This is a genomic window from Roseomonas sp. AR75 (assembly GCF_005222815.1).
Classification (GTDB): Bacteria; Pseudomonadota; Alphaproteobacteria; order Acetobacterales; family Acetobacteraceae; genus Falsiroseomonas.
In genome coordinates this window covers 332,052-389,722 of record NZ_STGB01000005.1, presented here as the reverse complement: position 1 = coordinate 389,722, position 57,671 = coordinate 332,052, and the positions used below count along the sequence as shown (strand labels likewise).

General features: G+C 70.7%; 31 protein-coding genes (2 of these 31 cut by a window edge). 24 read left to right on the top strand and 7 right to left on the bottom strand.

Features of this window, described 5'->3' with window-relative positions; all coding sequences use genetic code 11:
• Window positions 1-542: the 5' portion of a metallophosphoesterase gene (locus E4T13_RS21350; protein ID WP_137180368.1), read on the bottom strand. The gene continues 217 nt to the left of window position 1, outside the view; the window shows 542 of its 759 coding nt (coding positions 1-542); it begins with the start codon at window positions 540-542; its stop codon lies beyond the left edge, outside the window.
• A 129-nt stretch (window positions 543-671) separates the two neighbouring features.
• Between E4T13_RS21350 and E4T13_RS21345 the strand changes: the two genes are divergently transcribed.
• Window positions 672-1,643: a tripartite tricarboxylate transporter substrate binding protein gene (locus tag E4T13_RS21345; protein ID WP_137180367.1), complete on the top strand. Its 972-nt coding sequence runs from the start codon at window positions 672-674 to the stop codon at window positions 1,641-1,643.
• Complete coding sequence (locus E4T13_RS21340) at window positions 1,640-2,629, top strand: D-2-hydroxyacid dehydrogenase (protein ID WP_137180366.1); 990 nt, start codon at window positions 1,640-1,642, stop codon at window positions 2,627-2,629. The genes E4T13_RS21345 and E4T13_RS21340 overlap by 4 nt, the downstream gene beginning before the upstream one ends.
• A 54-nt stretch (window positions 2,630-2,683) precedes the next feature.
• Here the strand turns inward: E4T13_RS21340 and E4T13_RS21335 are convergent, their stop codons facing one another.
• Genes E4T13_RS21335 through E4T13_RS21325 form a run of 3 tightly spaced genes read right to left on the bottom strand, consistent with a single transcriptional unit; the run spans window position 2,684 to window position 7,456 of the window.
• Window positions 2,684-3,649 (bottom strand): tripartite tricarboxylate transporter substrate binding protein, encoded by a 966-nt coding sequence (locus tag E4T13_RS21335; RefSeq protein ID WP_137180365.1) that lies wholly within the window; start codon window positions 3,647-3,649, stop codon window positions 2,684-2,686.
• Window positions 3,646-5,376, bottom strand: a complete 1,731-nt coding sequence (locus E4T13_RS21330) for a hydantoinase B/oxoprolinase family protein (RefSeq protein ID WP_137180364.1) — start codon at window positions 5,374-5,376, stop codon at window positions 3,646-3,648. Before E4T13_RS21330 ends, E4T13_RS21335 begins: the two co-directional genes overlap by 4 nt.
• Entirely contained in the window at window positions 5,369-7,456 is a 2,088-nt protein-coding gene (locus tag E4T13_RS21325) for a hydantoinase/oxoprolinase family protein (protein WP_137180363.1), read from the bottom strand. Before E4T13_RS21325 ends, E4T13_RS21330 begins: the two co-directional genes overlap by 8 nt.
• Before the next feature lie 134 nt (window positions 7,457-7,590).
• Here E4T13_RS21325 and E4T13_RS21320 point away from each other — a divergent pair, with 134 nt between their 5' ends.
• The 9 genes from E4T13_RS21320 (at window position 7,591) to E4T13_RS21280 (ending at window position 15,743) form a co-directional block, all read left to right on the top strand.
• Window positions 7,591-9,216: an FAD-dependent monooxygenase gene (locus tag E4T13_RS21320; protein WP_170985132.1), complete on the top strand. Its 1,626-nt coding sequence runs from the start codon at window positions 7,591-7,593 to the stop codon at window positions 9,214-9,216.
• 3 nt (window positions 9,217-9,219) lie between these two features.
• The gene (locus tag E4T13_RS21315) at window positions 9,220-10,014 is read left to right on the top strand and encodes an aspartate/glutamate racemase family protein (protein ID WP_137180361.1); all 795 of its coding nucleotides are present in this window, start codon (window positions 9,220-9,222) and stop codon (window positions 10,012-10,014) included.
• Window positions 10,015-10,121: 107 nt separating this feature from the next.
• A complete protein-coding gene (locus E4T13_RS21310; protein WP_206030265.1) occupies window positions 10,122-10,853 on the top strand; it encodes a GntR family transcriptional regulator in 732 nt (243 codons plus the stop codon).
• Between the two features lie 25 nt (window positions 10,854-10,878).
• Window positions 10,879-12,051, top strand: coding sequence for an ABC transporter substrate-binding protein (locus tag E4T13_RS21305; RefSeq protein WP_137180359.1), 1,173 nt, complete (start codon window positions 10,879-10,881; stop codon window positions 12,049-12,051).
• A gap of 159 nt (window positions 12,052-12,210) precedes the next feature.
• Window positions 12,211-13,074 (top strand): branched-chain amino acid ABC transporter permease, encoded by an 864-nt coding sequence (locus E4T13_RS21300; protein ID WP_137180358.1) that lies wholly within the window; start codon window positions 12,211-12,213, stop codon window positions 13,072-13,074.
• Entirely contained in the window at window positions 13,074-13,997 is a 924-nt protein-coding gene (locus tag E4T13_RS21295; RefSeq protein WP_240791231.1) for a branched-chain amino acid ABC transporter permease, read from the top strand. Before E4T13_RS21300 ends, E4T13_RS21295 begins: the two co-directional genes overlap by 1 nt.
• Complete coding sequence (locus E4T13_RS21290; RefSeq protein WP_137180356.1) at window positions 13,994-14,746, top strand: ABC transporter ATP-binding protein; 753 nt, start codon at window positions 13,994-13,996, stop codon at window positions 14,744-14,746. The genes E4T13_RS21295 and E4T13_RS21290 overlap by 4 nt, the downstream gene beginning before the upstream one ends.
• Window positions 14,739-15,458 (top strand): ABC transporter ATP-binding protein, encoded by a 720-nt coding sequence (locus E4T13_RS21285; protein WP_137180355.1) that lies wholly within the window; start codon window positions 14,739-14,741, stop codon window positions 15,456-15,458. The genes E4T13_RS21290 and E4T13_RS21285 overlap by 8 nt, the downstream gene beginning before the upstream one ends.
• 54 nt (window positions 15,459-15,512) lie before the next feature.
• Window positions 15,513-15,743, top strand: coding sequence for a hypothetical protein (locus E4T13_RS21280; protein ID WP_137180354.1), 231 nt, complete (start codon window positions 15,513-15,515; stop codon window positions 15,741-15,743).
• 21 nt (window positions 15,744-15,764) lie between these two features.
• On the opposite strand, the gene E4T13_RS21275 is transcribed toward E4T13_RS21280, so the two are convergent.
• Window positions 15,765-16,040 carry a DUF3467 domain-containing protein gene (locus E4T13_RS21275; protein WP_137180353.1) on the bottom strand — a complete coding sequence of 92 codons (276 nt, stop codon included), beginning with the start codon at window positions 16,038-16,040 and terminating at the stop codon, window positions 15,765-15,767.
• Between the two features lie 166 nt (window positions 16,041-16,206).
• Between E4T13_RS21275 and E4T13_RS21270 the strand changes: the two genes are divergently transcribed.
• The 8 genes from E4T13_RS21270 (at window position 16,207) to hpxZ (ending at window position 50,139) form a co-directional block, all read left to right on the top strand.
• Window positions 16,207-17,058 carry an efflux RND transporter periplasmic adaptor subunit gene (locus E4T13_RS21270; RefSeq protein WP_170985131.1) on the top strand — a complete coding sequence of 284 codons (852 nt, stop codon included), beginning with the start codon at window positions 16,207-16,209 and terminating at the stop codon, window positions 17,056-17,058.
• A 238-nt stretch (window positions 17,059-17,296) separates the two neighbouring features.
• Window positions 17,297-41,968, top strand: a complete 24,672-nt coding sequence (locus E4T13_RS30920; RefSeq protein WP_137180351.1) for a LamG-like jellyroll fold domain-containing protein — start codon at window positions 17,297-17,299, stop codon at window positions 41,966-41,968.
• Window positions 41,969-41,972: 4 nt separating this feature from the next.
• On the top strand, window positions 41,973-43,838 hold the full coding sequence (locus E4T13_RS21260) for an HlyD family efflux transporter periplasmic adaptor subunit (RefSeq protein ID WP_137180350.1): 1,866 nt from the start codon (window positions 41,973-41,975) through the stop codon (window positions 43,836-43,838).
• A gap of 89 nt (window positions 43,839-43,927) precedes the next feature.
• On the top strand, window positions 43,928-46,078 hold the full coding sequence (locus E4T13_RS21255; protein WP_137180349.1) for a PqqD family peptide modification chaperone: 2,151 nt from the start codon (window positions 43,928-43,930) through the stop codon (window positions 46,076-46,078).
• Entirely contained in the window at window positions 46,075-48,054 is a 1,980-nt protein-coding gene (locus tag E4T13_RS21250) for a preprotein translocase subunit SecA (protein ID WP_137180348.1), read from the top strand. The genes E4T13_RS21255 and E4T13_RS21250 overlap by 4 nt, the downstream gene beginning before the upstream one ends.
• Window positions 48,055-48,172: 118 nt before the next feature.
• Window positions 48,173-48,373, top strand: coding sequence for a DUF4089 domain-containing protein (locus tag E4T13_RS21245; protein WP_137180347.1), 201 nt, complete (start codon window positions 48,173-48,175; stop codon window positions 48,371-48,373).
• Window positions 48,370-49,767, top strand: a complete 1,398-nt coding sequence (locus tag E4T13_RS21240) for an AtzE family amidohydrolase (protein WP_137180346.1) — start codon at window positions 48,370-48,372, stop codon at window positions 49,765-49,767. Before E4T13_RS21245 ends, E4T13_RS21240 begins: the two co-directional genes overlap by 4 nt.
• The gene (hpxZ, locus tag E4T13_RS21235; RefSeq protein ID WP_137180345.1) at window positions 49,768-50,139 is read left to right on the top strand and encodes an oxalurate catabolism protein HpxZ; all 372 of its coding nucleotides are present in this window, start codon (window positions 49,768-49,770) and stop codon (window positions 50,137-50,139) included.
• A 36-nt stretch (window positions 50,140-50,175) separates the two neighbouring features.
• On the opposite strand, the gene E4T13_RS21230 is transcribed toward hpxZ, so the two are convergent.
• On the bottom strand, window positions 50,176-51,015 hold the full coding sequence (locus E4T13_RS21230) for a universal stress protein (RefSeq protein WP_137180344.1): 840 nt from the start codon (window positions 51,013-51,015) through the stop codon (window positions 50,176-50,178).
• 89 nt (window positions 51,016-51,104) lie between these two features.
• Between E4T13_RS21230 and E4T13_RS21225 the strand changes: the two genes are divergently transcribed.
• Window positions 51,105-51,782 (top strand): phosphoribosyltransferase, encoded by a 678-nt coding sequence (locus tag E4T13_RS21225; protein ID WP_137180343.1) that lies wholly within the window; start codon window positions 51,105-51,107, stop codon window positions 51,780-51,782.
• On the opposite strand, the gene xrtA is transcribed toward E4T13_RS21225, so the two are convergent.
• Window positions 51,779-53,344, bottom strand: coding sequence for an exosortase A (gene xrtA, locus E4T13_RS21220; RefSeq protein ID WP_170985130.1), 1,566 nt, complete (start codon window positions 53,342-53,344; stop codon window positions 51,779-51,781). The genes E4T13_RS21225 and xrtA overlap by 4 nt on opposite strands.
• A gap of 291 nt (window positions 53,345-53,635) precedes the next feature.
• Here xrtA and E4T13_RS21215 point away from each other — a divergent pair, with 291 nt between their 5' ends.
• The 4 genes from E4T13_RS21215 to E4T13_RS21200 form a co-directional block, all read left to right on the top strand.
• Window positions 53,636-54,847 (top strand): glycosyltransferase family 4 protein, encoded by a 1,212-nt coding sequence (locus E4T13_RS21215; protein WP_240791230.1) that lies wholly within the window; start codon window positions 53,636-53,638, stop codon window positions 54,845-54,847.
• Window positions 54,844-55,992 carry a glycosyltransferase family 4 protein gene (locus E4T13_RS21210; protein WP_170985129.1) on the top strand — a complete coding sequence of 383 codons (1,149 nt, stop codon included), beginning with the start codon at window positions 54,844-54,846 and terminating at the stop codon, window positions 55,990-55,992. Before E4T13_RS21215 ends, E4T13_RS21210 begins: the two co-directional genes overlap by 4 nt.
• Window positions 55,993-56,232: 240 nt before the next feature.
• A complete protein-coding gene (locus E4T13_RS21205; RefSeq protein ID WP_137180340.1) occupies window positions 56,233-57,141 on the top strand; it encodes a hypothetical protein in 909 nt (302 codons plus the stop codon).
• A 112-nt stretch (window positions 57,142-57,253) separates the two neighbouring features.
• Window positions 57,254-57,671, top strand: partial view of a hypothetical protein gene (locus tag E4T13_RS21200; protein ID WP_137180339.1) — the 5' portion only. Its footprint extends 491 nt past the window's final position; the window shows 418 of its 909 coding nt (coding positions 1-418); its start codon is at window positions 57,254-57,256; its stop codon lies beyond the right edge, outside the window.

Here is a 57,671-nt window from a genome sequence, read left to right as displayed (position 1 = left end):
CCGGGCAGGCCGAGCGCGCCGGGATTGACCACCAGCGGGCCGCCGGGAATGCGCACCACGCCGGATTGGTGGCTGTGGCCGCAAAGCACGATGCGCGCGCCCATGCCATCGGCGCCGAGGCGTTCCTGCACGACCGCGACGGGGGCCGGCACCAGGCGGCCGCCCACCGGCTCCTCCAGCAGGTTCTGGATGTCGTTGTGGGGCGTGGCGTGGCAGGCCAGCACGCCGGGCGCGGGCACGACGCGCTCCGGCAGGGCAAAGAGCCAGGCGCGCTGATCGGGCGTGCACTCCGCATGCGCGACCGCGTCCTGGCCCGGCTTGTGGTCCGGCCCGTGTTCCGTGATCCAGCGGTCGTGATTGCCGCGCACGGTCGGGATGGCGCGGTCCATCAGCAACGCCGTTGTCTCGCCCGGCCACATCATGCCGGATGCGCAGTCGCCGAGGCAGACGATGTGGGTGATGCCGCGGGCCGCGATGTCATCCAGCACGGCTTCCAGCGCCGCGACATTGCCGTGGATATCCGTGATGACCGCCAGCCGCATCGTCGTCTCCTTGCCGGGCCATTGTAGCGGGCGGCCGCGCGCTGGACAGGCTCCCCATTGACTTGCGCCGCAGCCAGCCGAGACTTGCGGCGGGATGCCGTCGGGCGGCCCATCGGGAAGGAAACGACCATGCAACGCCGCAAGCTTCTGCTGGCCGCCGCCGGCGCGCCGGCCCTGCTGCACGCACCCGCGCTGCGCGCGCAGAGCTTCAACCAGACCGTCCGCATCATCGTGCCCTTCGGCCCGGGCGGCACCAGCGACATCCTGGCGCGGCTGATCGCGCCCTCGCTGCAGGCGCGCATCGGGCAGAACGTCGTCGTGGAGAACCGGCCCGGCGCCGGCGGCAATATCGGCGCCGATGCGGTGGCGAAGAGCCGGCCGGACGGGCACATGATGGTGCTGCTGGACATCTCCGTCCTTGCCACCAATCCCTGGCTGTTCCCGCGCCTGCCCTTCGATGCGGAACGCGACCTGGCGCCGGTGCAGATGGTGGTCTACGCGCCCTACATCCTGGCGGTGAACAACACGCTGCCGGTGCAGAATGCGCAGGAGCTTGCGGCCTATGCGAAGGCCAATCCGGGCAAGCTGAACGCGGCCAATTCCGGGACCGGCACGCTGACGCATCTGGTGGCGCTGGCGCTCGCCTCGCATTGGGGCGGGGCGATGGAGCATGTGCCTTATCGCGGCGGCGCGCCGGCGCTGCTCTCGCTGGTGTCGAACGAATCCAACCTGACCATGGCGGGCGCGACGCAGTCGATGAACTACGTGGTGCAGAACCAGATGCGCGGCATCGCCGTGACCGGGCCGAAACGCTTCGACAATTTGCCGAACCTGCCCACCTTCCGCGAACTCGGCTGGCCGGAGCCGGATGCGGGCACCTGGCAGGGCATCCTGGTGCAGGGCCAGACGCCGCCGGCGATGGTCGCGCGGCTGGAGCAGGAGATCGCGGCGGTGCTCGCCGAGCCCGCGGTGAAGGCGCGCATCCAGCAGATCGGCGGCGAGGTGCAGGCGGATGGCGCGGCCGCCTTCCGCAACCGCCTGCGTGAACAGACGCAGAGCTACGGCCGGATCATCCGCGAGAACAACGTCAGGATCGAATGACGCGACAACATCCCCTGCGCGTCCATGCGCATGTCAGCCCGCAGGCGAACCTCGCCGACCAGTTCACCGAGGCGAAGCTGCGCGCGGCGCTGGCGCCGCTCGGTCCGCGCATCGCGCTGAGCCATGGGGGCACGGACGATGCGCTGGGGTCGGCGCTGGCCGAGGCCGAGGTGCTGTTCCTGACGGGCAGCGCGCCGTTGCACGACCTGGCCCGGCGCGCGCCGAATCTGCGCTGGATCAGCTACACCAGCGCGGGCGTGGAAGGGCTGCTGAAGCTCGACATCCCCGCGCATGTCACCCTCACCAATGCGAGCGGGACGCATGTGCCGAAGGTGGCGGAATTCGCGCTGGCCGCGGTGCTGATGCTGAACAACGCCATCCCGCACCTGGTCACGGCGCAGCGCGCGCATCGCTGGGCGCCGCGCGCCGGCGGCACGGTGACGGGAAAGACCGTGCTGATCCTCGGCATGGGCGCGCTCGGCGGCGCGGCGGCGCGCGCGCTGAAGGCGCAGGGCATGCGCGTGATCGGGAACAGCCGCTCCGGCCGCACGCACCCGGATGTGGATGTGATGACCGCGGGCGGGGACTTCCGGCGCCACCTGCCCGACGCCGACTTCCTCATCATCGCGCTGCCGCTCACGCCGGAGACGCACGGCCTGGTCGGCCGCACGGAGCTGGACGCGCTGCCGCGCCACGCGGGCGTGGTGAATATCGGCCGCGGCGAGCAGCTCGACGAAGGCGCGCTGGCCGCGAAGCTGCGCGAGGGCAGCCTGGGCGGCGCGGTGCTGGATGCGCTGACGCAGGAACCGCTGCCCGCCGACAGCCCGCTCTGGGACACGCCGAACCTGATCATCACGGCGCATTGCGGGGTGTACGACCCGACCGCCTATGGCACGCGCTGCATGGCGGCCTTCGCGCAAAACATCCAGCGCTACCTCGACGATACGCCCCTGGAACAGGTGGTCCAGCGCGACCGAGGCTACTGAAAAACGAACAAGAGAATCCGGGGACGATGATCGTCCCCGGACCCCTCCGTTCGTTCAGCCCACGGTGATGTTGGCCTCGCGGACGACCTGGCCCCAGAGGGCAATTTCGCGCTGCAACGTCTCGGACAACTCGGCCGGCGTGCTGTACAGCGCGTCGCCGCCGGCACGGGCGAGCGCGGCCTTGGTCGGCTCATGCGTCAGCGCCTCCTTCGTGGCGGCGGCCAGGCGCGCGATGATCGGCTCCGGCGTGCCGGCGGGCGCGAACACCGCGCCCCAGGTGCCGGCGACGTAGTTCGGCACGCCGGCCTCCTGCATCGTCGGCAACTCCGGCACCAGCGGATGACGCTGCGCAGCGCAGATCGCCAGCCCCTTGATCCGCCCGCCGCGCAGCTGCGGCACGAGCGAGGGCAGGCTGTCGAACATCGCGTTGATGTTGCCGGCGACGAGATCGTTCATCGCCGGCGCGCCGCCGCGATAGGGCACATGCACCAGGTTCACGCCGGCGCGCAGCTTGAACAACTCGCCGGCCAGGTGCAGCGAGCTGCCGGTGCCGCCGGAACCCCAGGTCAGCTCCCGCTGCTTCGCCAGGGCGATGAACTCCTGAACGCTGTTCACCGGCAGCGAAGGATTCACCACAAGCGCCTGTTCGATGCGGAAGGTCAGCGAGACCGGCGCGAGATCCTTCGACGGATCGAAATTCATGTCCTTGAACAGGTGCCGGTTCACCGCGACCGGCCCGTTGCTGGACAGCACCAGCGAATAGCCGTCCGGCGCGGAACGCACGATGTTCTCGATGCCAAGATTGCCGCCCGCGCCGGCACGGTTCTCCACCACCATCGGCTGGCCCAGCAGCTCCGTCATCTTCTGCGCGTAGATGCGCGCGACGATGTCGGTGCCGCCGCCGGCGGCGAAGGGCACGACGAGACGGATCGGCCGTGTAGGGTAGGCGCCCTGCGCGAGCGCCGGCGCGGGCAGCGCGGCCGCTGCGAGCAGCGTGCGGCGCGAGAGACGAAGCGTCATGACCTGTCTTCCCATCCTGCGAGAGCCTGTTGGACATGGGCCGTGCCGTAGTCGCGCTCGGCGGCCTCCCTGGAAACTTTGCCGTCATGGATGTCCGCGGCCAGCCCCTGCGGATCGCGCTGCGAGGGCGCACCGAAGCCGCCGCCGCCGGGCGTCTGGATGCGCACCGCCTCGCCGGCCGTGAGCCGCATCGCGGTGGTGGCGGTGGGCAGCGGGGCTTCCTGCGGCGTGCCGGGGCGATGGCGCAGCCGGGCGAGGCCCCCGGGCAGTCCGCCCTCGCAGCCCGGCGCGTCCGTGACATAGCCTTCGCCGCGCGCCGTCAGCAGCGATCCGTCCACTCGAGAAGAAATCTGGCGTGCCAGGCCGAGCCCGCCGCGCCAACGACCGGCACCGCCGGAATCCGCGACCAGCGCGTATTCATCCACCAGCAGCGGATACTCGATCTCCAGCGCCTCCGCCGGCAGGTTGGACGAGTTCACCGTGTGCACCTGCGCGGCGTCCGCGCCATCCGCGCCGCAGGTCGCGCCGATGCCGCCGGCGAGCGTCTCGAGATACACGTAAGGACCGCCATTGCGCCGCTCCCCGGCGACCAGCAGCAGCGGCACGGAATCATGGCTCATCGCCATGCGCCGCTCCGGCGGCACGGCGCGGTTCATCGCGTCGAAGATCGCGCCGGATGCGCGGTTGCAGGTGATGGCGCGCACCGCGGTCGCCGCGGGAAAGCGCGGGTTCAGGATGCTGCCCTCGGGCGCCGTCAGGCGCACGGTCTCGAACAAGCCGCTGTTGGCCGGCAGGTCGGGATCGAGCAGCGCCTTCACCGCGTAGTAGCAGGTTGCTTCCAGCGCCACGCCCGCGACATTCATCGCCCCGCGCGCCTGGGGCGCCGAGCCTTCGAAATCCAGCAGCAGGTCGCTGCCCTTCACGGCCACGCGCACGGCAAGCCTGATCTTCTCGCCCCCCGGCACGCCGTCGGAATCCATCCAGCGCTCGCCATGCCATTCGCCATCGGGCATGGCGGCGATGCGCGCGCGCAGGCGCCGCGCGGTGTAGGCGATGAGGTCGTCGATCGCGCGTTCCACCGCCTCGATGCCGTCCGCCGCCACCAGGCGCAGCATCAGGTCGGCGCCGCGGCGGTTCACCGCGATCTGCGCGCGGAGATCGAGCGTGCGCTCCACCGGCTCGCGCGAGTTGTGCGCGATCATCCGCAGCAGATCCTCGTCTACCTCGCCTTGGCGCGCGATGCGCATCACTGGGATGCGCAGCCCTTCCTCGAAGATCGAACGCGCCGCCTGCGACATGGAGCCGGGATAGGGGCCGCCCACATCGGAATGGTGGCCCGTGTTCACCGCGAAAAACGCCACGCGCCCCTCGAAGAAGATCGGCGTAACGATGGTGATGTCCGGCTGGTGCGTGCCGCGCGCGAGGAACACGTCGTTGCAGACGAAGGCGTCGCCATCCTTCATCGCCTCGACCGGCGTGTGTTCCAGCACGCTGCGCACGGCGCCGAGCAGCGATCCCAGATGCAGCGGCATATGCGCGGCCTGCGCGATGCAGCGACCCTTCGCGTCGAACATGCCGACCGAGCAGTCCTTGCGCTCCTTGATGTTGGTGGAGAAGGAGGCGCGGATCAGGATGTGGCCCATCTCCTCGGTGATGGAGAGCAGGCGGTTGGCGAAGACCTCCATCGCCACCGGGTCGGCGGCGGGGGTCGGGTTCGTGTCAGGCATGGGCCAGCGCCTCCTGCGATGCGGCGCTGCGGGCGGTCTGGCGCAGCACGATGTTCCCCTCGGCATCCAGTTCCACAAGCTGGCCGGGGAAGGCGACGGTGGTGGCGCTCATTTCCTCGATTACCGCGGGGCCGGTCAGGCGCGCGCCGGCGGGGAGGCGGTCGCGGTCATAGACCGGCGTGTCGCGCCAGCCGATCTCGCGGTCAAAATAGACCTGGCGCGCGCCGATCCGCGCGGCCTCCGGCGAGCCCTCCTGCGGCGGCGGTTCCGGCGCGCCGCGCGGCACGCGGCCCAGCGCGGTGAGGCGGCAATTCACCAGCTCCACGGTGCGGCCGGGAATGGCGTAGCCATAGGTGCGCTCATGCTCCGCCGCGAAGGCATCCATCAACGCGGGCAGGTCCATGCCGCCTTCGGGCAGCTTGACCCGAACCTCGAAATTCTGCCCGTCGTAGCGCAGGTCCACCGCGCAGCTGGCGTCGCGCTGCGACTGCGGCACGCCTTCGCCCTCCAGCCAGGCTTGCGCGTCGCGCTCCATCTCCGCGAACAGCGCGGCGGCGTTGGACCAGCTTGCCTCGTCCAGCGGCGCGATGGCAGTGCGGACGAAATCCAGCGCGATGTCCGCCAGCAGGATGCCGCGCGCGCACATGGTGCCGGGCTCGCGCGGCACGACGACGACGGGGATGCCGCATTCGGCGGCGACTTCCGTCGCGTGCAGCGGGCCGGCGCCGCCATAGGCGAAGAGCGCGAAGCGTTCCGGCGCATAGCCGCGCTCCGTCGTCACGCCGCGGATCGCGCGGCCCATATTCGCGACGGCCACGCGGATGATGCCGAGCGCCGCTTCCTCCACGCTCAGGCGCAGCGGCGTCGCGATCTTCTCCTCCACCGCGCGCCGCGCCGCCGCCGCATCCACCGGCATTGCTCCGCGCAGCAGGGCGATGGGATCGAGCCGGCCGAGCACGATGTTCGCATCCGTCAGCGTCGGTTCCGTGCCGCCCTTGCCATAGGCCACCGGTCCCGGATGCGCGCCAACGCTGCGCGGCCCTACCTTCAGCGCGCCGCCGGCATCGATGAAGGCGACGCTGCCGCCGCCCGCGCCGATCACGTCGATGCCGATCGCCGGCACCTTCACCGGATGCCCCGCGACGTCGCGCGAGGAGGTGGAGGTCGGCGCGCCATCCGCGATCACCGAAACATCGGTGGAAGTGCCGCCGACATCGAAAGTGACGACATTCGGAAATCCCGCCGCGCCCGCGACCACCGCCGCGCCGATCACGCCGGCGGCCGGGCCGGAGAGGCAGGTGCGCACCGGCGCCGCGCCGGCCGTCGCCACCGACATCAGCCCGCCATTCGAATGCACGGTGTAGGGGCCCGGCGCGATGCCCGAGCCCTTCAGCCGCGCCTGCAGCTTGTCGAGGTAGCGCGCCATGCGCGGGCCGACATAGGCGTTCATCACGGTGGTGGAGAAGCGGTCGAACTCACGGAATTCCGGCAGCACCTCGGCCGAGATCGAGAGATACGCCTCGGGCGCGATGCGTTGCAGCACGCGCTTCGCCGCCGCCTCGTGCCGCGGGTCGCGCCAGGCATGCAGGAAGCCGACGGCGATCGCCTCCACGCCCTGCGCCAGCAGCGCGCGCGCGGCCTGCTCCACCTCGGCCTCGTCCAGCGCCTGCAGCACGGTGCCTTCGGCGGCCAGGCGTTCCGCGATCTCGATGCGGCGGCGGCGCGGCACCAGCGGCTCCGGGCGCTTCACCGTATAGTCGTAGAGATGCGGGCGCGTCTGGCGGCCGATCTCCAGCACGTCGCGGAAGCCTTTCGTCGTCAGCAACCCGGTGCGCGCGCCGCGGCGCTCGATCACCATGTTGGTCGCGACCGTCGTGCCGTGGCCGAGGAACACCACCTCCGCCGCCGCGCCTTGCGCCCGGGCGAGCAGGCCGATGATGCCGGTCTCGATGGCTTCCGAGGGATCGTGCGGCGTCGAGGGCACCTTGTGGAAGGTGATGCGGCCCGTCGCCTCGTCCACAAGGGCAAGGTCGGTGAAGGTTCCGCCGACATCGAGGCCGATCCGCAGCCTTCTTGCCATCTGCGCACATCCCAAACCGTGACGCGCGAGCCTTGCATTGCGGGGCGGGTGCGTCGAGACGGAAGATGCCGTCCGGAGCCGATTGTCGGCATGCGATACGCTGGCTACCCTCGGGTCAACAGGTGGAGATGCCGATGCCGCGACGTGTGCCGGTACTGATCGCCGGCGGCGGGCCGGTGGGGCTGACGCTCGGCATCGACCTGGCGCATCGCGGCGTGCCCTCGCTGCTGGTGGAGCCGCGGCACGGCCCGACGCAGCATCCGAAGGCGACGCTACTCGGCGCACGCTCGATGGAGCTGTTCCGGCGCTGGGGGCTGGACGAGCAGGTCTACGAAGCCTGCATGCCGCAGAACGATGCCTACTACATCGTCTTCTGCGACCGCCTGGCGGGGCATGAGATCCACCGCTTCGCCTCGCCCCCGGTAGCGCGCATCCGCGCGCGCGATCCGGAAGCGGCGGCGCGATGGCGCGAACTGGCCTGGTCGCCCTATGGCAAGACGCAGATCGGGCAGCAGGCGCTGGAGCCGGTGCTGCTGCGCCACGCGCAGGGTCTGTCGCCGCTGACGATGCGCCATGGCTGGCGCCTCGCGGCCTTCGAGGATCGCGGCGACCATGTGCTGGCGACGCTGGAGGACGAGGCCGGCGCGACCGAGCAGGTGGAGGCGGAGTACCTGGTCGGCTGCGACGGCGGCGCGTCGCTGGTACGCAAGACGCTTGGCGTACCCATGGTCGGGCGCGGGCGGATGCGCAGCAATCTCTCCTTCCTGTTCCGCAGCGCCGATTTCCTGCGCGCGCATGGGAAGGGGCTGGCGAACCTGTATTTCTGCTTCACGCCCGGCTGCTACGGCGTCTTCACCGCGATCGACGGGCGGGAGCTGTGGAACTACCAGTTCTACTGGGCCGATCCCGCGCGGGAGGGCGCCGACGACCCCGCCACCGTCCTGCACGCCGCCATGGGCGCGCGCTTTGAGTTCGAGCTGGTCGGCACCACGCATTGGCATCATCACCAGTCCGTCGCGGCGGAGTGGCGACGCGGGCGCGTGTTCCTTGCCGGCGACGCAGCGCATCTGTTCGTCCCCACCGGCGGCGTCGGCATGAACACCGGCATCGGCGACGCCTGCGACCTCGCCTGGAAGTTGTCGGCCATTCGCGAAGGCTGGGCGGGCGATAAGCTGCTGGACAGCTACGAGGCCGAGCGCAAGCCGGTGGCGATCCGCAACTCCATCATCTCCGCGACCAACTCCGACCGCATCGACATGGTGATGGCGGAAACGCCCGCCTGGATCGGCGAGGACAGCGAACGCGGCGCGGCATCACGCGCGCGGCTCAAGCAGCGGATCGCCTGGATGTCGCGGCAGTTCAACAGCGCGGGCGTGCATCTCGGCTACCGCTACGCGGACAGCCCGGCGATCGTCCCGGACGGCACCTACGAGCCGCCCGACGATCCGAACCAGGTGGTGCCCTCCACCTGGCCCGGCAGCCGCTTCCCGCATGCCTGGCTGCCGGATGGGCGCAGCACGCTGGACCTGCTCGGCTCCGGCTTTTCGCTCATTGGCGCCGGCATGGACGCTGAGGCGCCGCGGCTTCTGGCCGCGCTGCGCGACGCAGGCGTGCCCGTGAACACGCAGCGCTGCGACGCCGCCGTGCTGGAAGGGCCGCGCCTCATTCTGGTGCGGCCGGACGGGCATGTGGGATGGCGCGGCACGGCCGATCCGGCGGAGCCGCGGCCAATCGTCGCACGGCTGACGGGAAGGGATTGAGCCATGGCGGTGGAATACGCTCCGCGCGGCCTGCTCGGCGTGCTGACGCCGCAGGCGAACACCACGGTGGAGCCGGAATTCGCGGCGCTGCTGCCGCCCGGCACGGCGATGCTGAACGCGCGCATGACCAGCACGAAGCCCACCATCATCGCGCGGCTGCTGGACTACCTCGCCTCGCTCGAGGCCTGGTCGGACCAGTTCGCCAACGCCCCCATCGGCGCCATCGCCTTCGCCTGCACCGGCGCCTCGTATTTCGCCGGCGTGGCGGAGGAGGAGGCAGCGGTCGCGCGCATCACCGCCGCGCGCGGCGTGCCCTTCGTCACTGCCGGCCATGCGGTGCGCGACGCCTTCCATGCGCTCGGCGCAAAGCGCATTGGCCTGGTCAGCCCCTATCCGCAGGACCTGACGGAGGCCGGCATCGCCTATTTCACCGCGCTCGGCTTCGAGGTTGCGCGTGTCTCCGGCAGCGCCCTGCAGGACGGCGTGTTCCATCCGATCTATGCGATGAGCGGAGAAGGCGCGCACCAGGCGCTGCTGGCGCTGGATCCGACCGGGCTGGATGCGATCGCAATGCTCGGCACGGGCATGCCGACGCTGCTGCCGATCAGCCGCACCCCCTTCCACGGCGGCGTGCCGGTGCTGTCCTGCATGCTGGCGCTGGCGTGGCGCAGCCAATGCGCGCTGGATGGCGTGGAGCCGGACTGGGACACCCTGCTCGCCTGGGTGCGCGGCGAGGGCTGGGCGGCGCGCCATGCTGCGCGCGCGAAGCCGCAGGGAAGCGCCGGCTCGCCGCTCTGAACCGCCTTGCATGCAGCGAAGCGGCGATGGTATGCGCCGCGATGCAGCAGGGAGGTTGCGATGCGCGCCGGGCGGAACAGCCAGGCCGGGCCGGGGGTTCGTCGCCGGTGGCGGTGAGCGGCCAGGCGGCGCGCGCGCTGATCGAGCTGCGCTCCCGCATCTTCACCGGCCGCCTGCGCGCCGGCGAGCGCCTGGCGGAGATCCCGCTGGCCGAGGCGCTGGGCATGTCGCGCACGCCGGTGCGGCTGGCGCTGTCGGAATTGCAGGCGGAAGGGCTGACGGTGCCGGCGCCGGGCGGCGGCTTCGCCGTGCGCGCCTTCACCGCGCGCGAGATCGACGACGCCATCGCGGTGCGCGCGCAGCTGGAAGGCATGGCGGCGCGGCTGGTGGCCGAGCATGGCGTGCCGCGCGGCCTCTCGCGGCGGCTGCATGATGCGCTGGACCAGGGCGATGCGGCACTGGCGCGTGGCGTACTGGATGCCGAGGCGACCGACGCCTACGTCGCGATGAACGGCACGCTGCATGCAGCCATCGTGGAGGCTGCCGGCAATGCTGCGCTGAGCCGCGCGCTCGCTCTGGTGCAGGCGCTGCCCTTCGCCAGCGCCTCCGCCCTCGTGCCGAGCCCGGCCAGCGCGCCGCAGCGCCTGCGCCTGCTGACTTTCGCGCATCAGCAGCATCACCTGCTGGTCGAGGCGCTGGAGGCGGGGCAGGGCAGCCGCGCCGAGGCGCTGGCACGCGAACACGCGGACAATGCACGCCGCAACCTGCGGCTGATCCTGGAATCCGGCGAGGCGGAGGGACCCGCGGCGCTGATCGCCCGCGGCGCCGATGCCGCGTGACCGGATCGGAATGGGAGGACACCAGATGACCCACCTGACCCTGACGCGCCGCGGGCTTGGCGCGGTCGCACTGGCGCTTGGCGCGCCTTCCGTGGCGCGCGCGCAGTCCGGCGTGTTCCGCATCGGCCTGATCCTGCCGATGACCGGCCCCTTCGCCAGCACCGGGCGGCAGATCGAAGCCGCGGTGCGCGCCTATCTGCGCCAGCATGGCGAGAGCTTCGGCGGGCGGCGGGTGGAAATCCTGCTGCGCGACGACACCGGCACCCAGCCCGACGTGACCCGCCGCCTGGCGCAGGAACTGGTGGTGCGGGAACGCGTGAAGGCGCTGGCGGGCTTCGGGCTGACGCCGCTGGCGCTCGCCGCGGCGCCGATCGCGACGGAAGCCAAGGTGCCGATGGTGGTGATGGCGGCGGCGACCAGCATCATCCCCAGCCGCTCGCCCTTCATCCTGCGCACCAGCTTCACCCTGCCGCAGGCGACCAAGCCCATGGCGCAATGGGCCGCGCGCAACGGCATCCGCAGCGCGGTGACGATGGTGACGGATTACGCCCCCGGCCTGGATGCCGAGAAGGCGTTCAAGGAGCAGTTCACCGCCGATGGCGGCCAGGTGACGGCGGAACTGCGCACGCCGCTGCGCAACCCGGACTACGCGCCCTTCCTGCAGCGCGTGCGGGACGCGGCGCCGCAGGGGCTGTTCATCTTCGTTCCCTCGGGCGAGGGCGCGGCGGTGATGAAGCAGTTCGCCGAGCGCGGCCTGGCGCAGGCGGGCGTGAGGCCCATCGGCACCGGCGACGTGCTGGACGACGATATCCTGAACGACATGGGCGACCCCGTGCTGGGCATGGTGACCGCGCACCACTATTCCGCCGCGCATGACAGCGCGGAGAACCGCGCCTTCCTGGAGGCCTTCCGCGGCATCGCGCCGAATGCGCGCCCGAACTTCATGGCGGCCGGCGGTTATGACGGCGTCCACCTGATCGCGGAGATGCTGAAGCGCACGGGTGGCAGCGACGACGGTGAGAAGCTGGTCGCCGCGGCGAAGGGCCTTTCCTGGACCAGCCCGCGCGGGCCGGTGACGATCGAGGCCGACACGCGCGACATCCGCCAGGACATGTACATCCGCCGGGCGGAGCGCCGCGACGGGCAGATCTGGAACATCGAGTTCGACACCATCGCACAGGTGCGGCCGAACATCTGAGCGCCGGCATGGCCGCCGGAACCGCGAACCAGGCGCCCCGCGCAGCGGGGCGAGCCGCCGAAGGGCGGCCGCGGCACGTGCCGCGAAGCCAAGCCGGACGAATGTCCGGCGCCCGGCGTCTGAGGGGCGTTCATGCGACAGCATGAACGCACGGCTTGAATGGCCGCTTTCTTCTCGGTCTTCCTCGATGGCGTGGCGAGCGGCATGCTGCTGTTCGTCCTCGCCGTCGGGCTCTCGGTCACGCTCGGCCTGATGAATGTCGTCAACCTCGCGCATGGCGCCTTCGGCATGGTCGGCGGCTATGTCTGCGTGGTGCTGCTGAACGACGCCGGCGTGCCGTTCCTTCTGGCGGTGGCCGCGGCGGTGGTCGCGGCGGCGGCGCTGGGCTGGGTGCTGGAACGCACGCTTTATGTGCGCATCTACCGCAGCGACCATCTGGAGCAGGTGCTGTTCTCGATCGGGCTGGTGTTCATCCTGGGCGCCGTCGTGGACTGGTTCATGGGCGCGCGGCAGCAGCTGATCCAGTTGCCGGAGTGGCTCTCCGGGCGGGTGGAATTCGCCGGCGTCGGGCTCGGGCGCTACCGGATCTTCCTGATCCTGCTCTGCGGCGCGGTGGTGGCGGCGCTGCATTTCGGCCTGGTGCGCACGCGCTTCGGCGCGCGGCTGCGCGCGGCGGTGGATGACGGCGTCGTCGCGCGCGCGATGGGCCTGCCGGTGCCGCGGATCTTCACGCTGACCTTCACGCTCGGCTCGGCCCTCGCGGGGCTTGGCGGCGCGCTGGGGGTGGAGGTGCTGGGCCTCGATCCGACCTTTCCGCTGAAATACATGGTCTACTTCCTCATCGTCGTGGCGGTGGGCGGCACCAACACGGTGATGGGGCCGTTCCTGGCGGCGATGCTGCTGGGCGTGGTGGACGTGCTGGGCAAATACTACGTGCCGCAGGTCGGCGCCTTCGTGATCTACACGGCCATGGTCGTGCTGCTGCTGCTGCGCCCGCAGGGGCTGCTGAAGAAGGCGGCATAGTGCGCGCGCTGCTGCATGGGCTGCCCTGGGTCGCGGCGGTCGGCGCCTACTTCGCCTTTCCGGAATTCCTGCCGCTGCTGTCGGGCATTGCCATCGCGGCGCTGTTCGCGCTGTCGCTCGACATCCTCGTCGGCTATGCCGGCGTCGTGACGCTGGGGCATGCGGCGTTCTTCGGCCTTGGCGCCTACACCGCCGGCATCCTGGCGCAGCAGGGTTGGGGGGAGCCGATCAGCGGCTTGTTGCTGGCGATGGGTGCCGCCGCGCTGCTCGGCGCGGTGACCGCGCCGCTGGTGCTTCGCGCGGGGGATCTCGCGGGGCTGATGGTGACGCTCGGCATCTCGCTGATGCTGTACGAGGCCGCGAACAAGGCGGCCTTCGTCACCGGCGGCGCGGACGGGTTGCAGGGTGTCGAGGTCTGGCCGGTGCTGGGCATCTGGCGCTTCGACCTGTGGGGCCGCACCGCCTATCTCTACAGCCTCGCGGTGCTTTTCCTTCTTTTCCTCCTGGCGATGCTGATCGTGCGCTCGCCCTTCGGGCTGTCGCTGCGCGGCATCCGCGGCAATGCGCGGCGTGCGGCAGCGCTCGGCGTGCCGGTGAAGCGGCGGCTGGCGGCGGCCTATGCGATCGCGGCGGCCTATGCCGGCGCGGCGGGCGCGCTGCTGGCGCAAACCACGCAATTCGCCTCGCTCGATGCGCTGTCCTTCCAGCGCTCTGCCGAGGGGCTGCTGATGCTGGTGCTGGGCGGGCTCGGCAGCCTGTATGGCGCGCTGCTCGGCGCCACGGCCTTCACGCTGGCGCATCACGCGCTGTCGGAAGCCAGCCCGCAATTCTGGCAGTTCTGGTTCGGCGTCGCGCTGGTGGTCGTCGCGCTGGCCGGGCGCGGCGGCCTGGTCGGGCTGGGCAGGCGGCTGCTGCGGCGATGAGCGTGCTGGCGACCACCGGCCTCACGCGGCATTTTGGCGGCTTCACCGCGGTGGACGGCGTGGATTTCGCGCTGGAACCGGGCGCGCGGCATGCGCTGATCGGGCCGAACGGCGCGGGCAAGACCACCTTCGTCAACCTGCTCTCCGGCGCGCTGGCGCCGAGCGCCGGGCGCATCGCCCTGCTCGGCGAGGACATCACCGCGCTGCCGCAGCATGCCCGCGTGGCGCGCGGCCTCGCGCGCACCTTCCAGGTCAACCAGCTGGTTCCGGAATTCACGCCGGAAGAAGCCGTGACCTTCGCCGTCGCCGAACGGCTCGGCCTCGGCACCACCTGGTGGCGGACGCTGCGCGGCATGGCGCAGCCGCGGGAGGAGGCGGCGCGGCTGCTGGACCGTCTGGCCTTCCCGGAAGCCGAGCGCCGGCGGGCGACCTCCGAACTGCCCTATGGCCGGCAGCGCCTGCTGGAGATCGCGCTGGCGCTCGCCTTGCAGCCGCGCGTGCTGCTGCTGGACGAACCCGCCGCCGGCGTGCCGCCCGCCGAAAGCCGGGAGGTGATGGCCGCCATCGCCGCGCTGCCGCGCGAGGTCGCGGTGCTGCTGATCGAGCACGACATGGACCTGGTGTTCCGCTTCGCCGAGCGCATCACGGTGCTCGCGCTGGGCGCAGTGCTCGCGGAAGGCCCGCCCGATGCGATCGCGCGCGATCCGCGCGTGCGCGAGGCCTATCTCGGCGAGGACGCGCATGGCTGAGAGGCTGCTCGCGCTCGAAAACGTCTCGGCCGGCTGGGGCGAGGGCGTCGTGCTGGAGGATGTTGCGCTGACGCTGGGGGAAGGCGAGGCGTTGGCGCTGCTCGGGCGCAACGGCGCGGGCAAGTCCACGCTGATCGCGACCCTGATGGGCGTGGCGCGGCAGCGCGCGGGCAGCATCCGCTTCGCCGGCGCGGTGCTGGACCGCCTGCCGCCGGAACGCCGCGCGGCGGCCGGCCTCGGCTGGGTACCGCAGGAGCGCAACGTGTTCCGTTCGTTGACGGTGGAGGAGAACCTCACCGCGGTGGCGCGGCCCGGGCGCTGGACGCTCGCGGCGGTGTACGAGCTGTTCCCGCGCCTGTCGGAGCGCCGCGGCAATCTCGGCAGCCAGCTTTCTGGCGGGGAGCAGCAGATGCTGGCCGTGGCGCGCGCGCTGATGCTGAACCCGCGCCTGCTGCTGCTGGACGAGCCGCTGGAAGGCCTCGCGCCCGTCATCGTGCAGGCGCTGCTGGCGGCCATCCGGCGCATCGTGCGGGAGGAAGGCATGGCCGCGATCATCGTGGAGCAGCACGCCCGCCAGATCCTGCCGGTGACCGATCGTGCGGTGATCCTGGAACGCGGGCGCGTCGTGCATGCGGGGGAGTCGGCCGCGCTGCTGCGCGACGCCGCGGCGCTGGAGCGGCATCTCGGCGTCGCCGCCGGCCAGCCCTCTTGACCCGGTGGGGCGGACCGGGATTTACGCGCGGCAGGAACAGGAGAGCGTGACGCGATGAGCCAGGCCGGGCCGTACTATCTGCGTTGGCGTCCCGCCGGGACGGCGGCGCCGGAACTCGAGCGCTTCGACGACCTCGACACCGCGCTGGATGCGGTGGAGGCGCGCTGGGCCGCACTGCGCGAGCAGGCGCCGCAGATCCTGGACGGGCGCAAGGTGCTGATCCTCAGCACGGCCGAATTGCAGGGCGAGTTCGACGCCGCCCCGGACGCCGCGCCGGAGGCCTGATCCGCGCGGCCTGCGGCGCGGCTACAGCGTGCCGTGCCGCGATTCATGCTCCGACATCAGGCGGGTCAGCAGGTCGTGGAAGCGCTTGGCGGCGACCGGGCTCATGATGATGCGGTGCAGCAGCTGCACGTCCATGGGCCCGCCGCCCTGCTGCTGCTGCAGGTCCCAGTTCTGGTTGACGCCGAAGGTGAGCACCACTTCCTCCCGCGTGCTGGTGGCGCTGCAGACGTTGCAGTAGCTGCTCTTCAGCTGCGAGGTGTCGAGCTTCATCTCCGGCTGGGTCGGCGGCTGGGCCATGGCGGTGCTCCTCGTGCCGCGGGATCGCGGCCGGTGCTTCGGCCGTCAACGCGGGGTTGCGCGGACGATATCGGGCGCGACCAGGGGCGGCAAGAAGCCGGCGCGGACCCGTTGCCTTTCCCACGCGAAGCCTGATGCTAGGCCGCGTCACGACCGGGCGGGGATGATGACGAACAAGCGGGTTGTCAGGCACCTGCGCTGCGTCGCGCCGTTGCTGCTTCTGTTTGCCCTGGGCGGCACGGCCGGGGCGCAGCCGGCACCCTCGCTCCGCGACGGCGCGTTCGACTGCCTGATGGATGCCGCGCAGCGCGTGAAGCTCGGCGCCTCCGTCACCGGCCTGATCCGGTCGGTGAATGTCGGGCGCGGCGACGTGGTGCGGCGCGGCGATGTGGTGGCGCAGCTCGCCTCGGAGGTGGAGGAGGCGAACCTGGCGCTGGCGCGGGTGCGCGCCGAGAATGACGCGCCGGTGGCCAGTGCGGAACAACGCGCCGAGTATGCCGAGCGCCGTGCCGGCAGGCTCCAGCGCCTGCGCGCCAGCGCCGCCGTCAGCGAGCGCGAGTATGACGAGGCAGCGACCGAGGCGCGGGTGGCGGCGCTGACGCTGCGCGACGCCCGCATGAACCTGGAAGCCGCGCGGGCGGAACTGCTGCGGGCGGAGGAACAGGTGGCGCAGCGACGCATCCTGAGCCCGGTGGACGGGATCGTGGTGGAGCGCCACCTGGCCGGCGGCGAATACATGCACGAGCAGGCGCAGCTTCTGACCCTGGCACAGATCGACCCGATCCATGTCGAGGTGTTCCTGCCCGTCGCCTTCTACGGCCAGATCGCAACCGGCGATGTTGCGACGGTGCTGCCTGAAGCGCCCGTGGGCGGGGAGCATGCGGCGCGGGTTTCCGTGGTGGACCGCGTGATGGATGCGGCGAGTGGCACCTTCGGTGTGCGGCTGCTGCTGCCGAACCCGGACCTTGCCCTGCCCGCCGGCCTGCGTTGCCGGATCCGTTTCCGCGCGCCTGGCTGAAATCGCCGTAACTTTTCGGAAATGATAAGCATCCGGGCCATGCGCATGCACCCGGCACTGGCACATGCCGAAATTCGACAAAAAACATCATGTGAACACCGGCTTGTTCGGTTGACGATTCTTTGACGGCAGGTTTCTCTCTGCAGTTGAAGAACGTGTCGCCGGATTTGGCTCTCGGGTGCAACCGACGCCAGAATATTCCAGCCGGCGGCACCAGCATGACGTGCGGGGTGATCCGATGGCGCGGGACCAAATCCACCAGCCGATGGAGAATCCCGGGCAGGATGTCCGTGGAAGGCGCCGCTGGCGCGCCGGCCAGGAAGGCCGAAAGCCGGCGAAGGGCAGCGCGAAGCCCAGGGCGGATCGCCGCCTGCTGCTCGAATCGCTCGAGCCGCGGGTGCTGCTCTCGGCCGATCTCGACCTGCTCGGCACCACCGCGCTCACCTCCTCGCTGAACACGCCGGCGCCGACGGTGGATCTCGGCGGGTCGAACGACGCCAGCGACTACGACATCGCCATCACCCCGCAGAATGGCGACCCGATCAGCGCGCCGGTGATCTCCGGCACCCTCGACGTGCCCGGCGAGACGGACCGCTTCAGCTTCACCCTGACCGAGGCCAAGCGCGTCGTCTTCGACGGGCTGACGAACCGCAGCGACATCCTGTGGTCGCTGACCGGACCGCAGGGCGCCGAGGTCAGCGGCCGTCGCTTCGACCTCTCGGATGGCAGCAACTACACGAACAACATCGGCGGATCGCCGATCCTGACGCTGGAGGCCGGCGACTACATCCTGAGCGTGGACGGCAACGGCGCGGCGACGGGCGACTATGCCTTCCGCCTGCTGGACATGCAGCAGAGCCGGCAGATCACCTATGGCGAGAACGTCACGGGCTCTCTGACGGAAGCGGATTACAGCGAGAGCTTCCAGTTCACCGCCGCGGCGGGCGACCAGGTCTATCTGCAGCGCACGGCGCTGGGCGGCGCCGGCGGATCGCGCCCGGCCTGGAGGCTGGTGGGCGAGGGTGGCGAGGTCGTCTTCGTCAACAACAACTTCGACGATCCCGGCACGGTCACGCTGGCGGCCGGCGGGCTCTACACGCTGCTGCTGGAAGGCCAGGTCAACAACGCCGGCGCCGCGATCACCTACGGCTTTACGGTCCACCTCGCCTCCACGGACACGGTGCCGCTGACGCTCGGCCAGGCGGTGATCGGCGAGATCGAGCAGCCCGGAAGGACGGACGCCTACAGCTTCACGCTGGGCGCGCCGGCGAAGCTCTATTTCGATTCGCTCGCCAATGACGGCGGCAAGACCTGGACGCTGGTCGGGCCACGCGGCGTGGAGGTGGACAGCCGGCGGCTGGACCAGTCCGACGGCAGTGCGATCAGCGGTTCGCCGCTGCTCGACCTTGTGGCGGGCGACTACACGCTGACGGTGCAGGGCACCGATGCGAATACCGGGCGCTACGGCTTCCGACTGCTCGACCTGGCGCAGGGCACGGATATCGCACCTGGCACGGCGGTGTCCGGCACGCTGGACGATCTGGGCTATGGCCCGACGCTGATGCGGGCGATCTCCGACGCGCCGATCGTCTATCCCGACGGCACGACGAATCGCGCGCTGCAGAGCATCGGCACAGTGGCCTATGCCGGCGTGCCGGACGATGCCGTGCTGAAGCCGGCGCAGATCACGCTGGAAGCCTGGGTCAAGCGCGACGCGAACGCGCCGCAATGGGCCTCGGTCGCGATGAAGAGCAGCACCTCCAGCTGGAACGACGGGTACGGGCTGCACTACACCAGCGACGGCTACATCAACTTCTTCGTCAACAACTACACCAACGTCCGGGTCCGCGCCCTGCTGCCGGCGAATGACTGGACGCATGTGGCCGGCACCTATGACGGCACCGCGCTGCGGCTGTTCATCAACGGCGAGGAGGCGCAGTCCTTCGCCTATACGCAGCCGATCAACCACAGCAGCGCCGAGCTGCGCCTCGGCTCCGGCAGCGGCAGCGACTATCCGTGGCGCGGCGCGATCGACGACATCCGGCTGTGGAGCGTCGCGCGCACGGCCGCCGAGATCCAGGCCAGCCTGGGCGCGCCGCTGGAGGGCGACGAGGCGGGGCTCGCGGCCTATTGGAAGCTGGACGAGGCCGCCGGCCCGCTGGTGGCGGATTCCGGCCCGAATGGCCAGGACGCGACGCTGATCGGGCTGGGGCGGGAGACGCGGGTGTTCCGCTTCGAGGCGGAGCGCGGCGACCAGATCCTGCTGGACGCCACCACATCCTCCTCCGGGCTGTATTGGCGGCTGTTCGATCCCTCCGGCCGGGAGCTGGTGGACCAGAGCTTCACCGACGTGACGCGCAGCCTGGTGCTGGCCGGCACCTACACGCTGATCGTTGAAGGCCAGATCGGCAATGCGCGTCCGGCCGGCTTCGGCTTCACCCTGGTGGACCAGGGCAACACGCCGGTCGAGGCCTTCACCGGCGATGCGCTGACGCTCGGCACGCGGGTGGATGGCAGCATCGCGGTGGCGGGCGAGGTGGATTCCTGGCTGTTCACCACGAGCGGGCCGACGCGCCTCTATCTCGACAGCCTGACCAACAACAGCGTCCTGCGCATCGCTCTGGAAGGGCCGCGCGGGGTCGAGTTCTCCGACCATCCGATGTCCAGCGGCGACCGCTTCATCGAGCTGCCGCTGGGCGGCGAGTACCGGCTGACGGTGCGCGCGACCGGGACGAATACCGGGACCTATGCCTTCACCCTGCTCGACTTCGCCGATGCGACCGAGATCGCCTATGGCGAGGAGGTGACGCATGTCGGCGCGCAGAACAACGCCGCGGCGATCTACCGCTTCGAGGGCAGCGCGGGCGACCGCATCTTCTTCAACGCCACCCAGAACGCGACCTGGTGGACGAATTGGCGGCTGTTCGACCCCTGGGGCCGCCAGGTGTTCTACACCGATTTCGGCGACAACGGGCCGCGCAACCTGCCCTTCGACGGCACCTACACGCTGGTGATGGAAGGCGAGGTCCACCAGGGCGGCACGGGCACGGTCTTCAAGTTCCGCCTGGAGGAGATCGCCGACAAGGCGGAGGCGCTGGTGCTTGGCGCCGGCGTCGCGGACAGCATCGACATCCCCGGCCAGGCCGCGCGCTACAGCTTCGAGCTGACCGAGGAGACGGCGCTCTACTTCGACTCGCTGACCAATGACGGGAACCTGCGCTGGACGCTGACGCGGCCGGGCATGACGCTGGTGAGCGGGCGCGCCTTCAGCTCCGCCGACCTGCCCTTCGTGGCCGGCCCCGGCGAATACACGCTGACGGTCTATCGCGACGGCGACGGCACCGGCGCGTTTGCCTTCCGCCTGCACGACCTGGACACGGCGACGCCGATCGAATTCGGCGAGACGGTGACGGTGACCAACACGCCGGCCCGCAGTGCCAGCTTCTACAGCTTCGAGGCGGAGGCGGGCGACCGCATCTTCTTCAACGCGCTGCGCAACGCGCTCTGGTGGACCGACTTCCGCCTGATCGATCCGCAAGGGCGGCAGATCCGCCAGCAGGATTTCGGCGATGGCGGGCCGCTGACGCTGGATGTCGCCGGCCGCTACACGGTGGTGATCGAGGGCGAGGTCCACATCAACGACGCGACCGCACGATTCGCCTTCGCGATCAACAAGGTGGTGGACGCGCAGGAGCCGGTCGTCATCGCCGCGTCCGGCGGCAGCGGACCGATCGCGGCGGAGGGCAAGGTGGGCGGCGCGCTGACCTTCGCCGGCGCGGAATACGCCACCGTGCCGGACGGCGCGAGCACGGACCTGCGCGACAGCCTCACCGTCGAGTTCTGGCTGCGCTACGACCACACCACGACGACCTGGACGCCGCTGGTGATCAAGGCGGTCGATCCCAACCCGGTGGATACGCGCACCTATTCCTTCTGGCTGAACGACAACGGCTACATCCACTTCACGACCACCGATTCGGGCGGCCAGCAGGAGCTGAATTCCGCCAATGGCTCCGTGGCGCGCAACGAATGGGTGCATGTCGCGGGCGTGATCGACCGCGCCACGGGCGAGATGCGCCTGCTGCTGAACGGCGAACAGGTGGCGAGCCGGACGATCCGCACCACCCAGGCGGTGACGCATGACGGGCCGCTGTTCATCGGCGGAAGCCCGACGACCGCGCTGCTGCATGGCACGATCGACGAGCTGCGCCTGTGGTCCGTCGCGCGGAGCAACGTCGACATCGCCGCCGACATGGGCGAGGCGTTGCAGGGCGACGAGGACGACCTCGCGCTCTACATTCCGATGGAAGACGGCAGCGACCCGGCAACGCTCGCCGATCTCGGGCCTTCGGGCACCGATGCCACGGTGTTCGACGGGCGCGAAGGCGTGGCCGGGCTGATCGTCGGGCGGCTGGAATCGCCGGGCGGGACGCGCCAATACACGTTCACCCTCGCCAGCGACGCCCTGCTCTACTTCGACACGCTCACCAACAACGACAGCGCGACCGTCACGGTCGCCGGTCCCGGCGGGCTCGGCTTCTCGCGCAACCTGCGCAACGGCGACAGCCACGATTTCGGCAGCGGCAATCCGGTCTACGCCGCCATCGCCGGCGACTACACCATCACCGTGGATGGCACCGGCGACAGCACCGCGCCCTATGCCTTCCGCATCCTCGACCTGAAGAACGCCCCGACCGTCGCCTATGACACGGTGGTGTCCGTCCCGGCGCGGGTCGGGGACAGCACGGACATGTTCCGCTTCGACGCGACCGCGGGCGACCGCGTCTTCCTCGACCTGCTTTCCTCCAGCCGGGCGGATTGGCAGGCGAGCTGGCGCGTGTTCGACCCGCTGGGGCGGCAGGTGCTGGGCCTGACCAGCCTCAACGACGTCGAGCCGCTGACACTCGGCATGACCGGCGCCTATACGGTGCTGGTCGAGGGCCGCACGGCCTATCCGGCGCCCTTCTCATACGCCTTCCGGCTGCGCCAGGCGGTGGACGAGTCGGTGCCCGCCGTCTTCGGCACCAATCCCCAGCCCGGCCCGCTCCGGACCGAGGGGCAGATCGACGGCGGGCTGCAGTTCACCGGCGCGGATGCGCTTGCGGTGGATGGCGACGGCACCGACCAGACCGGCAACCTGACGATCGAAGCGTGGGTGAAGCTGGACGAGTTCAGCGACACCTGGTCGACGATCTTCTACAAGGGCAATGGCGACACCGCGCATCGCAGCTACTCGCTGTGGGTGAACGCCAACGGCTCCCTGTATCTCGGCACACGGGATGCCAGCAACGAGCAGGGTGCGCAGACCGCCGCCGGCGTGATGCAGCTCGGCGTCTGGACGCATGTCGCGGCGGTGATCGACCGCAGCAGCGGGCAGTTGCGCATCGTGGTGGACGGCGTCGAGCGCATTGCCGGGGCGGTGCGCGCCGGCCCGGCGGTGAGCTCGACGGAGCCGCTGCTGATCGGGCGCAGCAGCGAGACCGCGTCCAGCTACGACTTCCTGCGCGGCACGGTGGATGAGGTGCGGCTGTGGAACGTCGCGCGCAGCACCGCCGACATCGCAGCCGCCCGGAATTCCGCGCTCGCCACGCCGCAAACCGGGCTGGTGATGCGCCTCGGCCTCGACGAGGACAGCGGCGATGCGGCCCTCGATTCCAGCGGCGGCGGCAATGACGGCGTCCTGCAGCGCTTCAACGCCGATGGCTTCACCGGCCGGATCGCCCATGCCGGGCAGCGCGACAGCTTCACCTTCACGCTGGATTCGGACCGCACCCTGCTGCTGGATATCCTGTCTCCGTACAGCAGCGATTTCTACCTGTCCCTGACGGGGCCGCGCGGCACGGAATTCTCAAGCTGGCGCTTCGACAACACCGACAGCGGCGCCTTGGGTGGCAGCCGCCTGCTGAACCTGGCGGCGGGCGACTACACGGTGACGGTGGACGCCGCCGGCCAGGCGACCGGCTGGTACAATTTCCGCTTCGTCGACCTGGCGGAGGCGACGCCGGTCACCATCGGCACGAGCTTCTCCGGCGCCCTGGTGCCGGGCAGCGAGACGCAGCTCTTCGCCTTCGAGGCGACAGCGGGCGAGCGCGCCTGGCTCGATCACCTCGGCTACACCAACAGCACCTATGTGCGGCTGTACGATCCGACCGGCCGGCTTGTGCTCGGGCAGACGGCGATCAGCTCCCTGCCCAACAACGGCGCGATCAGCTTCGCCGCGACCGGCACCTATGTGCTGGCGGTGGAGGGGTATCCGGGGGAGGGCGTTCGGCAGACCTTCAGCCTGATATTCGATCCGATCGAGGACCAGGATCTCGCGCTGACGCTCGGCGCCAGCGTGAATGGCGCGATCGAGCATCGCGGTCAGGTGGACCGCTACAGCTTCACCGTCGCCGACGAGACCTTCGTCATTTTCGACGCGCTGACCGATACTTCCAATCTCAGCTGGACGCTGTCCACGCCCGGCTACACGCCGGTCTCGGGCCGCGGCTGGCAGGCTTCGGATTCCGAGAATTTCGGCGGATCACCCGCCATTCGCCTGCTGCCCGGCACCTACACGCTGACGGTGGATGCCAGCAACGACGCCATGCCGGGCTATGGCTTCCGCCTGCTCGAACTCGGCGCCGGAACGGCGATGACGCTCGACACGGTCGTCACCGGCACGCTCTCGCCGGGTGCGCAGACCGCGATGTACACCTTCGAGGGCGATGCGGGCCAGCGCCTGCGCTTCGACCGCGACACGCTCTCCTCCGGCAGCCCGAAGGTGCGCGTGCTGGACGAGCTCGGCCGCCAGGTGTTCGGCCTTGCGGAATTCTCGGACGGCGCCTTCTTCACCCTGCCGATGGACGGCACCTATAGCGTGCTGATCGAGGGCCGCCGCTACGAATCCGGCGACATCAATTTCGGCTTCGCGCTGCGGCCGGATTCCCAGCCCGCGCGCAACGGCCAGACCACGCAGGATTTCGGCAGCGAAGTCGCCGCGATGGACGGCGAGGGGACGGGCATCCCCTATGTGCTCGCCAGCTACGACGCGCCTGGCGCGACGCTGGTGGCGGATGGCAATGGTGGCTACGCGCTGCGGCTGACGGCCGCGGAGACCGGCGTCAGCCGCAACAGTGTCGGCTTCACCGCCACCGCCGACGGACCGCATGACAGCGTGACCGTCGGTTTCGACCTGCGGATGATCCCCTCCGCCGCCGGTCGCAACACCTCCGGCGACGGGATGGGCTTCGCCCTGTTGCCGACGCGGCTCTATGGCCCCGCGGGCTCCGCGCCCGATTTCAGCGAGGAGCCGAACCTGGCGGGCGCGCTGGGTATCGGCTTCGACATCGTCAACAACGGCGAGGTCGGCAACAACCACGTCTCGCTGCACTACAACGGCAGCGAGATCGGCGAATACGCCGTGAACATCGCGACGCTCGACCTCGCGGGGGGGCAGTTCTTCGGCGTGAGCGTGGCGGTGCAGCGTGCCGTCGGCGGCAGCCGCGTGACGGTCTCGCTGACCACGCCGGACGGCAGCACGACGATCACGCCCATCAACAACGTCTTCGTCGGCGGGCTGTTCCTCGAGACCAGCCGCGTCGCCTTCGCCGCCCGCAACGGCGGCTGGACGGCGCATCACGACCTCGACAACGTCAGCGTCGCGACCACGCCCTCCACCGAGGTGCCGCTGCCCTTCGCGCTGGGTGCGACGACCGGCAGCGCGGAAGTGCTCGCGGCGAACGGCATCGCCACCTTGCCGGTCGGCGGCGTGTTCCGCCACACGATCACGCTGGCCGCGGACGCCACGGTGCTGATGGATTGGCAGGGCACGGACAGCCAGCCGGTCTGGACGCTGACCGGTCCCGATGGGGTGGTTTCCGCGCGGCGCGCCGACGGCACCGATTCCTACGACGGCTACGAGGCGCTGCCGATGGCGCTGAAGGCCGGCACCTATGTGGTGACCGTCGCCGGGCTGCCGAACGCCAGCAGCACCTATCGTTTCCGCCTGCTCGACCTCGCTTCGGCGACGCCGATCACGCCCGGCACGGCGGTGACCGGCACCGCGCTGAACCCGGGCAACGAGAACGACCTCTACAGCTTCACCGCTTCGGCCGGCGACCGCTTCTACTTCGACGCGACGAATACGGGCTGGGACAGCTACTGGCGCCTGTTCGGGCCGAACGGGCAACTAGTGACGTGGCGCAACCACACCTACTCCGATGCGGGCCCGTTCAGCGTGCCGCTGGACGGCACCTATGTGCTGGCGATCGAGGGGCGCTACTACAACACGGCCGCCAACACCTACAGTTTCAACCTGCGCCCCGTGATCGACGAGACAACGGCGCTGACGCTGAACACGCGGGTGGACGCGACCATCGCGCATCCCGGCCAGTCGGACCGCTACACCTTCACGCTGGACAGCGCGACGCTGCTGTATCTCGACACCTTCACCAACCGCTCCGACATCCGCTACTACCTGGATGGGCCGAATGGCGAGCGGATCGGCTGGCAGTATTTCTCGAACAGCGACCTGAACCAGAATGGCGCGGCCTTCCTCGCGGCCGCGGGCGACTGGACGCTGACGATCTATGGCGATGGTGAGGCGACGGGCGCCTACGGCTTCCGCCTGCTCGATCTCTACGATCCCACGGTGTTCACCACGGTGACGCCCGGCACGCCGGTTTCCGCGACCCTCAACCCGTACAACGAGACAGACGCGTATCGCTTCTCCGGCAACGCCGGCGATCGCCTGTTCTTCAACGTGACGCAGCAGCCGAGCGCCTATTGGCGGCTGATCGACCAGTGGGGCCGGCAGTTGTTCCGCGAGGATTTCTCCGACCGCGGCATCATCACCCTACCAAGCAGCGGCACCTTCACGCTGCTGGTCGAGGGCTATCCCTACAACACGGGCAGCGCGAGCTACGGCTTCAACCTGCAGCCGGTCACCGACACCACGGCGCCGGTCGTGGTGGACGAGGTGGTCGCCGGCGCGCTGCAGCATGCCGGCCAGACGGCCTTCTTCACCTTCAGCCTGGCCGAGGCAAAGACGATCTACCTCGACACCATCGCGAATGCGGTGGATGCGGGCTGGTCCGACCAGGTGCTGCGCTGGTCGCTGACCGGGCCGAACGGCTTCGTCACCGAGCGGACCTGGAGCTACGGCAATGGCAGCCCGTTCGGCGCCGGCAACCCGTCGCTGACACTGCCGCCGGGCGAGTACAGCCTGGCCGTGCGCGCCAGCAACGACCGCATCGGCGCCTTCAGCTTCCGGCTGGTGGATTTGGCCGCGGTGGAGGAGCTGACGCTCGGTTCCCCGGTGACCGGCACGCTCACCCCCGGCAGCGAGGCCGACATCTACAGCTTCCAGGCCACCGCAGGCGACCGCTTCTATTTCGACGGCCAGCAATGGGACACCAGCAACACGTATTGGCGGCTGATCGGCCCCTATGGCGAGGTGCGCTTCGGCCAGAGCATCTCGACCGATGAGGACACGCTGACCCTCACCGAAACCGGCACCTACCTGCTGATGATCGACGGGCACCCGGTGGATGCCGGGGCCAACCGCAACTACCGTTTCGGGATCTACGCGAATCCCATCCAGGCGCCGGTGCGCATCTCCTCGCTGGAAGCGGTGCCTTCGCCGGACCTGGTGGTGGAGAACGTCGTCGTCGCGCCGGTGGGCAGCGACGTGCAGTCCGGCGGCGACATCACCGTGAGCTGGCGCGATTCCAACATCGGTGCTTTGCCTGCGGGCGTCGCGTGGTCCGACCGCGTGATCGTGCGCCGCGTGGACACCGGCGAGATCCTGGCCAGCGTGGTGCTGCCCTACACGCCGGGCGGCGCCGGGCTTGCCGCAGGCGGCTTCGTGGACCGGCAGGCGACGCTGAGCCTGCCGCCGGGCAATCGCGGCGCGGGCGAGCTCACGGTGCAGGTGACGACAGACCTGACCAACGCGCTGGACGAGGAGAATGCGGCCGGCACGGGCGAGAGCAACAACGCGACGCAGGTGGCGCTGACCTCCGCCCTCGCGCCCTATGCCGACCTGACGGTGCAGGGCGTCGCGGCGGTCCCGGCCAGCGGCTGGGCGCCGGGCGATTCCGTGACGGTGAGCTGGACGACGCGCAACGACGGCACGGCTGCGGTGCAGACCGACGTGTCGGAACGCCTGATCCTGCGCAACGCCAGCACCAACCAGCAGATCCTGCTGACCACGCTGACGCTGCCCGCCAGCGCCGGCGCGCCGTTCGGCGCCGGTGAGACGCGCGCGCGCAGCACCACCATCGCGTGGCCTGCGGGCATCTCCTCGACCGGCGTGATCGAGTTCATCGTCGCGACGGACATCACCGACCTCGTCTTCGAAGCCAATCCCGACGGCAATGGCGAGAGCAACAACGCCAGCACGACCTCCATCGTTTCGGCGCCGGATCTTCGTGTCTCCGGCCTGACCCTGGTGAATGCCACGCCGCAATCGGGCGACACGCTGACCATCGAGTGGACGGACGAGAATTTCGGCAATGCCGCCACGCCGCAGGGCTGGGTGGACCGGGTGCGCGTGGTGAACAGCACGACCGGACAGGTGCTGCTCGATACCGCGGTGGCGTACGACTTCGCGGCGCTGGGTGCGCTGGCGCCGGGCGGCAGCGTGCCGCGCAGCTATTCCTTCACGCTGCCGCATGGCGCGGCGGGGGCGGGCAATCTCAGCATCACCGTCACCGCCGACCAGGCGACCAACGGCAGTTCCCAGATCACCGAGGCGCTGCCGGCCGGCAATGCCGAGAACAACAACAGCGCGACCATCCAGCGCAGCGTGGCGCTGCGCGCCTATGCGGACCTGGTACCTTCGGATCTGCTGGCGCCGGATGACGGGCGCGGCGAGGGCACGATCCAGGTCTCCTGGACGGTCACCAACCAGGGCACCGGCGGCACGGACGTCGCAGCCTGGACCGACCTCGTCATCCTCAGCGACGATGCGGTGATCGGCGACGCCGACGACGTGGTGATCGGCACGCATCAGCGCAGCGGCGCGCTCGCCGCGGGCGCGGAGTACGACGTCGTGCTCGACGTCTCGCTGCCGCCGCGGCTGGAGGGGACCTACTACCTCTTCGTGCGCAGCGACAGCGGCGCCGCGGTGCTGGAGCCGGATACGCGCGCGAACAACGTGACAGCGGTGCGGCCCATCGCCATCACCTCGCCCTTCGCCGACCTGACGGTGACGGAGGTGACGGCGCCGGGTCTGGTCTCCAGCGGCGAGCAGGTGACGATCAACTGGACCGTGCTCAACCAGGGCGACGGTGCGACCAGCACCGGCGTGTGGCGCGACCGGGTGTATCTCTCCACCGATGGCACGCTGGATGGCGCGGACACGCTGCTCGGCACCGTGGTGCGCAACGCCTTGCCGCTTGCCCCGGGCGCCGAGAGCGACGGCACGCTGACCGTGACGCTGCCCAACACCATCTCCGGCCAGCGCTACGTGATCGTGCGCACGGACGCGCTGGGCGAGGTCTATGAGAAGGGGCTGACCGGCAACAATGTGGGTGTCTCGACCACGCCCATCACGCTGCAGAGCCCCGACCTGACCGTCACCGACATCGACGTGCCGGCGACGGCGATCCCGGGCCAGCAGCGGGTGATCAGCTGGACGGTGACGAATGCCGGCTTCGGCGACGCCTTCGGCAATTGGACGGACCGCATCCTGATGGTGCGCGACGGCGTGGCCGGCTCCGCCGTGCTCGGCCATGTCACCCGTACGGGTGGCCTTGCGGCGGGCGAGAGCTACACAGCCTCCGGCACCATCACCTGGCCGGCGGTGGCGGATGGCGACTATCGCATCGTCATCGAGAGCGACTACGCCAGCCAGCTTTTCGAGGCGGGCGCGGAGGGCAACAACAGCGCGACCTCGGACGATGTCGTGGCGGTCACGCATCCCGATGTGACGATCCCCACGGTGACGGCGCCGCCGAGCGCGACCTCGGGCCAGACGGTCACCGTGACCTGGACGATGCGCAACGACGGTACGGCGGCAATGCCGGCGAACTGGACGGAGCGCGTGTTCCTGTCGGAGACGCCGACGCTCACCGGCTCCGCCCGCTTCATGGGCGAGCGGACGGGCGCGGCGGGGTTGGCCGCGGGTGGGGAGCTGAACCGCAGCCTCGACATCACGCTGCCGATCGACCTCTCCGGCACCTGGTACGTGATCGTCTCCGGCGATCACTGGAACCAGGTGAATGAGGGGCTGGACGAGGGCAACAACCGCGGCGTCTCGGCCGCCATCGCGGTGACGCAGGCGGCGCTGCCGGACCTGGTGGTCGAGAACCTCGCGCTCAACGGCGCGCCGGCGCTGGAATCGGGCGCCGTGGCGACGGTGAGCTGGACGGTGCGCAACACGGGCGCGGGCGATGCCGCGACCTCCTTCTACGACCGCATCGTCGTGCTGAACGAGACCACCGGCGAGACGCTGGTGAACACCGTGCTGTTCCGCGATGCCGCTTCCCTCGGCGCGATCGCGGCGGGCACCGGCGCGCCGCGGCAGTATCAGTTCACGCTGCCGAACGGCGAACGCGCGGTGGGCGACCTGCGGGTGACGGTCACCACCGACACCTACAACAGCGCCTATGAAGGCGCTGCCGGCAGCGCGCCGGAGACCAACAACACCGCGACGATCACGCGCGCCAGCGTCATGGCGGACTATGCCGATCTGCAGGTGCAGGACCTGGCGGCGTCGCCGGCGACCTGGCGCTCGGGCGACCTGCTGAGCATCACCTGGAACAGCGCGAATGTCGGCGATGCGCCGGCCGCGCCGTATTCCGAGCGTGTCGAGGTGATCAACCAGAGCACCGGGGAGACGCTGCACAGCCAGTATCTCAGCTATCCGGGCTTCGGCGGCGTGGCGAACGCGGCGCTGCCGGCGGGGGAGACGATCGCGCGGCAGGTGAATGTGAAGCTGCCGGATGGCGTGCGCAGCGTGGGCGACATCCTGGTGCGCGTCACCACCGATGCGTTCGCCCAGGTGTTCGAGCGCAGCGGCGGCGTCTCCGGCGAGGGCAACAACGTCGCGACGCTGACGCGCGCGGCGACGCTCGGCGCCTATGCCGACCTGATCATCAGCGACATCACCGCGCCGCCCAATGCGGGCGCGGGCAAGACGGTGCAGCTTTCCTACACCGTGACCAACACCGGCACGGCGGCCGCGACGGGCGCCTGGACCGAGCAGATCTTCCTCTCCGCCGACAATGCCGCCGGCGGCGACACGCTGCTGCGCAGCGACTACGTGCAGAACCAGTCCATCGCCGTCGGCGCCTCCGTCACGCGCACCGTCTCGGTCACCATGCCGGCCTTCGGCGAAGGCGCGCGCTGGTTCGTGGTGCGCGCGGACGCGTCCAACGTGCTGTTCGAGCTCGACGAGCAGAACAACACGGCGGTGGACGACGTTGCGGTGGAGTTGGACCCGAGCCTGACGGTGGCGCTCAGCGTCAATCCGGTCAGCGAAGCGGCGGGCGCCAATGCCAGCACCGGCACGGTGACGCGCAGCGGCGACACCAGCCAGGCGCTGGTGGTGAACCTGGCGAGCAACCGGGCGGAACTGCTGCTGCCGGCGACGGTGACGATCGCGGCCGGGGCCTCCTCGGCGTCGTTCCAGATCGGCGTCACCGACAACAGCCTGGTGGATGGCAGCCGCACCGCGACCGTGACGGCGAGCGCGGGCGGCTATGCCGACGGGCAGGCCAATCTCGGCGTGAACGACAACGACGTGGCGGCGCTGACCGTCACGCTGCCGCCGGCGGCAGGCGAGGGCGAGGGGCAGATCCTCGCCACCATCACGCGCAACACGCCGACGAACACCACGCTCGACGTGACGCTCGGCGTGGACAAGGGCTGGAAGGCGACGGTGCCGACCGGCTTCACCTTCGCGGTCGGCCAGTCCTCCATCCAGATCCCGGTCACGCTGATCGACGACACGATCATCGAAGGTGCGCGCGACGTGCGCATCACCGCGCAGGCGGCGGGCCATGCCACGGGTTCCGCGCTGGTGACGGTGCTGGACAACGACATCCCCGGCATCGAGCTGTCGCTGAGCCAGTCCGCCGTCTCCGAAGGCGCGGGCGCCACGGGCACGACGCTGACCATCCGCCGCGACCTGGCCTCCAGCCAGCCGCTGGAGCTGATCCTTCTCGGCGACCCCACCCAGATGCGCTTCCCGGGCCGGGTGGTGATCGAGGCCGGGCAGACCGAGGTGAATGTCCCGATCGCCATCGAGGACAATGCCCAGGTGGATGGCAACCGGCTCGCGCTGCTGCGCGTGCAGGTCGCCGACAGCGTGCTGAAGGTGCCGGTGCCCGGCACCGCGCAGCAGATCGGCGTGCAGATCCTGGACGATGACGGGCCATCGCTGTCCGTCACCCTGGCGCACAACGTCATCGGCGAGTCCGGCAGCACCACCGGCACCGTGCGGCGCAACACCGGCACCACGGGCGACCTCGTCGTCACGCTGACCAGCGACGATACGACCGAGGCGACGGTGCCCACCACCGTGACGATCCTGGACGGCCAGGATACCGCCACCTTCACCGTGACGGGCGTGATCGACGGCATCTCCGACGGCACGCGGCCGGTGACGCTGCTGGCCTCGGCCGGCGGCTTCAACGCGGGTTCGGCGGGGTTGACGGTGACGGATCGCGACCTGCCGGACCTGCAGGTGACGACCATCGCCCTGCCGACCTCGGTGAAGACCGGGCAGGTGGTGACCGGCACCTTCATGGTGGCCAATCGCGGCCTGGGCGCGGCCAGTGGGTCGTGGGTGGACCGCGTCTACATCTCCTCCGACGTGACGCTCGGCGCGGATGACGTGCTGGTGGCGACCCATGCCGGCGAGCCGCTGGACGTGAACCAGGCCTATGAGCGGACGGTGAACTTCATCGCCGGCACCACCACCGGCACCGTCTACATGATCGTGGTGTCCGATCCGAACAGCGCGCTGGAGGAACTCTCCAACGGCAACAACCAGGCGGTCGGCGCGCTGCAGGTGAACCCGGCCTATCGCGCGACCGTCAGTGCGGAGATCGAGGCCGCGCTGGCGGGCACGCGCATTCCGCTGACCGGCAGCCTGATCGATCCCGACACCGGCAATCCGCCGGCGCCGGGCAATGCCGCCTTCATGTTCAAGCCGGTGACGGTGCAGGTGACGTCCGCGAACGGGAATGTCCGCACGCTGACGACCGTCTCCGACATCAACGGCAACTTCACGGTGGACTTCGTGCCGCTGGCCGGCGAGGCCGGGCGCTACACCATCGCCGCCGACCATCCGGGCGTCACGCAGCGCACGCCGCAGGACAGCTTCGTGCTGATGGCGATGAAGGCGACAAGCTTCCCCGGCGCCATCACCCTGCTGCCCGGCGCGGAGGACGGCTTCGACTTCACCATCGCGAACCTGGCCGACGTGCCGCTGACCGGCCTGGCGATCGCTGTGGAAGGCGCGCCGGACTGGCTCGACATCCAGATCGACCTCGATGACGCGATCGGGCCGGACGGCACGGTGACGGGTTCCGTGCAACTCACGGCCAACCAGGACCTGCAGACCTCCGGCCGGCTCGTCTTCGTGCTGACCACGGCCGAGGGCGTGACGCTGCGCGTGCCGCTGAGCGTCACCGTCACGCCGCTGACGCCACGACTGGTGGCGCAGCCGGGCTTCCTCAACGCCGGCATGCTGCGCGGCGAGCAGACGCTGGTGAGCTTCGAGGTCACCAACAACGGCGGAACCGAGACCGGCCCGCTGACGCTGGTGCTGCCGAACGAGCCCTGGCTGGCCGCGGCGACGCCAACCACCATCGCCTCGCTCGGCGTGGGCGAGAAGACCACCATCACGCTGCGCCTGAACCCGGGCGAGGACCTGCCGCTCGGCCTCTACAAGGGCACGGTGGTGCTGAACGGCGCCCGCACCACGCTCTCCACCGCCTACGAGTTCCGCGCGATCTCCGAGGCGATCGGCGATGCGCGGATCAAGGTGGAGGACGAGTACACCTATTTCGCGGAAGGCAATCCGGGCCTGGCCGGCGCGTCCGTGCGGCTGATCGATCCCTACACCTACCAGGTGATCGCCAGCGGCATCGCCGACGCGGACGGCTATGTGGACTTCACCGGCATCGCGGAGGGCAAGTACATGCTCTCCGTCACGGCGGACAAGCACGACAGCGTGCAGACCGCCTTCGAGATCAAGCCGGGCATCCTGAACGAGACCACCGCCTTCCTGCATCGCCAGGTGGTGACGTACAAGTGGTCGGTCGTGCCGATCGAGGTGGAGGACAAGTACAAGATCGTCCTCGAGACGGTGTTCGAGACGGAAGTGCCAATGCCCGTCGTCACCACGGACACGCCGCGGCTGATGCCGCTGATCGTGCCGGGCGAGACGACGCAGATGGAGATCACGCTCACCAACCACGGGCTGATCCAGGCGGAGCAGGTTCAGATCCGCGTCCCGAACGACCCGGACCTGATCATCACGCCGCTGATCGACATCATCGACGTGCTGCCGGCGAAGAGCTCGGTGACGATCCCGATCACCATCCGCCTGCGAGAAGGCTCGCCGCTCGCGGCGCAGCTCTCGGCCAACGGGTCGAACATGGTGATGCAGACGGGCGACGGCATCATGCCGGCCTCCGCGCTCGACATGCCGATCACCGCGCAGGGCTGGGGCAACGCCATCGCCAAGTGCCTGGGGATCGAGACGGTCTACACCTATGAATGCCAGAACGGGCAGTGGGTGTCGGTGCCGCACAAGCTCGACGCGATCTTCTGCGGCGAGGACATCCTGGGCGCGGGCGGATCCGCGAAGGACTACATCAAGGACCTCATCAAGGATCCGAAGAACGCCAACCCGTCCAACCTGATCTGCGACGCGATCGGCATGATCCTGCAATGCGCGGGCGCGGATGACTGCACGCAGGCCATCGTCTCGACGATCTGCGGCGTCGGCCTCGGCGCGCTCACCGGCGGCTGGGCCGGCGCGGGTGCCGGCCTCGGCGGCGCGCTGGACGACATCCTCGCCTGCCTCTGCAGCCTCGACTGGGGTATCGGCGGTGGCGATGGCGGCGGTGGCGGCGGCGGCGGCGGGGGCGGCGGCGGCTGGGGGATCTATGGCGGCGGGCCGGGTTCGCCCTGGTCGGTGCCGGTGATCTGGGACGGCGGCAGCGTGGCCTGCGGCCCCGGCAGTTCCGACGCGACGGTGCTGGACGCGGATGGCGACCTCTCCGCCACCGCGGCCGGCGTCTGCGCGCAGGTGCGCCTCAAGCTGGAGCAGGAGGCGGTGATCACGCGCACCGCCTTCCTCGGCACGCTGGAGCTGGACAACGGCACGGCGGGCACGTTGGAGGACATTCAGCTCATCCTCGACATCCGCGACGAGAACGGGAATGTCGCGAACGACAAGTTCTTCGTCATCGGCCCCGATGCGGAGAACCTGATCGGCGGACCGGAATTCTGGTCGCTCGCCGCGGGCCAGACCGGCGCGCTGAAATACACCTTCCTGCCGACCACGGATGCGGCGGTGGATGCGCCGACGCGCTACTCCATCGGCGGACGGCTGGTCTACAAGGATGGCGGCAACGTCGTGGACGTGCCGCTGCTCTCCTCCAAGATCACGGTCTATCCGGAAGCGCGGCTGCAGCTCGACTATTTCTGGCAGCGCGACGTCTTCGGCGACGATCCCTTCACCGATCCGGTGGAGCCTTCGGAGCCCTTCGCGCTTGGCCTGCAGGTGACGAACCTGGGCAAGGGCGACGCCAACCGGATGACGATCACCTCCGCGCAGCCGGAGATCATCGAGAACGAGAAGGGCCTGCTGATCGACTTCGAGATCATCAGCAGCCAGGTCGGCAATCAGGCGGCGCAGCCTTCGCTGACCGTGGACCTCGGCAGCATCGCCGCGGGCGCGACCAAGACCGCGCAGTGGAACATGATCTCGTCCCTGCAGGGCAAGTTCATCGACTACAAGGCGAGCTTCGAGCATCTCGACAATTTCGGCGGGCTGCGCACCTCGCTGATCGAGAGCGTGAACATCCACGAGCTGATCCGGCAGGTGGAGGTGAACCACCCGACCAGCGACGACATTCCGGACTACCTGGTCAACGACCTGCCGGATGACGACCACCTGCCGGACACGCTGTACCTCTCCACCGGCGGCAAGGTGCCGGTCAGCGTGGCGCAGAACGTGCAGGTCAGCGGCGGCATGACGCGCACGCTGACGGCGGATGTGGAATCCGGCTGGACGTATCTGAAGGTCGCCGATCCGGGCGCGGGCTTCCGCCTGACGAAGGTGCTGCGGTCCGACGGCACGGAGGTGCCGGTCGGCGACATGGTCTGGCGCACCGACCGCACCTTCAAGCCGGGCGAGCCGGGCGCGACGTACGAGAACCTGCTGCACCTGCTGGATCGGGATTCCACCGGCAGCTACACGCTGTTCTACGCGGTGGACGACAAGGTGCCGCCGGCGATCCTCTCGCTGGAGCAGCCGGCGGCCGTGGTGACCAGCGCGGTCGGCCAGCTCGACGTCACCTTCACCGAGGCGGTGGACCTCGCGACCTTCACGATCGCGGACCTCACGCTGACGCGGAACGGCGTGGCGCTGGATCTCGGCGGCGCGACGATCACGCAGGTCTCGACCAGCGTGTACCGCATCGGCAATCTCGGCGCGCTGACCACGCCCGACGGCAACTATGCGTTGACGCTTGACGGCGCGGGCATCGCGGATGGCGCGGGCAACGCGGCGACCAATGCGAAGACCGTCTCCTGGGCAATGTCCGCGGCCTCCGTCGTGGTCGCCTCGATCCAGACGGTGGAACCCGATCCGCGCAACATCGCGGTCGGCGCGCTGGAGGTGGAATTCTCCCGTGTCATCGACGCCGCGACCTTCGGCGTCGGCGACATCGCGCTGACGCGCGACGGCGAGCCGGTCGAGCTCGACAGCCGCGTGGTGGTGACGCAGCTCAGTGGCACGCGCTTCCGCATCAACGGCCTCGGCACGCTCACAGACCTGCCGGGTGCCTATGCGCTGACCGTCATCGCGGCCGGCGTGGGCGAGGCAGGCACCGGCAATGCCGGCACCGGCCAGCTCAGCGAGACATGGGTCACCGACACCTCCGCGCCGATGGTGCTGGATGTGGAGGATGTCGCGACCAATCCGCGCAACACGGTGATCCTCTCGCTCGACGTCACCTTCTCCGAGGCGATCGACCCGGCGAGCTTCACCGCGGCGGACCTCACGCTGACGCGCAACGGCGGCGCCAACCTGATCGTCGCCGACGACATCGAGCTGACGCAGCTCAGCGAGACGGTGTGGCGCGTCGCCGGGTTCAACTGGGTCTCCGGCCTGGCGGGCGACTACGTGCTGACGGTGAACGGCGCGGGGCTGACGGACCTCGCCGGCAATGCCGGCACGGGGTCCGCCTCCTCCTCCTGGACGATGGATATCGGCGCGCCTCCGGCGGCGACGAACCTGCGCATCACGCCCGATCGCGGCGTGGCGAATGACGACGAGCTCACCAATACGCAGAGCTTCTCGATCCTCGGCGACCTCGCAGAACCGGGTCTGACGGTCCGCTTCTACGACCTGACGACCAGCACCGATCTCGGCCAGGCGGTGGTGAACGGCCTCGCCTTCGAGGGCGCGATCACGCTGAACAGCCCCGGCAAGCACGACATCCGCGTGCGCACCGTGGATGTGGCGGGCAACACCACCGATGCGGTGCTGGCCGTCTTCATCGACGTCTCGGCACCCGCGGTCACCGCCATCCAGCAGGTCACGCCCAACCCGCGCACGACCGGCGTCGCCACGCTGGACGTGACGCTCTCCGAGGCGGTGGACGCGGCGAGCTTCGACGCGCAGGACATCGTGCTGACGCGCGATGGCGTGGCGCTCGATCTCGCCGGCGTGACGGTCACGCTGCTGTCGGGCACCACCTACCGGATCGCCGGGCTGGATGCACTGACCGCCGATGCGGGCGACTACGTGCTGACGGTGGCGGGCGCGGGCCTGCTGGACCGCGCAGGCAATGCCGGCACCGGCAGCGCGACTGCCGCGTGGGAACGGGTTGCGTCCCTGCCCACCGGGATCAACGGCCGCGTCTTCGAGGATTTCGACGCCAATGGCCTGTTCGGCACCAGCGCCTTCGGCACCACCGATATCGGCCTGGAAGGCTGGACGGTGTTCATCGACCTCGACGGCGACAACGCGCTCGATGCCGGCGAGGTCAGCACCACCACCGCGGCGGACGGCACCTATGCCTTCACCGCGCTGACCGCTGGCGACTATGCCATCGTGGCGGAACTGCCGGCGGGCTGGGTCTCCACCGGCCCGGCGACGAACCGCATCGAGCTGACCCTGCTCGCCGAGCAGACGCTGACCAACGCCAACTTCGCGCGCTTCCAGACCGGCAGCATCGGCGGCGTGAAGTTCAACGACCTGGACGGCGACGGCATCCGCGACGCGGGCGAGGAAGGGCTGGAAGGCGTCACGCTCTTCGTGGATCGTGACGGCGACAATGTGCTGGATGCCGACGAGGTCAGCACCGTCACCGCGGCGGATGGCAGCTACGGCTTCACCGGCCTGACCTATGGCACGGTGCGCATCGGGGAGGTCGCGCAGGCCGGCTGGGCGCGCACGACGCCGCCGGTCTCGATGCGCGTGATCAGCGGCTACGAGAACCCGGATGTCGCCATCGGCAATGTCCGCACCGTCTCGATCAGCGGCATGAAGTTCGAGGACCTGAACGGCAACGGCCTGCGCGAGGATGGCGAAGGCGGGGTCGAGGGCTGGACGATCTTCATCGACGCCAATGGCGACGGGGAACTGCAGGAAAGCGAGACGCGCGTGCTGACCGGCGCGGACGGCACCTACAGCTTCACCGGCCTGCTGCCCGGCACCTACATCATCGCCGAGCTGCAGCTTCCGGGCTGGGTGCAGACCACGCCGACCGGCTCCGCGGCGGGCAGCGGCATCGCCGTCAGCCTGGCCGGCTCGGATGTCGAGCTGACGATGGAGGGCTGTTCCTGCGGCGGCACCTGGGCGCTGCCGGACGGGTCCGACATCGTGGATCTCGGCGCGCTCTCCACGCGCGAATCGCGCGACCTGACGGGGCTGACCACGGCGCTATCCGACGCGCGCTTCACCGGCCTGACCGGCGCCGGCGTGCGGACGGTGCTGATCGACACCGGCATCGACGTGGACCATCCCTTCTTCGGGCCGGACACGGATGGCGACGGCGTCTCCGACCGCATCGTCTATCAGTGGGACTTCGCGGACAACGACGCGGATGCGTCGGACGTCGCGAAGGGCCATGGCAGCCACGTGGCCAGCCTGATCGCCAGCGGCGACAGCCGCTACGGCGGCGTGGCGCAGGGCACGGAGCTGATCGTGCTCAAGGTGTTCAGCGACAGCGGCCGTGGCACCTTCGCCAATGTCGAGAAGGCGCTGCAATGGGTGATCGCGAACGCCGAGGCGTGGAATATCGGCGTGATCAACATGTCGCTCGGCGACAACGGGAACTGGAACACCACCATCCCGCGCTACGGCCTGGGCGATGAATTCGCGACGCTGGCGGCGAAGGACATCATCACCGTCGCGGCGGCCGGCAACTACTACAACCAGTACAACGCGATGGGCGTGGCCTATCCGGCGGCGGACCCGGCGGTGCTCTCGGTCGGCGCGGTGTGGTCGGCCGATTTCGGCGGGCCCTGGACGGTGGCGACCGGCGCCACGGACTACACCACCGGCGCCGACCACATCGCCGCCTTCAGCCAGCGCAGCACGGAGCTGCTGGACATCATGGCGCCCGGCGCGCGCTTCAACGGCGCGAATGCCACCGGCGGCGTGCAGACCATGCAGGGCACCAGCCAGGCGGCCGGCTTTGTCTCGGGCGCCGCGGCGCTGTCGCAGCAGCTCGCGCAGCAGGTGCTCGGGCGCAAGCTGACCACGGCGGAATTCGCCACGCTGCTGCAGCGCACCGGGGACATGATCCTCGACGGCGACGACGAGAACGACAACGTCAAGAACACCGGCGCCTATTTCCCGCGCATCCAGTTCACCCGGCTGTTCGAGGAGATACTGACCTTCACCTCCCTGCCGGATGACGGCGGCACTGGCAGCGGCGGCACGGGCGGCGGCGGCACGGGGGGCGGCACCACCCGCCCGCAGCAGGCCGCGGCGCCGGGCGTGCATAGCGTGACGGTGGCGGCAGGCGAGACCCGCACCGATGTCAGCTTCGGCAACTTCAAGCTGGCGACGATGACCGGCTTCGTCTTCCTCGATGCGGACGCCGACGGCGTGCGCGACGCGGGGGAGGATGGGATTGCCGGGCGCACGGTGTTCCTCGACGCCAATGGCAACGGCTCGCTCGACGCCAGCGAGATCGAGGCGCTGACCGACGCAAGCGGTGCCTTCAGCCTCGGCCTGCTCGGGCCCGGCAACTACGCCGTGCGCATGGTCGGCGTGCCGGACTGGGTGATCACCACGCCGCAGCCGGCCACCGGCGCCGCCACCAGCGGCCAGGCGATCACCGTGCTGGTCGGCACGCGCATGATGGGCGCGGAGGTCACGGCCGTGGACGACATGGCCAGCACCAACGAGGACACGGCGCGCGCGATCAACGTGGCGGCGAACGACAGCGGCACGGGCGCGCTCGCCGTCTCGCTCTCCGTCACGCATTCCACGCTCGGCGCGCTGCTGACGCTGCAGCCCAACGGCAACATCCACTACAACCCGAAGGCCTCCGCCACGCTGCAGGCGCTGGCGGCGGGCGAGACGGCGACCGACACCTTCGACTACACGGTGACGGACGCGCTGGGCGGCACGGCGACGGGCACGGTCACCGTCACGGTGCTGGGCACCAATTCCGCGCCGATCGCGCGGCCGAACAACTACACCACGCATGAGGACCGGGCGATGATCCTGCCGGTCCTGCTGAACGACACGGATGCCGATGCGGGGCAGACGCTGTCCATCATCGGCCTGCCGGCGGCCAGCGCGCGCGGTGCGGCGCTGGTGCTGCTGCCGGACGGGCGGGTCGGCTACGACCCGCGCGTCTCGCCGGAACTGCAGCAGATTCCCTTCGGCGGCTCGCTGGTGGACAGCTTCGTCTATCGCATCTCCGACGGTGCGGGCGGCGAGGCGGAGGCGACGGTGACCGTGACGGTGACGGGCCGGCGCGATCCGTTCATCCAGTTCACCACCACCGCCACCGAGGACGGGCAGGTGCTGATCGCCGTGCCGGACGTGACGTTGACCGCGATCGGCAACGTCACCGCGCAGACGGTACCGGTGAGCCTGGTCGGCGGGCAGATCCTGTACGATCCGCGCAACACGCCGCGCGTGCAGAACCTGGCGGAAGGCCAGGTGCTGCTCGACGGTCTGAACATCACCGGCTTCAACAATCTCGGCGAGCCGGTGACCGGGCGCGTCGCGATCCGCATCACCGGTGCGAATGACGCGCCGGGCGCGCGGCGCGTGAACGCCGAGACGGATGCGCTGACGGTTGCCGAGGTGGATGCGGTGGCGGGCGGGTTCGACCGCGACGCCGGCGCGGTGCTGACGCTCGATGCCGTGGCCGCCACCAGCCGTCTCGGCGGCACGGTGACGCTCGTGGACGGCAAGGCGGTGTACGATCCCACCACCTCGGCCGGGCTGCAGGCGCTGCTGTTCGGCGAGACGGCGGTGGACAGCTTCGAGTACACCGTGCGCGACGAGCATGGCGCGACGGCGACCGGCACCGTCTTCGTCACCGTCGCCGGCCGCGCGGACACCACCAACGTGCTGGTGCTGACGCCGCGCAGCACGGATGAGGACACGGTGCTGCGCATGCACACCGGGTCCTGGGCGCTGGAATCGGTCAGCCCGACCACGGGGCTCGGCGCGGCGGTCAGCATCGTCAACGGCAAGGTCAACTACGATCCGCGGCTCTCCCCGGCGATCCAGGCGCTGGATGCCGGCGACAGCGCCGCGGATGTGGTGACCGTCACGCTGCGGGACGGCACCGGCGCGCTGCGCCAGGGCCAGATCGCGGTGACGGTGGCGGGCGTGAACGACGCGCCGCTGGCGCTGCGCGACGTTGCCGCGGTGCGCGCCGACCAGGCCACGCCGATCGACGTGCTGGCCAATGACCGCGACGCCGATGCGGCGTCGGTGCTGAGCATCACCGGTCTGGCCCCGGCCAGCGCGGGCGGCGCGGCGCTCAGCGTGGTGGCCGGCAAGGTGGTGTACGACCCGACCGGCACGGCCGCCTTCCAGGCCCTGCCGCTCGGCGCGACGCTGACGGACAGCTTCGAGTACACCGTCACGGACGAGCATGGCGCCACCTCCGTCGCCACCGTCACCGTCACGGTGGTGGGACGGAACAACGCGCCGGTGGCGGTGGCGGACAATGCCGCCGCGACCTCGCAGGCGCCGGTGACGATCGCGGTGATGGAGAACGACAGCGACGTGGATGACGGCGCCGTCCTCACCATCTTCGAGGCGCAGACCACCAGCCAGCTCGGCGCGGCGATCAGCATCAACCCGGACGGGACGGTCACCTATGACCCGACCGCCTCTGCGACGCTGGCCGCGATGGCGCCGGGCGCGGTGCGCACCGACCGCTTCACCTACACCATCACGGACGAGCATGGCGCGCGGCGCACGGCGTGGGTGCGGGTGACGGTGACCGGGGCGGCGCCGGCGCCCGCATCCTCCACCCTGCTTCCGGCGTCCACGCCGACTGCGCGGATGGCGGCGGCGCTGCCGGAGGAGGAGGAGTTCGTGGTGGACCTCGCGGCCGAATTCTCCGGCTTCGAGGCGCCGGTGCAGAGCGCGGCGGGCGTCTCCTCCTGGCAGGTGGGCTTCGTGGCCGAGGGGGCGGAACCCGAGGATCCGAACCGCGGCATCGAGGTCGTCATCGGCCAGGTGGCCTGAGGCGATGTCCTTCGCCGAGGAAGCGGGCCGCCCCGCAGCACCGGACCAGCCGAAGCTGCGGCTGGTCACGCAGACCGACGGGGAGGCGGCGCTCTGGGCCTCCTTCGCCGGCGCGAAGCAGGCGAGCGAGTTCTGCAATGCCTGGCTCGGCATCCAGTGCCGCACGGTGCCGGATGTGCAGGCGGGCCTGCTGCTGCTGCAGGAAGGCCGCGGGCGCTTCACGCCGGCCGCGATCTGGCCGGACCGCGCGCGCGACGTGACGCATCTGGCCAAGACCGCGCAGCAGGCGCTGGCGGAGAAGCGGGGTGTGGTGGTCGCGGGTCGGGAGGGCGCCTCGGAAGTCGCCTATCCGCTGGAGCTGGATGGCGCCGTGCAGGGCGCGGTGGTGCTGGAGGTGCGCGCCGCGGGCGCTGCGCTGCAGGCGGCGCTGCGGCAACTGCATTGGGGCGCGGGCTGGCTGGAGACGCTGTTCCGCCGCCGCCAGGCCAGCATGGATGCCGAGCAGCTTCGCCGCACCGCCATCGCGCTGGATGTGGTGGCGGTGGCCGGCGAGCATGCGCGGCTGCATGCGGCGGCGGTGGCCGTCGCCACGGATCTCGCCACGCGCCTGAATTGCCGCCGCGTGTGCCTCGGCCTGGCGAAGCAGCGCGGCGCGCGGCTCGTCGCCGTCTCCCACACGGCGTGGTTCGAGGAGAAGGCCCAGACCGTCGCCGCGATCGAGGCGGCGATGGAGGAGGTGCTGGACCAGGATTCCGCGGTGCTGCTGCCGTCCCTGCCGGAGACGGCGCGGCGCATCGCGGTGGCGGCGGCGGAACTCGCCCGGCTCTCCGGCGCGACGGCGGTGGCGAGCATCCCGCTGACCGCCGGCGCGCGTACCGTCGGCGTGCTGACGCTGGAACGCGAGGGCGAGGCCTTCGACGCGACGACGCTGCGCATGCTGGAAGCGGTCGGGCACGCGCTCGGCCCGCTGATCGCAGCCAAGGCGGAAGGCGAGAAGCTGGTCACCGGGCGCATCGCGACCATGGCGGGCGATGCGCTGCGCGCGGTGTTCGGCCCCCGCCGGCCGGCGCTGAAGCTGGCGCTGGTGGCGGTGCTGGCGCTCGGCGCCTGGCTGGCGGTGGCCACCGGGGAGTTCCGCGTCGCCGCGAAGGCGGCGATCGAGGGATCGGTGCAGCGCGCGGCGGTGGCGCCCTTCGAAGGTTTCGTCGCCACCGCGCCGGTGCGTGCCGGCGACCTGGTGGAGGAAGGCCAGGTGCTCGCCACGCTGGACGACCGCGAGCTGAAGCTGGAAGCGGCGCGCTGGCGGGCGGAGCGCGAGCAGCAGCTGCTGCGCTACCAGGAGGCGCTGGGCAAGCAGGATCGCGCGCAGGCGCGCATGCTGGCGGCGCAGGTGCGCCAGACGGAAGCGCAGCTTGCGCTGGTCGAAGGCAAGCTGGCGCGGGCGCAGATCAGCGCGCCGTTCCGCGGCATCGTCGTCTCCGGCGATCTCTCGCAGCAGCTGGGCGCGCCGGTGGAGACCGGCAAGGTGCTGTTCGAGATCGCGCCGCTCGATGGGTTCCGCGTCGTGCTGCAGGTGGATGAGCGCGACATGCGCTACGTCGCGCAGGGGCAGGGTGGGGAGCTGGTGCTGACGGGCCTGTCCGGCCAGTCCTTCCCCGTGGCGGTCAGCAAGGTGACACCGGTCGCGAATGCGCAGGATGGGCGCAACGTGTTCCGCGTGGAGGCGACCGTCACCGATCCGGCGGCGCGCCTGCGGCCGGGCCTGGAGGGCGTGGCGAAGCTCTCGGTCGAGGACCGCTCGCTGGTCTGGATCTGGACGCGCAGCCTGGTGGACTGGGTGCGGATGAGCCTGTGGGCATGGCTGCCGTGAGCAGGACATCTCCCTTCCCCGTTCACGGGGAAGGGTCGGGGTGGGGACCGCGCAGCCTGCCCCGCAAGCGCAGCGAGCGCTGACGCGAAATGGCCGCCGATGCCTTCCTCAGCGCCGAATGGCACCGCGTCGCGCGGCTGAAGCCGCGGCTGCGGTCGCATGTGAAGATCCATCGCCACCGCTACCGCGGCCACACCTGGTACGTGGTGCAGGACCACGCCTCCGGCCGCTACCATCGCTTCAGCCCCTCAGCCTACCAGCTTGCCGGCATGATGGACGGCAAGCGCACGGTGGACGAGCTGTGGAAGGCGCTGGTGGACCAGCTCGGCGACGATGCGCCGACGCAGACCTCGGTGGTCAACCTGCTGTCGCAGCTGCACGCCGCGGATCTGCTGCAGACCGATGTCGCCGCCGATCCGAAGGAGATGCTGCAGCGGCGTGGCAAGCAGCAGCGACGCAAGCTGCTCGGCCGCGCGGGCAACCCGCTGGCGGTGAAGTTTCCGCTCTGGGACCCGGACCGCTTCCTGCTGGCGACGCTGCCCTTCGTGCGGCCCTTCCTGTCCAGCTTCGGCGCGCTGCTGTGGCTGCTGGTGGTCGGCACCGGCGTGCTGCTCGCCGGCATGCATTGGCCGGAGCTGACGGCGAACCTCGCGGACCGCGTGCTGACGCCGGACGGGCTGCTGATGGTGGCCATCGTCTTCCCGGTGCTGAAGCTGCTGCACGAGATGGGCCACGCCTACGCCACCCGCGCCGGCGGCGGCGAGGTGCATGAGATGGGCCTCATGCTGATGGCGCTCGCCCCGGTGCCTTATGTGGACGGCACAGCCTCCGCCGCCTTCCGCAGCAAGTGGCGGCGTGCGGGCGTGGGCGCGGCGGGCGTGATCGTGGAGGCATTCATCGCGGGTCTCGCGATGATCGCATGGAGCATGCTGGAGCCCGGGTTGCTGCGTGCCCTCTGCTTCAACGTGATGCTGGTGGCCGGCGTCTCCACCGTGGTGTTCAACCTCAACCCGCTGATGCGGCTCGACGGCTATTTCATCGCCTGCGACCTGCTGGAGATCCCGAACCTCGGCGGCCGCGCCAACAAATGGTGGGGCTGGATCGCGGAGCGCAAGCTGTTCGGCGCCGATGTGGAGGAGCCGAACGCGACGCCGTGGGAGCGCTTCTGGTTCGCCGTCTACGCGCCGGCCGCCTATGTCTGGCGCATCGGCGTGCTGTTCGGCATCGCCTTCTTCGTCGCGGAGCGCTTCTTCGTGATCGGCGCGCTGATCGCCATCGCCGGTATCGTCATGGGCCTGGTCTGGCCGATGGCCAAGGCGCTGTGGCATGTCGGCACAAGCCCGAAGCTGCAACTGAAGCGCGGGCGCGCGATGGCGATGACCTTCGGTGGGCTGGTTGCCGCAGCCTTCCTGCTGGCGGTGGTCCCGATGCCGCTGCGCACCACCTCTGAAGGCGTGGTGTGGCTGCCGGAGGAAGCGATCGTTCGCGCCGGCAGCGATGGCTTCATCCGCAGCGTCGCCGTGGCGCCGGGCAGCCAGGTGGGCAAGGGCGTGCGGCTTGTGGAGGCGGATCACCCGGACCTCGTCGCGGAGGTCGCGGTGCTGCGCACCCAGATCGAGGCGTTGCGAGCACGGCTGGATGCGGAACAGTTCACCAACCGCGTGCAGGCCGGCGTGACGCAGCAGGAGATGGCGCTGAAGGCGCAGGAACTGGCGCGGGCGGAGGAGAAGCTGGCGGCGCTGGAGGTGTTCAGCACGGCGGAAGGCACCTTCCGCGTGCCGCGCGCCGATGACCTTCCTGGCCGCTACGTGAAGCGCGGCGACGTGATCGGCTTCATCACGCCCGAGAGCGCATCGTTGGTGCGGGTGGTGGTGCCGCAGGCGGACATCGAGCTGGTGCGGGACCGGCTGGACGAGGTGGAGATCAAGCTGCCCGGCCATGTCTGGGAACCGCTGTCCGCGCGGCTGGTGCGGGAAGTGCCGGCAGCGTCGGACCGGCTGCCGAGCCGCGCGCTGGCGGTGGAAGGGGGCGGACGCTTCGCCTCCGATCCCGGATCGGGCGGTGAATCACCGCGCACGCTGGAGCGGCTGTTCCAGTTCGACCTCGCCTTGCCGGACGGCATGGTGCGGGAGGCGTATGGCAGCCGCGTCTATGTGCGCTTCGACCATGGCTGGGAACCGCTGGGCGTGCAGTGGTGGCGGCGCGGCCGCCAGCTGGTTCTCGCCCGCCTGCAGCTATGAGCCATGAGCGGCTCAAGCCCTGGCGCACCGAGGAACGCCAGTCCGGGCCGTATCCCGAACGCGCCGAGCGCGATCCCAACCTGGTCGATCGCGCGCTGCTGGCCTGGGGCGAGATCAGCGCGCGCAGCCTCGGCCATCGCCGCCGCATGCTTGAGAAGTTCTGCGATCGCGTGGATGCGGCGGAGACGGATGTGCAGCCGCTGTCCGATGACGGGCTGAAGGATGCGGCGCAGGCGTTGCGGCCGCTCTTTCTCCGTCACGGGCTGCGCGAGGACCTGCTGGTGCGCTGCTTCGCGCTGGCCCGCGAGGGCAGCCGCCGCGTGCTGGGCAAGCGCCACTATCGCGTGCAGCTGATGGGCGGCCGCGCGATGGTGGAGGGCTGGCTGGCGGAGATGGCGACCGGCGAGGGCAAGACCATCACCGCCGGGCCGCCCGCCATCGCCGCCGCGCTGGCGGGGCTTCCCGTGCATGTCGTCACCGTCAACGACTACCTGGCGGAGCGCGACGCGGAGATCGTGACGCCGCTCTACGCGCTGTTCGGCCTGAGCGTCGGCATCTGCCGCCACGGCCAGAAGCCGGAGGAACGCCGCAAGGCCTATGAGGCCGACATCACCTATGGCGCCAACAAGGAGATCGCCTTCGACTATCTGCGCGACCGCATCGCACTCGGCCATCGGCGCGACCGCGCCGGCCGTGCGGTGCGCGCCGTGCTGCAGGATCGCGGGATGCAGCCGCTGCTGCTGCGCGGCCTCGGCTTCGCCATCGTGGACGAGGCCGACAGCGTGCTGGTGGACGAGGCGCGCACGCCGCTGATCATCTCCGCCGAGGTGGAGGGCGACGACGAGGCCGCGACCTATGCGCTGGCGCTGGAAGTCGCATCGCGCCTGACGGAAGGCCAGCACTACGAATTGCTGACCGCGCGGCGGCTGATCAGGCTGACGGAGGCCGGCAAGGAGCGCGTGGAGCAGGACACGCGGCTGCGCGGCGGCCTCTGGGGCATCCGCCGCGCGCGGGAGGAACTGGCCGAGCAGGCGCTGTCGGCGCTGCACCTGTTCCTGCGCGGGCAGCAATACGTGGTCGCCGACGGCAAGGTGCAGATCGTGGACGAGTACACCGGCCGCATCGCCGATGGCCGCACCTGGGAACGCGGACTGCACCAGCTCATCGAGCAGAAGGAAGGCGTGGAGCTGACCGGGCGGCGGGAGACGCTGGCGCGGATCACCTACCAGCGCTTCTTCCGCCGCTACCTGCGCCTGTCCGGCATGACCGGCACGGGGTGGGAACTGGCCGGCGAGCTGCGCGCGGTCTATGGCCTGTCCATCGCGCGCATCCCCACCAACAAGAAGAGCCGGCGGAAGGATTTGGGCGCGAAGCTGCTGGGCGACATGGCGGCGAAATGGGATGCCGTGGCGGAGGCCGCGCGCAGGATGAGCGCGACGGGCCGCCCCGTGCTGATCGGCACGAAGAGTGTCGAGGCCTCCGAGCAGCTTGCCGAACGCCTCGCCGCGCTCGGTCTGAAGCACACCGTGCTGAACGCCCGCTTCGACAAGGAGGAGGCCGAGATCGTCGCGCGCGCCGGCGAGCGCGGGCGCATCACCGTCGCCACAAACATGGCCGGCCGCGGCACCGACATCCATCTGGGCGAGGGCGTGGAGGACCTCGGCGGGCTGCATGTGATCGTGGCGGAGTATCACGACAGCCCGCGCATCGACCGCCAGCTCATCGGCCGCGGCGCGCGGCAGGGCAATCCCGGCAGCTTCGAGGCGATCGTCTGCCTGGAGGACGAGCTGTTCCGGAAATTCGGCGGCGGGCGACTCGGGCATCTCGCGCGTGCGGTGCCGGGCGGCGGCATCGCGCTGCTGCGGCGCGTGGCGCAATGGCGCGCGGAGGCGATGAACGCGGCGACGCGGCGGCAGACGCTGCGGTCCGATACGGAGACGCGCAAGCAGCTCGGCTTCGCGGGCGCGCCGGAGTAGGCGCGCACCGCCCCCACCCCGACCTTCCCCCGCACCGCGGGGGAGGGAGAAGCGCCCTTTTCCAACCCGGCGCGCTCGGTCAGGATGCTGCGGCGCACAAGCGAACGGACCGGCCCGCATGACCACCCCGCCCGAGCCCGACCTGGAGACCTATGCCCGCCAGGCGGCCGCGCTGATCGGCCTGGAGCTGCAGGACCGCCATGTGCCGGGCGTGGTGCAGAACCTGCGCGTCGCCGCGCGCGCGGCCGCGGTGGTGGACAGCGTCGCGCTCGGCCCGACCGACGAGCCGGCGCCCGTCTTCGTAGTCGCGCCGCGATGAGCGCCGCCAGCATCGCCGCCGCGATCCGTGCGGGCAGGCTGAGCGCCGCCGCGGCGGTCGAGCAGACGCTCGCCGCTATCGCCGCGCGCAACGGCGCGCTGAACGCCTTCACGGCCGTCACGGCGGACCGCGCGCGCGCCGATGCGAAGGCCGTGGATGCCGCCATCGCCGCGGATCGCAGCCCCGGGCCGCTCGCCGGCGTGCCCTTCGCCGTGAAGAATCTCTTCGATATCGAAGGCGTCACCACCCTTGCCGGGTCGCTCATCGAACAGGGCGCGCCGCCGGCCGCGCGCGACGCCTTCCTGCTGCGCCAGCTCCGCGCCGCCGGCGCGATCTGCGTCGGCGCGCTGAACATGGACGAATACGCCTTCGGCTTCACGACCGAGAACACGCATCACGGCCCGGCGCGCAATCCGCACGACACCGCGCGCATTGCCGGTGGCTCCTCCGGAGGCTCCGCGGCGGCGGTGGCGGCGGGGCTGGTGCCGATCGCGCTCGGCAGCGACACCAACGGCTCGATCCGCGTACCGGCCTCGCTCTGTGGCCTCTTCGGGCTGAAGCCGACCTATGGGCGCCTGTCGCGCCAGGGCGCGTATCTCTTCGCCGCGAGCCTCGATCATGTCGGCCCCTTCGCGCGCGACGTGGCGGACCTCGCGCTGGCCTATGACGCGCTCCAGGGAAGCGACGCGGATGACCCGGTGCAGCAGCGCCGCATGAAGGAGCCGGTGGCGCCGCGGCTGGCCGCAGGCACCGGCGGCCTGCGCATCGCGATGCTCGGCGGGCATTTCGCCGCCAGCGGCCTGCCCGAGTGTTTTCATGCCGCGGAGATCGTGGCGCGCGCGCTGGAGGCGACAGCGCGCGTCGAGCTGCCGCTCGCCGCGCAGGTGCGCTCCGCCGCCATGCTGATCACCATGGCCGAGGGCGCCAACCTGCACCTGCCGGACCTGCGCACGCGCCCCGACGCCTTCGACCCGATGACGCGCGACCGCTTCCTGGCCGGCGCGCTGCTGCCGGCACACTGGCTGACGCAGGCGCAGCGCGTGCGCGCCGCCTGCCGCGACCAGGCGCTGGCGCTGTTCGAGGAGGTGGACGTGCTCATCGCGCCCGCCACGCCTTTCGCCGCCACGCCGATCGGCCAGGACATGATCGGGATCGACGGCGCCGCCGTCCCGCTGCGCCCCGCGCTCGGGGCCTTCACCCAGCCGATCTCGGCGATCGGCCTGCCCGCCATGGTCGTGCCGCTCGCCGATCCCGCCGCCGCGGGCACCACGAACGGCCTGCCGATCGGCGTGCAGCTCATCGCCGCGCCCTGGCGCGAGGACCATCTGTTCCGCGTCGCCGCCGCGCTGGAACGCGCCGGCGTCGTCGCCTCACCCAGCCCGCCGGAGACCTGAATGGAGATCAACCACCCGGAGACGCATGCCGAGGTCTCCGCCGCCTTCGCCCGCTACGAGCAGGCGCTGGTGACGAACGACGTCGCCGTGCTGGACGAGCTCTTCTGGGACAGCCCGCACACCATCCGCTACGGCGCCGGGGAGAACCTGTACGGCGCGGCGGAGATCCAGGCCTTCCGGGCGGCGCGGCCTTCCGTCGGTCTCGCGCGGGAGCTGGACCGCACGGTGATCACCACCTTCGGCCGGGACTTCGCCACCGCCAACACGCTGTTCCACCGCAACGGCAAGGTCGGCCGCCAGAGCCAGAGCTGGGCGCGGCTGCCCGGCCTCGGCTGGCGTGTGGTCTCGGCCCACGTCAGCATGATGGCCTGACGCGGCGGGCCGGGCGCAGGCCCGGCCCGCCCGGCGTCAGTGGGACATGAAGACGGGCACGGTCATCTGGCCCAGCAGCGTGCGCGTCGCGCCGCCCAGCATGAATTCGCGGAAGCGCGAATGGCCGTAGCCGCCGATCACCACCAGGTCGGCGCCGAGATCCGCGGCCTCGTTCAGCAGCAGGTCGCCCGCGCCGATATCAGCGCCCTCCACGCGCCGCACCGTCACCTGCAGGCCATGCCGCGCGAGATGCAGCGCGATGTCGGCGCCGGGCTGCTCGCCATGGCCTTCGGCGCCGGGCTCGGCATTGATGGTCAGCACCGTCACGCTCTCCGCGCCGGCCATCAGCGGCAGCGCGTCGTGCAGCGCGCGGGTCGCCTCGCGGCTGGCGTTCCAGCCGACCAGCACGCGCCGGCCGAGGCTCGGCAGGTCGCCGCTATGCGGCACCACCAGCACGGGCCGGCCGCTCTGGAACAGGGCGCTCTCGATCGCGACGTTGCCGGCCGGCGAATCCGGCGTGGCCTGGCCGATCACCACCAGGTCCGCATAGCGGCCGTTCACGGCGATCTGGGTTGCCGTGGTGCCCTCGATGATGCGCCATTCGCCGGGCAGGCCCTCGCGGCGCAGCGTCTCGCGGAAGCTGGCCTCCACCTTGGCCGCATCCTCGAGGCCGGAGGCGCGCATGTCGTCCAGGATCTGCGCCATCGCCGCGGCGCCCGCGACCTCGACCCCGGCAAAGGCCGGCAGCGGGATGTCCAGCACGAACAGGCCGGTCAGATGGGCCTGCAGGCGGCCCGCCAGCGCCGCTGCGAGATGCAGGCGTGCGGCGCAACGCGGCGTCGTGTCGAGATGGACCAGGATGTCGCGAATCGCCATGGTCTTCCTCCTGATGGCTGCGACGGCACTCTACTCCTCGATGCGGAGCTTGCCTTGATGCGCATCACGGCGTCCTGCGGATACCCGCCATGAGCGGAACGGCCTTCGCGGACCGCGCCGTGGCCGGACGAGCGCTGGGTGCCGCGCTGCTCGGGCGCGGCTATCCGGCCCCGGCAGTCTTCGCGCTGCCGCGCGGCGGCGTGCCGGTGGCGGTGGAGGTCGCGCGCGCGCTGGATGCACCGCTCGATCTTGTGATCGTGCGCAAGCTCGGCGCGCCGGGTCAGGCGGAACTCGCCGTCGGCGCGGTGGTGGATGGCGCGCCGCCGGAGACGGTGCTGAACGAGGAGATCGCCCGGCTCACCGGTGCCGACGCCGCCTATGTCGCCGCGGCACGGGACCGCGCCATGGCCGAGATCGCGCGGCGGCGGGAGCGCTATCTCGGCGGCAGGGCGCGGGTGGCGCCGGCCGGGCGGACGGCGATCGTGGTGGATGACGGGCTGGCGACGGGCGCCACGGCGCGGGCGGCGCTGCATGCGCTGCGCCGGGCCGGGCCTGCGCGGCTGGTGCTGGCCGTGCCGGTGGGCGCGAGCGAGGCGGTCGCGGCGCTGCGGGCGGAGGCGGATGAGGTGATCTGCCTGCGGGAGGGCGACATCCCCCACGGCGTCGGCGGCTGCTACGGGGATTTCCACCAGCTCGACGACGCCGAGGTGCTGGCGCTGCTGCGCGATGCGCCGGCCGCGGGCAAGCCGAACAGCGGAGCGGGTTAGCTCCGCACCCGCGCCGTCGCCGGCCAGACAAGCTCGGACGTCGGCGCGCGGTGGCCGTTGGAGAGGGAGGAGGCGCCGGCGGCGATCGCGCGGCCCTGCGTCTCCAGCACGGATTCCAGCAGGGCACGCTGGCGCGGGCCGTTCATCACCGCACCCTCGCGGTTCTCCGGGTGCACGGTGAGGGCGACCAGCACCGGCTGGCCGCGCCCGCCGCCCAGGCTGTTCCAGGCCTGCTCGGCCCGGCTGCGCACGCCGCCGCCGGCCGACTGGCCGTTGAGCCAGAGGCCCACCGCGACGGTCTGCAGCCGGTCGCGGGATTGCCGCGCGGCCCAGCTTCCGGCGCCAGCCGGGCGGACGCTGAACAGCACGTCCTGGTCGTCGAGCCCCGCCGCGCGCGCGCGCTCGCCGGAGACGAGGTTCCAGGTCACGCGGGGGGAGAACACCACGGCCTCCGCCTGCACGACGAGGTCGCCGCAGATCAGGCGGCCATCGGCCGCAGGCTCGCAGCCTTCCATGGCGGGCAGCGGCACCGCGACGCGGTCCGGCGCGCCGGCGCCGGCACGGTCGAGCGCGACGCCTGCCGCCGGCGCCGCGGCCGCAAGCCCGACGGCCAGCAGCGCCGTCATCGCCAGCGGCAGCATCCGCGGCGCGCGGCGCGCGGAAGGCGGCGCCGGCACGGGCTGCGGCTGGGGCTTGTGGTCCTCGCGGAAGGGCAGGCCGGCGAGGATCAGCAGCAGCATGACGATGGAGAAGAACACCCAGCCATAGACCACGTGGTCGGCCGCCGCGGCCTCTGCGCTGCCCAGCACGCTGCCCATCACGACGATGCCCAGCGCGCGGAAGCCGTTCGCCACGATCGGGACGATGATCGCCAGGGCGAACACCGCCAGACGGCGGCCGGGGCTGCGGAACATCACCAGCGCATAGAGCGCGCCGAACGCCAGCGCCGCGATCAGGAAGCGGAGCCCTGCGCAGGCCTCGGCGACCAGGAAGGTGCCGGCCGGTGTCTCGATGATCAGGTCGTCCACGTAGTGCGGGATGCCCGTGACATCGAGGCCGACATCGATGAACCAGGTGGTGATCTGCTGCAGCATCGGCACGGTGAAGGCGCCGAAGGGGACGAGGAAGTAGAGATAGAGCAGCGGCGCCGCCATCGCGCGGAAGATGCGCCAGCCCAGCACGGACAGCACGAAGACCAGCAGCAGCGTCAGCGCCGTGAGCTGCCGCCCCTCCATGATGCCGAGCCGCTCGGCGACCAGCCAGGCGAAGCCGACCGGCAGGGCGAGCAGGGCGAAGAGCGGCGTCGGCTGCGGCTGCAGCCCGTCCAGGCGCCGGCGCCGGCTCCAGCCGAGCCAGGCCGCGATCGGCGCGACGAGCCAGCAGTGGTTATAGGCCTCGTTGGTCTCCCAGATGTGCAGCGCGGACGAGGCCTCGCGCTCGAACACCACGCCAAAGGCGACGACGCCGACGGCCAGAAGCAGGAGGGCAGCCGTCCAGCCCGAACGCGCTGCTTCGCGCGCGGGGTCGAGGGGCGGCTCGGCGATGGGCGCAGAATGAGACACTGCTACCACCTCTAGACGAAAACGCTGCTCTCGTCCATGCATCAGGCGCAATTCACGAGACGCAGCTCAATCCGACGGACAGACGCATGTGGATGACCGGCAGTCGCGCGCATCGTTGCGCCCCGCGGCCGGCGCTCAGGTGCCGGATGCCGCGCCGCGATGCAAGCGGCCTGTCGGTGACGATCATGAGGGGTTGCGGTTTTCATGGTCTGAATCTTTTCAGACCTTGCCGGCCAGGATAGACGCATCGGCATTGCGCAGCGCGGCGAGGGGCTTGGCGTGGACAGGGGCGTGACCGGCCTGACGGATACCGCGCCCCCGGCCGCCGCTGCGACCGGCGAGGATCGCCCCCTGCGCATCCTCTACAGCCACCGCATCCAGTCGCGCGACGGACAGGGCGTGCATCTGCAGGCGCTGGTCGATGCGCTGCGCGCCGAGGGGCATGAGGTCCGCGTGGTCGGCCCCGCCGCCTTCGACCGCGCCGAACTTGGCGGGGAGAGCCGCTTCTTCTCGGGCCTCCGCCGCGCGCTGCCGCCCTTCGCAGCCGAGCTGGCGGAACTCGCCTACAGCGCGCCGTCCTATCTGCGCCTCGCCAAGGCGGCGCGCGAGTTCCGGCCGGACGTCATCTATGAGCGCTACAACCTGCTCTACATATCGGGCGCGGTGCTGGCGCGGCGGCTCGGCCTGCCCTTCCTGGTGGAGGTCAACGCGCCGCTCGCCGAGGAGCGCACGCGCTTCGGCAATCTTCGCCTGCAGAAGCTCGCGCGCTGGAGCGAGGCCTTCGTCTGGCGCCGCGGCGACCGCGTGCTGCCGGTGACGGAGGTGCTGGCGGGCCATGTCGCCGCGGCCGGCGTGCCGCGCGAGCGGATCGTGGTGATCCCGAACGGCATCCATCTGGAGGAATTCCCGGCGCCCGCCGCGGAACCGGCGGCGGCGCGGGAGACGCTGACGCTCGGCTTCATCGGCTTCGTGCGCGACTGGCATGGCATCGACCAGGTGGTGCGCGCCATTGCCGCCTGGCAGGGCATGCCGCGCCTTTCGCTGCTGATGGTGGGCGACGGGCCGGCGCGGCCGGGCCTGGAGAAGCTGGCGGCCGAGCTCGGCATCGCCGACCGCGTGACCTTCACCGGCCTCGCCCCGCGCGAGGAGGTGCCGGGGCTGATCGCCGGCTTCGACATCGCGCTGCAGCCGGCGGCAGTGCCCTATGCCTCGCCGCTCAAGGTCTTCGAATACATGGCGGCGGGGCGCGCCATCGTCGCGCCGGATCAGCCGAACCTGCGGGAAGTCCTGGCGGATGACGCGACGGCGCTGCTGTTCGATTCTGCCCGGCCCGGCGCGATGTGGGACGCGGTGCTGCGGCTCGCGACGGACCCGGCATTGCGCGCGCGCCTCGGTGCCGCGGCGCGGGAGGAGGTTCTCCGCCGCGACCTGACCTGGGACGGCAATGCCCGCCGCGTCGCCGCGCTGGCGCGGGCCGAGCTGCGGGCACGGGCGGCGCGGTGAGCGGCGCGCCGGGCTTCGCCCCGCCGCCGGGCGCGGCGCCGCTGGTCCTCAGCGTCTTCCCGAGCTTCGCCGTGGGCGGGGCGCAGGTGCGCTTCTGCGCGTTGGCCAATCGCTTCGGTCCGCGCTGGCGCCACGTGATCGCCGCGCTGGATGGCGAGACAGGCTGCGCCGAGCGGCTGCACCCGGAGGTGCCCCATGCCCTGCTGCCGCGCCCGGTGCCGCGCGGCCTCGATCCGTTGCGGTCGGCGCTGGCGGCGCGCCGGGTGCTGCGCGCCCTGCGCCCGGCGGCGCTCGTCACCAGCAACTGGGGCAGCATCGAATGGGCGATCGCCGACCTGCTGCCGCCGCGCATCCACCATCTGCACACAGAGGACGGCTTCGGCCCGGACGAGGCGGCGGGCCAGATCCCGCGCCGGGTGACGACGCGGCGCTGGGTGCTGCGGCGCAGCGAGGTCGCGCTGCCCTCCACCGTGCTGCTGCGCGCCGCGCGCGAGGCGTGGCGCCTGCCAGAGGCGCGGCTGCACTACATCCCCAATGGCCTCGATCTCGCGCGCTTCCGCCCGGACGGGCCGGTCGCCGCGCTGCCGGTGCCAGGGGAGGGGCCGCTGCTCGGCACCGTCGCGGCGCTGCGGGTCGAGAAGAACCTGGCGCGGCTGCTGCACGCCGCGGCGCTGCTGCGGGGGGAGGGGATCGCCTTCCGCCTTGTGGTGATCGGCGACGGTCCTGAGCGGGCGATGCTGGAGCGCCTGGCGCGGGAACTCGGCCTCGGCGACCGCACGCTGTTCGCGGGGCATGTGCCGGACCCGGCGGCGGCCTATCGCGCCATGGACGCCTTCGCCCTCTCCTCCGACACCGAGCAGATGCCCTTTTCGGTGATGGAGGCGATGGCGAGCGGGGTGGCGGTGGCCGCGACCGAGGTGGGCGACGTCCGGGTGATGCTGCCGCAGGAGGCGGCGCCGCTGATTGCTGCCTGCGACCCGGCGGCGCTGGCCGCGGCGCTCCGCCCGCTGCTGCTGGACCGCGCGCTGCGGGAGCGGATGGGCGCGCTCAACCGCGCCAAGGCGGAGCGCGACTACGACCAGGAGACCATGTTCCGGGCCTATGCCGCGCTGATCGGCGATGGCGCGCCGGCGGCAGCGGGGTGAATCCGTCCGGCAGGTCGCTGGCGCTGTTGCGCCGCCTGCCCGGCGGGGATATCCCGGCGCGGTCGGCAGCCCAATAACTTCGGTGCAAGCCGTGAGGATGCCGGGTTGCGGTCACGATCAATTATGCGATAGTGTGCGAGGATCAAGACCGGATGAGCAACCCAGGGCTGCGGCGCACCGCGCCGAGATCGGCCCGTCCTGTCGTGTGGATGCTGTGAGCGGAACGGTGGCGACCCCGAGATGAACGCGACCATCCGCGAGTATATCGGCCAGTTCACCGGTCGTGACGTGATCTATCTGCCCAATCCCGGCACCGCCGGCGACAGCGTCAGCGCGGCCGCGACCTATCAGGCGCTGGATCGCGCGCGGGCACGCTACCGCACACCGCGGCTGCGCGCCTTCAACCCGGCAGGGCAGTTCATCATCTATGGCGGCGGCGGCAACCTGTATGGCCGGTCACGCTACGCATACCGGGTGCTCAAGCGGGTGCACGGCACGGCGAAGCACCTCACCATCCTGCCGCACACCATCAAGGACGTGGACGACCTGCTCTCCGAATTCGGCAGCAACGTCACCGTCATCGCGCGGGAGCGGGTGACGTTCGACTACATCAGCAACCTGCCGCGGCGCTACGAGACGCTGCTGATGGACGATGTCGCCCTAAGCCTGGATGTCGAGGCGCTGCTGGAGGAGGGCGACCGCTTCAACCCGCCGGCCATGCTGGCCGACTTCGTGATCTCCCGCCTCCTGCGCAGCAGCGGCCATACCGGCTTCGAGAACGTGAAGCGCTACCTCAATCCCGGGCCGATCGCCGCGGAGCTCAAGGCGCGGCCGCCGGGGGGCGTGCTGAACTGCTTCCGGCTGGACAACGAGGCGACCGATATCGAGATACCGCCCGACAACATCGATCTGCCGATCGTCTTCATGTACGGTGTCGCGCCGCCGCCGGTGGCCAACCACGCCGCGCGCTCCCTGATCGAGACGCTGGCGAAGTTCGACGAGGTACGCACCAACCGCCTGCATGTCGCGATCGCCTGCGGGCTGATCGGCAAGCGGACGCTGTTCTATCCGAACAACTACTACAAATGCGAGGCGGTCTGGGACTTCTCCATGAAGGACCGCTTCCCGCATGTGACCTGGATGGGCTGAGCCGGCTGCGCATGCCCCCGCCGAGCCGCCCCCTCGCAGCAGCCATCGCAACCGGGCCCGCCGTGCCTCGACCCCGCCGCGCAGCCCTCGTGACGACCAGCGGAGCGCGCGCATGACGACCGAGATTGCGAAATACCTGGCGCAGTTCCGCGGGCAGGAGGTGACCTACCTGCCCAATCCCGGCAATGCCGGCGACAGCGTGATCGCGGCGGGCACCTACCACGCGATGGATGCCGCCGGGCTGCGCTACGTGACGCCGCATCGCGACCGGCTGGACCCCACAGGGCGCGTGGTGTTCTACGGCGGCGGCGGCAACCTTGTGGGCGACACGACGCATTCGGCCCGCACCATCGCCGCGGTGCATGCGAAGGCGAAGCACCTGACCATCCTGCCGCACACGGTGAAGGACGTGGACGGGCTGCTCGGCGAGTTCGGCGGCAACGTGACCGTGATCTGCCGCGAACGTGTCTCCTACGACCATGTGCGCTCCCGCGGCGGCCGCTACGAGACGCTGCTGATGGACGACATGG

Excerpts from the sequence above, each read along its gene's own strand:
- E4T13_RS21345 (WP_137180367.1), top strand. The coding sequence starts at position 672 with ATGCAACGCCGCAAGCTTCTGCTGGCCGCCGCCGGCGCGCCGGCCCTG.
- E4T13_RS21340 (WP_137180366.1), top strand. The coding sequence starts at position 1,640 with ATGACGCGACAACATCCCCTGCGCGTCCATGCGCATGTCAGCCCGCAG.
- E4T13_RS21335 (WP_137180365.1), bottom strand. The coding sequence starts at position 3,649 with ATGACGCTTCGTCTCTCGCGCCGCACGCTGCTCGCAGCGGCCGCGCTG.
- E4T13_RS21330 (WP_137180364.1), bottom strand. The coding sequence starts at position 5,376 with ATGCCTGACACGAACCCGACCCCCGCCGCCGACCCGGTGGCGATGGAG.
- E4T13_RS21325 (WP_137180363.1), bottom strand. The coding sequence starts at position 7,456 with ATGGCAAGAAGGCTGCGGATCGGCCTCGATGTCGGCGGAACCTTCACC.
- E4T13_RS21320 (WP_170985132.1), top strand. The coding sequence starts at position 7,591 with ATGCCGCGACGTGTGCCGGTACTGATCGCCGGCGGCGGGCCGGTGGGG.
- E4T13_RS21315 (WP_137180361.1), top strand. The coding sequence starts at position 9,220 with ATGGCGGTGGAATACGCTCCGCGCGGCCTGCTCGGCGTGCTGACGCCG.
- E4T13_RS21305 (WP_137180359.1), top strand. The coding sequence starts at position 10,879 with ATGACCCACCTGACCCTGACGCGCCGCGGGCTTGGCGCGGTCGCACTG.
- E4T13_RS21300 (WP_137180358.1), top strand. The coding sequence starts at position 12,211 with ATGGCCGCTTTCTTCTCGGTCTTCCTCGATGGCGTGGCGAGCGGCATG.
- E4T13_RS21290 (WP_137180356.1), top strand. The coding sequence starts at position 13,994 with ATGAGCGTGCTGGCGACCACCGGCCTCACGCGGCATTTTGGCGGCTTC.
- E4T13_RS21285 (WP_137180355.1), top strand. The coding sequence starts at position 14,739 with ATGGCTGAGAGGCTGCTCGCGCTCGAAAACGTCTCGGCCGGCTGGGGC.
- E4T13_RS21280 (WP_137180354.1), top strand. The coding sequence starts at position 15,513 with ATGAGCCAGGCCGGGCCGTACTATCTGCGTTGGCGTCCCGCCGGGACG.
- E4T13_RS21275 (WP_137180353.1), bottom strand. The coding sequence starts at position 16,040 with ATGGCCCAGCCGCCGACCCAGCCGGAGATGAAGCTCGACACCTCGCAG.
- E4T13_RS21270 (WP_170985131.1), top strand. The coding sequence starts at position 16,207 with ATGACGAACAAGCGGGTTGTCAGGCACCTGCGCTGCGTCGCGCCGTTG.
- E4T13_RS30920 (WP_137180351.1), top strand. The coding sequence starts at position 17,297 with ATGGCGCGGGACCAAATCCACCAGCCGATGGAGAATCCCGGGCAGGAT.
- E4T13_RS21260 (WP_137180350.1), top strand. The coding sequence starts at position 41,973 with ATGTCCTTCGCCGAGGAAGCGGGCCGCCCCGCAGCACCGGACCAGCCG.
- E4T13_RS21255 (WP_137180349.1), top strand. The coding sequence starts at position 43,928 with ATGGCCGCCGATGCCTTCCTCAGCGCCGAATGGCACCGCGTCGCGCGG.
- E4T13_RS21250 (WP_137180348.1), top strand. The coding sequence starts at position 46,075 with ATGAGCCATGAGCGGCTCAAGCCCTGGCGCACCGAGGAACGCCAGTCC.
- E4T13_RS21245 (WP_137180347.1), top strand. The coding sequence starts at position 48,173 with ATGACCACCCCGCCCGAGCCCGACCTGGAGACCTATGCCCGCCAGGCG.
- E4T13_RS21240 (WP_137180346.1), top strand. The coding sequence starts at position 48,370 with ATGAGCGCCGCCAGCATCGCCGCCGCGATCCGTGCGGGCAGGCTGAGC.
- hpxZ (WP_137180345.1), top strand. The coding sequence starts at position 49,768 with ATGGAGATCAACCACCCGGAGACGCATGCCGAGGTCTCCGCCGCCTTC.
- E4T13_RS21230 (WP_137180344.1), bottom strand. The coding sequence starts at position 51,015 with ATGGCGATTCGCGACATCCTGGTCCATCTCGACACGACGCCGCGTTGC.
- E4T13_RS21225 (WP_137180343.1), top strand. The coding sequence starts at position 51,105 with ATGAGCGGAACGGCCTTCGCGGACCGCGCCGTGGCCGGACGAGCGCTG.
- E4T13_RS21205 (WP_137180340.1), top strand. The coding sequence starts at position 56,233 with ATGAACGCGACCATCCGCGAGTATATCGGCCAGTTCACCGGTCGTGAC.